The sequence below is a fragment of the Candidatus Methylacidiphilales bacterium genome, assembly GCA_028713655.1.
In the GTDB taxonomy this organism is placed as follows: domain Bacteria; phylum Verrucomicrobiota; class Verrucomicrobiia; order Methylacidiphilales; family JAAUTS01; genus JAQTNW01.
The window spans coordinates 1-57,671 of record JAQTNW010000016.1; the positions used below are offsets into that span (position 1 = coordinate 1).

The window sequence follows — 57,671 nt, forward strand, 5'->3', positions numbered from 1 at the left end:
TCGAAGCATCCAACTCCAAGCTCATTGAGATGGACCGCGCCAAATCCGATTTCTTCGCCAATATCAGCCATGAACTGCGCACCCCGCTCACCCTCCTGATCGGGCCCCTTGATAAATTGCGAAACCCTGCCGCCCCCTTCCGCGTCAGCGAGCAAATGGAATTGCTCGATATCATGTACAACAACGCCATGCGCCTGCTCCGGCTGATCAATGACCTGTTGAACCTCGTCCGCCTGGATTCCGGTGGACTGACACTTCACAAGGAGAAAATAGAGCTCAAGGCACTCATGGAAGGAATCGCCCGTTCCGTCAGCTCCATGGCGGAACAGCGCCGCTTGAAATTTGAAACGAAAATCCTGGAAATTAGCCCGGACCCCATTTATCTGGACCATGATAAAGTTGAAAAAATCATTCTCAACCTGCTGTTCAACGCATTCAAATTCACCCCTGCAGGGGGCCATGTATTTTTTCAGGCGGAACATACGGGCGACAAACTTGAAATCCTTGTGCGTGACACCGGGAAAGGCATCTCAAAGGAGGAACTTCCAAAAATTTTCGACCGCTTCTGGCAGGCGGAAGGAGCCGCCACCCGGCGCTATCAGGGCGTTGGAATCGGACTGGCCCTTGTCAAGGAACTGGCTCAAATCCACGGAGGCGGGGTTTCTGCGGAAAGCGAACCGGATCACGGCACAACCATGCGCATCCACCTGGATGTTTCTCAACTGCCCGAAGCTCCGTCCAATGAAGGTTCCCCGTCCGAAATGCCGGTCCAGGAGGAAACCTCGGAATGGCTTGCCCAGTTGTATCGCAGGGCCGAACTGTTCCCCGCCCACGTCCTGACCCAGCCGGACGATTCCCAGGAACAGGCATCTCCAAACTCCGGTTTGCCTGACGTTTTGGTGGCGGATGATGAACCCGAAATGCGCCGCTTTCTCAAATCCCAATTGCAAAATTTTTATTCGGTTCATGAAGCCCATAACGGCGCCGAAGCCTTGCGCTTGGCAAAGGCAACCGACTTCAGCCTGATTTTCCTGGATTATATGATGCCCGAAATCGACGGCATCGAAGCCACCAGCCGCCTGAGAAACGACCCTCGGACCCGCCCCGTTCCGATCATTGTCCTCACAGCGAGGGTGGACGAAGCTTCGAAAATGAAAGCCCTGGAAGCCGGAGCGACCGATTTTCTGACAAAGCCCTTCGCATCCACCGAACTGATTGTGCGCTCCCGCAACCTGGTCTCCGCTTATCAATTACAAAAGCAGTTGGCCGATAAAACCCGGCAACTGGAGCTGGCTTTGGAACAAATCAAACAAACGGAAAGCCAACTGGTACAACACGCCAAAATGGCTTCGCTTGGACAACTCAGTGCCGGCCTGATGCATGAAATTAATAACCCCTTAAACTACGCCAATACCGCCCTGCATTTGTTCAAAAAGCGCATCACCCGCCTGGCATCAGAAGAACAGGAATCGCTGGCCAAACCCCTGGCCGACCTGCAGGACGGCATCCAAAGGGTGGCCGGCATTGTTTCAAGCCTGAGAAGTTTCACGCATCCGGACAATGCAACGTTCCATGAGGTCAACCTGCTCGACGCAATTGCAACTTCCGCCCGTTTTGTACAGATTGACCCGGCGGAGATTTTGCTGCAGATTCAGGTGGAACCCACGATAAGCTTTTGGGGGAATAAAAATCAATTGATTCACCTTTTTATCAATCTGCTTCAGAATTCAGTGGACAGCCTGCGTGAAAAGGCAAGCCAAACCAAAAAAATCGAAATCCAAGCCACAATCCAAAATGACGAGGTTCAAGTGATTTTTTACGACAACGGAATGGGCATCTCTGCCGAAGACCAGAGCCGCATCTTTGACGCCTTTTTTACAACAAAAAAAGTGGGAGCCGGCGTCGGCCTGGGACTCAATATTTGCCACCGTATCATCCAACAGCACAAGGCGCGCATTCGGGTAGAAAGCGTCAAAGATGAATTTTGCCGCTTTATTCTCGGCTTCCCACGGTTAAAATCACCAACACCCCTATGAGTTCAAATTACGACTACAAACATTTCTTCGTCCTCTACGTTGATGACGAAGCCCAGGCCGGCTCCAATTTCAAGGAATACCTTTCGGACGTCTTTGATGTAAAAATCGCAACGAGCGGCGAGGAGGGATGGCGCATGTTCTCGGAAAATCCCGACCGCTTTGCCGTTGTCATGACAGACCAGCGGATGCCGGGCTCCTCCGGCGTCGAGCTCCTGGAAAAAGTCAAGGCAGCCCGCCCCCGTGTGATACGCATCCTGGCCACCGCCTACTCCGACCTGGACGCGGCCATTCAGGCGGTGAATTCAGGCGCCATTTACAAATACATCACCAAACCCTGGGACCCGCCAACCCTCGAAATCACACTGAAACGCGGCATGGAATTTTTCCTCGTCCAACGCGAGCGCGATTTTCTGATGAAGGAAAAAATGTCCGCATTGCAGCGCCTCATGATGACCGACCGGCTCATGAGTCTGGGGATTTTCGCGGCGGGATTGAACCACCACCTTCGCAATTCGCTCACCGCCGTAAAAACATTTCTGGACCTCGCCCCGTTCAAACTCCAGAGCGAGAACCTGGATCTCAACCATCTCCGCAATCCGGATTACTGGCGCGACTTCTACAATACCGTGCAAGGCCAGATTTCGAAGATCAACGGGCTTCTGCTGGAAATCCAGGATATTCCCGAAACCCCGCGCCTCCCGCTCACCGATACTGTCAAAATCAACGACCTTTTGAAAACCGTTTTCGCGGCAAAACAACCGGCTTTCAAAGAAAAAAACATAGAGTCTTCATTCAACCCGGGATCTCCCGTTCCTGACATCCAGGGAAACCAGCAAATGCTCCAGCGAGCCCTGGATTTCCTTCTGCACGACGAGGTCATCAACGTAAACCGGGGAGGCCACGTCACCGTATCAACCGAATCGCACAAGGACACTCTGGGAACCGCCGGTGTCCTGATCACCATCTCGGACAATGGACCGGATATTTCCGCGGCCCATCTGACCTGCATCTTCGATCCTTTCTTTGTCCGCAGAAACCTGCCCGAGGAATACGGCCTGAATCTTCTGGCTTCTTTCTTCCTCATTTACCATCACTCCGGCTCCATTACCGTCAAGCCCAACCCACAGGGCGGCGTCGTATTCGAAATATTTATCCCGGAAGATCCGGCCAAACTCCCGGTCCGGTCCGATGAGCATGAATTTCTCGAACGGGTTTTCAACACCGAAAAAGCCTGGGAAAAGATCTTGCTCGAAGCCTGATCTTTTTAATGACAACCCCGTCCAAAACGCAACCATCCAAACCTCTAGCCTTGGTCGTGGACGACGACCCGTCTGTCCGGACCGCCGTCCAATACATGGTCTCTTCGTTGGGCTGGGAAACCCAAACCGTTCCCAGCGCAGCCGAAGCCCTGAAGCAGTTAAAAATCCGGCATTTTAACGCCGTGATTGCGGATGTCGCCATGGAGGGGGTCGATGGAATCGAGCTTTGCCGGCTGATTCATCAGGAATGTGGTCAGGCCGCCCCTTTGGTTTTTATGCTGTCCGGCTATATGGATTCGGCAACCCGCAATGCGGCCGCGAAAGCCGGGGCAAAGGCCTTCCTGCGAAAGCCGATCGGGACCCTGGAATTTGCCGAAGCCTTTCGCAATCATGGACTGCCCTGCACCCACCCATAAGCTGCAAGAATTCAAATCCACAATCGCATTCTTATTTATTTAGAATTTGCTTTTTACTCCCTGCTGCTATCGAAAACATATGCCTCAACCCGACAAATTCGAAGAAATCTTCCGCCTGCAATCCGTTTTGAATAAACGCATCGGCGTCAATCTCGACCACCTTTCCGAAGAAGAAAAGGCCAGGTGGGTGCTCAACTACACGCGGGCCATGTCCCAGGAAATAGCCGAGTTGATCGACAGCGTCCCGTGGAAATGGTGGGCCAAATACCAAAAATTCGACGACCAGAACGCGCGCGTCGAGGTCATCGACCTGTTTCATTTTCTTATTTCCATTGCCCAGGCGCTGGGCATGACGGCCGACGATGTTTTCCAGGCCTACGTCAAAAAGAATGAAGTCAACCACCAACGCCAGGAGAGCGGCTACGTTAAAAAAGACGAAGCCGATTCCAGGCACATTTAACCTGTTGGCTTTATTGAGCAACAACGGACAGACACACGCTGGGCATATGCAGGCTATTGTCCCGGTTTTTTACAGGCGCGACAAAGAATTCGCCTCGCGCTTTGCAACACTTGCCCACGAAGCTTCCCCCGGCTCCTTGAACACCGGAGGAAGGCTTGGGTCAGATTGAGTTCTGAACGATTGTCAGGCGACAACGGCCACGGTCTTCGGTTTTGCGGAAGCGGACTTCGCACTCTCCATGGCCTTTGACCACGAGCCGTAGAACCGGGGTTTGCAGGCGGCGGCAAAAAGAGCGGGCGCCTGTTTGCGCACCACCCCGCTCTGCAGCCGCACCCCTTCGGCCTGCAATTTCAAAATGCCTTCCACTATCATCTCACGCGTCCAGCGGCGGCGGCGGCGGATCGATGTGTAATCAATACCCGCTTTTTCAACCGCAGCGCCCCAGTTTCCAAAGCGGCGGCGTGCCGTGGCAATAAGAGGATTGGACATTTCATCCATGGTTTTCGAGCTGAGATCGGCGCCCATTTCCTTGAGCTTTTGGATTTCCTCGATGATCGTTTTTTCATCCCAGGAGCGGTACCGGTAGATTTCAGCAGGCGCCAGGCCGGCTGCTGTCAGGGCTTCCTTCCAGGATCCGAAATGATTCGGGCGGATGGCCGCGTAAACCATGGAGTTGTATTTGCTCAACATCATGGCGCGGAATGAAAGATCGCAGCCTTCCTTGTAGAGTTTCTGGATCTGATCAACGATGAGATCCTTGGTCCAATGCTGGTACTTGCGAACATGATCATACGCAATGCCGGAGGCTTCAACCGCAGCCTGCCAACTGCCGAAGTAACGGATGCCGGCTGCCAAAAGTTCCTGGAAATTCTTCCGGACATGATGGGAATAGAGGGCTTCGCCCCTGCTATTCCACTGCTTGATCTCGTCCGTAACCACTTGGGCGGACCACTTCCTGTTTCTTTTATGTGAACGAACCTTCATAATGTGTCTTTCTGTTGTGTATTTTGCTTATCACAAATACTATTTATGGTACCAGTATTAGGAAGATATGCAAGAATGATGCCATTCTAATTTTAATCCACACAAGCGTATCGGCATGACGCACTTACACTTATTATTAACGAAATAGCTAATAATAATTTAGCCCAATTCAACCTGCGTGTTGGCTGTTTTCGCGCATTTTGGCCACTTCCATCCAAGCCTCGGCCACTTGCTCAGGTTTAACTCCCCGCATGCAGGCCATGCGCTCATCATACTCGCATTTCCTTGAAAGACAGGGACGGCAAGGCACGCTCGCAGTCAAAATTCGACTGGCCCTGCCCTTTGGACCTGTTTTTCGCGGATCCGACGCTCCATACACCGCCACAACCGGCGTTTCAAACGCATCCGCCAGGTGAAGAGGCCCCGAATCTGTACTAACAACCGCGCGGGCCTGCCCCAAGAGTCCTAGCAAAACAGCAAGGGATGTCTTGTTCCGCAAATCCACCACGTTAGGCGCCAGAACCGGGAAAAAGGGTCCCTGTCCGACCAAAACAAATGTCTCCTGCGGAAGCAATTGAATGAGTGTTTCATAATTTTGCCAACCCCAAAGCTTCGTGCTCCACTGGCTGTAAGGATGGATCACCGTAAATTTCCCGGCGGACAGTCCGCGCGGCAAATCTCCGCAGGGGACCCGCAACGCAGGCTGGTTGGGCTGCTGCTCAGTCCCGGCGAGGATCCGGGCGGCCTCCCGGTAGCGGTCCACGGCATGAATGGAGTGGTCGTCCGCCATTTCCGTGTACGCCAGCAAAGCCAGTTCCCTGCTGGATCTGAGCCCGATGCGACGCGGCGCGCCCGCGGCCAGTGTCATCAATGCACTGCGCGCCAATCCCTGCAAGTCCAGGACAATGTCAAATCGCTCGCGCCTTAATTGGCCGAACCAGGCGGCGGTTTCCGCGCGGAGCCAGTTCTTGCGCCATTTCCGGCGCGGGAAAAGAATCAGGCGGTCAATGCTCGGACACAGTTCGAGAACGGGGGCATATTCTTCATCCACAAGCCAGACAAGCTCCCGGCATCCCGGCGCTTGTTTGAGCAGAGGCGCCACACGAAGCGCCTGCGCCACATCACCCAATGCCGTGGGCTTGACGACGAGGATTTTCATGCGGCTGCTTCGTCTGCAGGCGAATCCATCTCAAACCGCATTGGCAAGCCGTTCCGCCAGGCGGTCCGGCAGCCCTGCCCTGAGAATTTTTTCCTGGGCCTTGGCCAGATCATAAGGCACCCGCCGCAGCTCAACCACCCGTTCTTCCGGATCATAAACCACATAAGCCGAACGCCAATCCCCGTCACGGGGCTGCCCGACCGAGCCGACATTGACAAAATAATGCTTGTCCGGTTGAAGCACCACGCGCTTGTAAAAGAATTCATGCACCTTGGTGTCCTTGACAAACAGATGCGGCACATGGGTATGGCCGAAAAAACAAACCTGGGTCCGCTGATACGTGAAACTTTTTTCGGCATCCTCGGCCGTAAAGACGTAATGCCAGCGCGCGGGGCCGTCCAGCGTGCTGTGCACCACCGTAAAATCCGAGATGCTCTTTTGCATCGGGAGGCTGCGAAGGAATTTTTTTTGCTCGTCGGAAAGCTGGTCCCGGGAATATTTCATCGACTGGAAGGCCAGCGGATTAAAATGCTCAATATCCCGATCCTCGGAAGCCTCCTCATCGTGGTTCCCCTTCACAATCGGACACCCCAGCGCCCGGACCAAATCCAGACAATCCGCCGGATTGGCATTGTAGCCCACAATGTCACCCAGGCAAACGGCATGGGTGACCTTTTGTTTTTGCATATCCTCCAGAACCGCCTCAAGACCTTCCTGATTGCTGTGGATGTCGCCAAAAATTCCAAATTTCACATTGAGTCCTAAAGGGTAAATCCTAGCCGGGGGAAACTTTCTTTTCTAGGGGAATATTCAAATCCTTTTCAAGTTTTCGCATGTGCTCCCACACCATTTCCCATCGATGCGGCCCCGGACCGTGCTCACGGCTGCCAAGCCAGAGTTTTTTCCAGTACTCATAGGCCTCCCGCTTTTTTCCCGCATTTTCAAGCATAAACCCCGGAAATCGCTCCAGATAGACCGGCGCTCCGGGCCGCTGCGAGGCCAGTTCGTAATAATGGGCGGCCTGCACATAGTCCTTGCAACGGTCCTGATACAACATGGCCAGCGCGCGGTATAATTCGTATCTTTCAGGAATCGTCTCAATACCCCGCTCCAGCATTCGCCGGCCCGCCTCAATCCACATGCGGGAATCCCTGTTCCCGCTTTCAATGCCGCCCGTCCTACCTGACTGTTCGGCATCAATGCTGGCATTCCATGCCAGTTGCCATGCCCCCATTTCCCAGAAAAAAACAACCCGCGGCTGCATGAGGACCGCCAATTCCGCCAGGGTTCGCACCCGTGTCCATTGCTTTTCCTCCCAGGCGCCGGTCAATGAAATCCAGAGAAAGTTGGCGGCCAGGCCGCGGAATCCGCCCAATGCCGCAACGCTCAGCCCCTGGCCCAGGCTGTCACGAAGCTGGAAGTTCATCGCCAGATCGGAACCTCCCATGGTCACACGCCTCTCTGCTGCCATCCTTTGTTCCCAGGGAGTCTTGGCAGCGCCCCAGGCCGCCAGCAACAGCACCGCCAGAATCCGGCACTTCACAGCTCGCGTTCCTCAAAAATCAGCGCCGACAACGCCATGACCACGGCGATGTAAACGCCTGAATAAGCCAGAATCTCGGCCGTCTTGTGCCAGGACACCGCATTCCCCGCAATCATCTCATCAATCAGGCTGTAGGCCTGAAAATCAGGAACTAACAATGAAATAATAGCTAGAAACGCCGACTTGGGCCAGTCCAGATGCGCGCCCCCGTTCAACCAGGATTCGCGGGCAATCGACTGCAGGTGTCCGGCAAAATAAACAAGCAGCGTCATGCAGGCAATGAAAACGGTCGATGTCGCCACGGTGGAAAACAAGACCGCCAGCGCGATCACAATGCACAACTTCGCCCACAACAGGCAAAACGCCTGCAGCATCGCGGGGTCCTGGACCTGATGGCGGATCATGTTGATTTGCTCCGCCTGCAGTTCACCGGGGGCATTGCCTCCTCCCCCACCCAGGCCGGCCATCATCAAGACCCCTTTGAAACGCAGCACCAAAAAAAATATCAGCGCCATCATCAGCATGTTGAGGGTCAGCACCGCCACCAACCCAAGGTATTTGCCCAGAATAAATTCATGACGCTGCACCGGCTTGCTGAGCAGGGTGTAAATCGTCCGCCGCTCAATCTCGGATGGGATCAACTGCGACGTGGAAACCAACGCCACCACCAGCCCGATCATGCTGATCGCCGCATAAGCCGAGTCCTTCATGAACTTGAACTCGTCCCCCAGGGAAAAATCCGTGCCAAAAGTTCCAAGGGCCAGCAAAACAACCCCGAAAACAATAAGAACATATAGAATCCTTTGCCTCAGAGCCTCTGTCAGGGTGTTGCCTGCGATCGCCAGGATGTGATTCAAACCTTTCATTTGGAGTCCTCCTCGCCAATTGCACGGATGAACCAATCCTCCAGCCGCATTTTTGGATGCCCGATTGCCACGCCGCGTCCGCCCTGTTCCACAAGCCATCGCTTTAATTTTGCCTTTGATTCCTTCCCAAGCCCCTTCACCCGTATCTCCAATTCATCTTCCACCGACAAAAGATCTTCCAGCTTTCCTTCGCGCAGTTTTTCGCCGCGATGCAAAATCACCACACGGTCGGAAACTTCCTGCACCTGCTCCAGAAGGTGCGACGAAAAGATCACCGTCTTGCCGCGCTGTTTCAGGTTCAAAATCAGATCGCGAATCTGCCGGGACCCCGCCGGATCCACACCCGCCGTGGGTTCGTCCAGCAGGAGCAAATCAGGGTCATGCAGAAGCGCCTGAGCCAGCCCGATACGCTGCAGCATTCCCTTGGAATAAGTCTTCAAGGGACGCGCCGCCGCCGAACCGGACAATTCCACCTGCTCCAGCAATGCGTCAATCCTACCCTCCAACGCCCTCCCGCTCAAATCCACCAGCCGCCCATAATAACGCAGCACCTCACGACCCGACAAAAAATCGGGGAAATATGGATTTTCCGGCAAAAAACCGCAGCACCGGCGGGCCTCCAGGGAACCGGCCGCATGCCCAAAGATCTCCGCGCGGCCCGCGCTGGGACGCAAAAGCCCCAGCAAAAGCTTCAGGGTGGTGCTCTTGCCCGAACCGTTCGGGCCTAACAATCCAAAAACCTCGCCTCTTGCGACCTCCAAATCCAGGCCCGACAACGCCAGCAGGCTTTTCAATTTCCAATGCAGCCGGAAATGTTTGGCCAGGCCGCTGATCCGCACTGCGGGAACTTCGAAGCCGGAGGATGAGGCGGGTGCAGTTTTAGGTTTCATGACAATCAAAACGCGATGCTAAAGCCTCGCAGGCCATTTTCAACCCCCGCGTCATAACTTTCAACCGTTTTGATAAGCCCCTTCAAATGGCTCTTTAATATATCCTGTTCCATGGCCCCGATTTCACTTTCCGCCCCCTGGATAAACAACTCCACCCGTCCGTCCGGCAAATTCCGCACCAAACCGGTCACATCATAGCCCGCGGCAATTTGCTTCACCGAATAGCGGAACCCCACTCCCTGTACATGCCCGGAATAAAATAACTTTCGCGCTTTCATGGAACTTACACAGGTTTGAACGTTCCTAATCCGTGTTTATCTGCGTCCATCCGTGGTTCAAACTGGGTTTTAAGTGGTTCTCGGTCTTACTTCTGAATTCCTCATTTTCTTTTGCCATCCCATTCCAGAAATGCAGTATCACAAAACAGAGCTCCTATGGAAATCACTTTTGCAGACGTCAGCAGAATGACCCTTTTCCGGGGGTTCGATAAGGATTTTGTCAGCCTGCTGGACCTTTTTTTCGTCGAAAACAACTACCCCGCCGACACGCATCTTGTCGAACAAAACGTCCTCCAGGACCGCTTTTATCTTGTCATTGCCGGCTCGGTCGCCGTCTATCAGTCCGTCGAAAACCGCCGGGTCCCCCTGGCCACCCTTGATGCCGGCCAGTTCTTCGGGGAAATAAACCTCTTCGACCCGGGCCTCGCCACCGCAAGCGTGGTGGCGCTGACTCCTGTCAAAACACTTGAAATCTCCAACGAACAATTCCGGTTTTTCATCGAAAACAAACCCGCTATTGCGGCCGACTTCACCTTCCAGTTGGCCGAAACCATCGTGCGCCGCTTCCGCGGTTCAAACACCGCCTTGATCGAAGAACTGAACCGGCCTGAAGCCATTCAAAAGGCCGAAAACATCAGCCGCGGGATGCCGGCCTGAAACATCGCGCTTGAAACACAGTTCGATTTCGCACATCCTTTACCCCTTCTTTAACCGGCTGTAGCGCAGCCTGCTCGCGACGAATGTCGGAGTTTGGTAGCGCGGTCGCCACGGCGACAGGTCCATTGGGACTGGCAACGGAATGAAAGTTTTTACGGGCTGTAGCGCAGTTTGGTAGCGCGCTTGTTTCGGGTACAAGAGGTCCCGGGTTCAAATCCCGGCAGCCCGATGTCTGCCACGGCGGACATTCTATCATCGATTTGAACCCTTGGGCTCGCGTGCGCGCCTCACAAACCCGATAATCCCCAGCAAGGCGACCGCCAGCGCGCCAATCTGGTACCCCGACCAGCCACCGATGATGCGCGGCGTGTCGCGCATGAATTCATTGGCAAAGCGGAACAGGCCGTAGCCGATGAGGTACAGATGGAAATGCTGGCCCGGCAACACACGGCATTTTCTTAATATTAAAAATACAAGCAATGCCAGCACATTAAAAATCATCTCCAGCGGCACGGCAGGCCAGCGCGTAAAACCGTCGTTATCCCGCAGCGTGTACCACGCCGGCTCGCAGAGCGCTCCGAGACAGCAGCCCTGGAACAAACATCCCACGCGCCCAATCAGCACGCCCGCCGGCACGACCAGCGCAAACCAATCGCCTGTTGAGGCGCGATAACCCACAAACCGTTTCGCCAGTTCCACCGCCAGATAGCCGCCCATCAGCGCGCCAAGAATGGATTTGCCCGTCATGAGCTGCAACCACATGTCCCGCGCGCCGAAGTGCAGCCAGCCTTCTGCCAGAAGATACATGAGTTTTGCGCCAAGAAACGCGCCCGCCAGGCCCGCGGCATAAATCCCCAGCAATTTTTCATCATGCTTCGCAAGCCGCGACCAGAAAATAAAGCTGGCCACAATGCCCAAAAGCATCAGCAAGCTGTAAACGGATCCTGGATGCACTGAATTTAGATTCATAGCGTCGTATGTTTAGCCTGCATATATCCAGGTTGGAGATTTAATTCATACCGCGTGCTGCGCCCGCCGCCGGTCGGGATCAAAACGCCGGTTTCGACAAGCTCCTGCAGATCACGGGTGGCCGTGGCCTTGGATACCTTCGTTATCGCTCCGTATTCGGCTCAAAAGATAGCCATTTCATGAGCCGAATAGAAGATTTATTCGGCTCACAGTCCGCTCGGCCCTTCCGCATCCAAGTATATTTGTCAGACGCCCGAAAACCCGGAGTAATACCGGCAAAACGAATCCAGCTTTCCGTCCGGACGAATGACATGCGTGCAGCAGCGGTCAATCCGGTCCTCGTCCCAGGACCACGCGTCCATGAACGGCTTGACGAAAAGACGAAACGTGTTCGTTTCATCCATCTCGAATTTCTTCAGCAAGTCACCCAACGGCTCGTTCTCGCAGCCGCATTGCGCAAGGTCGTCGAGCGAGTACCGCACTTTATCGCGCAGAAATCCCTGCACCTGCGCGAAATCAATGAAGTCGCTGATCGACCGCACACCGAGCGGCGTCTTGAGCAAATAACCAATGGTCGCGCAGTTCGGGTCTCCGCATGGCAGCGGCGTAAAATCCTCATACTTAAGCCGATTCGCGGACTGCCCGACCGCGGCGAGAATAATGTCCGCCGTGTTGAGCCGCTCCTGCTTTTCGGCCGGCACACGTCCGCTGCCAAACATCGGCTGGAAAGCCACGCCTCGTACATGCCGGTAGCGCAAACCAAATTCAACGGCCTCCCATAAGTGGGGAAGATTGTCCGGCGTGACCGTCATCGCGAGTGTGACCGGCAGATTCATGGCCTCGCAACGCGAGAGGACCCGGCGCCGCATTTCCCGCAAATCACCCCCGCGCAGGAAGGCCTGCCCTTCCGATTGCACGCCGTCGAATTGCAAATAAAGTTGCATCCCGCCGTAGCGGAATGTTTTTCCCAGCTTTTCGGCAAATGCGTCATCCGTCGCGATGCGCACCCCGTTCGTATTCAACAGGACATAATCGATTTTCTCGTGCGCAAGCGCCCACTCAAGCAATTCAAAAAATTGCGGATGCAAAGTCGGTTCTCCGCCGGAAAGTTGCAGGATCTCGATGCCGCCCTTGCGCTCGATCACGCCTTCGATGCGCCGTTTTAAATCATCCAGCGGAACCGCATCCACCTTGCCGCCGCTGCCAACAGGCGAATCCGCATAACAGGTCGGGCAGGAAAGATTGCAGGAATTGACGATTTCGATGAGCGCCAGGCAGGTGGCGAGCTTTTCAAACGGCGCATCGCCTTTGGGTGCGACAGCATTGCGCCCCAGCGTTCCGGTTCCCTCTCCGTCTGCGGCACAGCAGGAACTGCCGCCGCAACAGGCATTCTCAGGGTCTCCCTGGGCCAGCCAGTAAAACCGGGCATCGGAACTGATGCAATTCGAGGTTTCGCCATGATCCGGGCAGTTGCGTTTGAGAAAAATCCGGCTCCCGGCGCCGTCATCCACTTTCAAAACCTCGGTGGGGCACGCCGCATGGCAGGTCGGGCAACGTCCGGTCGTCCGCTTGAGAAGTTCTTCCGCGGCGAAAGCGGCCTTCATTTAATATCCAAATGCGGCTCCATCATGGCGCAACCGCCCAAGGCAATGGCAAAGTTCACAATCACCAATGCGGTGAGAAAAATAATGGAAAACCCGATCTTCTTCCCCGGGCTGTCCGCGCCGCTCGCGAGGAGAACTGCAATAATGACACAAAGAATAAACGCCACCGGCAATCCCAGAATGCTGGGTACGATTTCGTCATTCCGGGAAAGCGCCAGTTTCCCAAACGCCGTCATGGCAAGACTGGCCGCGCCCGGGCTCAACAAAGCAAGCCATTGCCAGATGTTTTTCGGTTTGTTCCAGTTCATGGTTTCATCCTTTCAACCACGCCACGATAGCAGCAGGACACCTTCACCATGCAATACGAAATCCAGAAGAATACGCGCACACCCCGAAGCGTTCGCCAAGCTCACTTTCTGCCCCTCTTGATAGAGGGGACTGGGCCTCCTAATGAACAGATGTGACAAGATGTTGAGATATATGATGTTAGCTAAAACGCCAACGGCGTTTCGTCCTTCAGCCCAGGGTTGCGAGGAACGAGCTACCCTGGGTAAAATCAAAAAATACCCCGAACCCTGAATGGGTTCCGTCCTCCTCTCGCCCATGCCGCCCCGCTGCAACTCCGATAGGCATCGCGAGTGAACTCCTTCAGAGTTGGGAACATTTTTGACAGATACCCAGGGTAGGCTCTCGCTGACTCGCGCCAACCCTGGGCTGAAAGATGCAACCGCGTTGCGGTAAGCTACAGCTCACGTTCATTCCTGCTCAAAACACCTTTTTGAAAGGTTTGGTTTCTCGCGATGACGCAGTCCGCGGTCATTCATCCTGCATCCCAAAAACATTTCCCCTTCATAAAGCCCCGAAGGGGCGAGCCAACGCCAGCCCTGAAAATGCTTGTTACCGGTCACACCGCCTGATATCGAGAGAACAACCATGTCCGACTTCCCCGATAAAAAACCGTGGTACCGGATTCTGTACATCCAGGTTCTGATCGCGGTGTTTGCGGGAATCCTGCTCGGCTTCTTTTTCCCGGACCTGGGCAAGTCACTGAAACCGCTCGGCGACGGGTTCATCCGGCTCATCCGGATGATTATCGCTCCGATCATTTTTTGCACCGTTGTACACGGCATCGCCTCGATGGGGGATTTACGGAGGCTGGGTCGGATCGGCATCAAGACCCTGGTTTATTTTGAGGTCCTCTCGACGGTTGCCCTGATCATTGGGCTGATCGTGGTCAATACCCTCAAGCCCGGCGCCGGGCTTCACATCGACTCCTCCAAGCTGGACCCGGGCCTCGCAGGCGCCTACGCCGAGAAGGCGCATGCGCAAACCGTTGTCGATTTTGTATTAAACATTGTTCCAAGATCCTTCTTCGATGCCTTCGCGACGGGTGACATCCTGCAGGTCCTTCTGGTCTCCATTCTGGCTGCTTTCGCCATTGTCCCGATGGGCGCGCCGGGCCGTCATGTTCTGCATGTCATCGAGCAGGGCGGAAAAGTATTTTTCGGAATCATGCGGATCATCGTACAGGCGGCGCCTCTGGCGGCCCTTGGCGCCATGAGTTTCACGGTGGGAAGTTACGGGCTGGGCGCGCTCCGCCAGTTGCTGGCCCTGATGGCCGGATTTTATCTGACGGCCGGACTTTTTGTAGTCGTTGTTCTGGGAATGGTTTCATGGTTCGCCGGTTTCTCCATTTTCCGTTTGATCAGCTACATGCGGGAGGAGATTTTTCTGACGCTCGGCACCAGTTCCTCGGAACCCGCGCTGCCGGGCATGCTCGAAAAAATGCGCCGGCTCGGCTGTGCGGAATCGACCGTCGGCTTCGTGATCCCGACCGGATACAGTTTCAACCTCGACGGAACCAATATTTACATCGCGATGGCGGCGATTTTTCTCGCGCAGGCAACTGACACCCCGCTGGGGCTGGGACAACAAATCACGCTGCTTCTTGTCGCAATGATCTCATCGAAAGGCGCCAGCGGAGTGACCGGGGCCGGATTCATCACCCTGGCCGCAACGCTGGCTTCCGTACCCTCCATTCCAATCCAATCGCTCGCCCTCCTGGTCGGAATCGACAAGTTTATGAGCGAATGCCGTGCGCTGACCAACCTCATTGGAAATGGCGTGGCGACCCTGGTCATCAGCCGCTGGGAAAACGAGGTCGAGGCTGGCGCATTAAGAGAGTCGCTTGCAAAACCGGGCAGCATTGTCGATCTTTCCGTGGAAACAGTATGAACCATTAGGAAGCACCCTTGATTCTTTATAAATTTTTGTCCCGTCCTTCCTGCGGCAACGCGTGTGCCACACGATGCGCCCTCATTATTGCGATCTGGGCGCTATTGTGGGCCTCTCACTCCGCTTTCGCTTCCGATCTGTTCCCATTCGTTCTGCCGTGGGATGATGCGGGACCCAGCGTTGCAAACGTGAGCGATTGGTCGGACAAACCCGCGGGCGCGCATGGATTTGTTGAGGCGCGCGGCGGTCATCTCTTTGCGGGGGAAAAGCGGATCCGGTTTTTCGGGGTAAATGTCGCATTCGGCGGAAACTTTCCCACACATCCGGACGCTGAAAAAATCGCGGCGCGCATGGCGAAGTTTGGAATCAACTGCGTGCGGTTTCATCACATGGACACCGGCATCACGCCAAACGGGCTCCTGCAGAAGGACAAGCGTACGCTCGATCCCGAAATGCTGGATCGTCTGGATTACTTCATCGCCCAACTCAAGAAAAACGGAATCTACACAGACCTGAACCTGCATGTGGGACGCGAATATCCGGGGTTCAAAAAATGGGAAGGCGCACCGGGTTATTTCAAGGGCGTTGACAATTTTTTTCCGCCCATGATCGCGCTGCAACACGAGTACGCGCAGGCGCTGCTCACGCATCTTAACCCCTACACCGGCATGGCCTACACGGATGAACCCGCCGTCGCTTTCGTCGAAATCAACAACGAGAACGGACTCATGAACGAGTGGAACAATAAAGCGCTTGATGCAATGCCCGACCCCTATGCCGCGGATCTCCGCCGCCAGTGGAACGAATGGCTTTCAAAAAAGTACGGCTCGGACCAAAAGCTCGCAGCAAGCTGGAACCAGGACGCCAACGCCGGCTCCGCAGATATTTCACCCCGCCTTGGAGAAATTAATATTTTTCAACGAAAAGAAATCACCTCGCGCCCGCCCGCCGCGCAACGCGACTGGCATCGCTTTCTTTTCGACACCGAGATGGGTTATTGGACTGGCATGCGGCAGTTTATCCGGGACGAACTTCATGCCCATAGCCTCGTGGTCGGCTCGGCGGCTGGATACAGTCCGTGGCCCATCCAGGCGATGCTCGACGTTGTGGATGCGCACGCCTACTGGCAGCATCCTCATTTTCCGCACCGGCCCTGGGACCCAAACGATTGGACCGTCAATAACATTCCGATGGCCGGCGAACCCAATGGCGGTACTCTGCCCGGCCTGGCCATGATGCGGGTGGCCGACAAACCGTTCATCGTGACCGAGTACAATCACCCGGCGCCTAACACCTATTCGAGCGAGGCATTCCTCGAACTCTGCGCGGTGGCGGCCCTGCAGGACTGGGACGGCGTCTTCGCGTTCGCCTATTCGCATCGCATGGATCAGTGGGATGCAGAGCGCATTCCGAACTTTTTCGACATCGATCAGCATCCTACAAAAATGACCACTCTTCCCGCCGCTGTGGCGTTGTTTTTGCGCGGCGATATCCAAGCGCCGGAACCGCACATCGCAGAAACGACACTCGACGACGCCGTTGAGTTGGTTGACAAAAGCAACTCATGGTCGAATGCCAGTGCTTACGGAATCCGGCGCGGGGAAACATTTCAACATCCGGTGGCGATGCGAATCGGGAATGCAACAACACCCGTTTCCCTGGTCGCCAAAAGCGAAACGTCCGGCATAGCCAGCGACAACGGCGAACTCACATGGGATCCAACTTCACGCAGGATGCTCATCAAAAGTCCAAAATCCGTGTGCGTGGTGGGGACATTGCACTCCGGGGAAACGATAGACCTCGGCGGCGTGAGCATCATCCCCGGCGCAACCCTTCAGAATTGGGCGGCATTGACGGTCACAGTGATGGAAGGAGCGGATTTCAAAACGGCCACACGATTGCTGGTCACCGCCACCGGCAGTGTGGAAAACACGGACATGCACTGGAAGGACGCGTCGAGAAACAGCGTTGGCAGCGATTACGGGAAAGCCCCGTCTAGGCTGGAAGGCATACCGGCCACAATCACGCTGTCCCTGTCTGGGAAATACAAGGCATGGGCCCTGGATGAGCGGGGCGCGAGAAAAAGCGAAGTGCCATTGAAAAGCGGAAACGGCACGCTGAGCATCGAACTTTCACCGGAACAAAAAACGCTCTGGTGGGAAATCGCGGCTGAAGGATTGGACGCAAAGAAATAAGATTTCTCACAAAGATTGATTGGCATTTTTATAATTTATACTAACGTGGCGGCATGCCCCAAGAGCAGGAACTTGAGATTTCAAAGGCCAGAAAGATCATCCACGATCTCAACAACAATCTCATGGCCATTCGCGGCCACATTTACCTGGCCCTCCTGGAAGCGCCGAAAGAATCCAAGCTGCGCCTCCACCTGGAACAAATCCATGAGGCGGTCCAAAGCGCCATTTCCATCAGCGCCGAAATGGAAGGCACTCCCTCGTCCTCACACGAACCGATTCCCGACCCTCCCGAAACTCCTCCGGCAAAAGCCAAAGGCACCATCCTGATCGCGGAGGATGATGCAATGATGCGCGACATGTTGAAGTTCACGCTGGAAAAAACAGGATACACGGTCCTGACAGCCTCGGATGGCGAAGTTGCGGTGAATCTCTACCGGCAATCTGCCGCTGACATTCAGCTGGTTTTGCTGGATCTGACCATGCCAAAACTCAACGGGATCGAAGCGTTTACCGAGATGAAAAGGATCAATCCGAAGGCGACCGGGCTCCTGATCAGCGGTTTCCCGGAGCGGGAAATCAATCAACAGGCCCGCGATAACGGTTTCGCGGGTTACATTCACAAACCCTGCAGCCTTGGAGACATGCTGGCGGTGATCCACGGCGCCATCCCCGATTCACCTTCAGCAACCTAAAATTCATCCGGCACACAAGTTTTCTGCTTATGTCCAAACTCATCGTCATTACCGGAGCCACCCGCGGACTGGGCCTGGCGCTCACCCGCTATTTCGCGAGCGAAGGGCACACCGTCATCGGCTGCGGACGGTCCCAGGACAAAATCGACGCCTTGAATGCCGAGCTGGCCGAGCCTCACTTGTTCCAAAAAGTTGATATCGCCAACGACTCTGAAGTCAGGAATTGGGCCCGGCACGTACTCGAATCCTACGGCCCTCCGGATTTCCTGCTGAACAATGCGGCGCTAATGAACCCGACCAGGCCGCTCTGGGAAATTGAGGCCGTGGAATTTGATCCGGTCATCGACGTGAACATCAAGGGAACGGCAAATGTCATCCGGCATTTTGTGCCCGCCATGGCGGCGCGGAAACGCGGGGTCGTTGTGAATTTCAGTTCCGGCTGGGGCCGCTCCACATCGCCGGAGGTCGCACCCTACTGCGCCACCAAATGGGCAATCGAAGGCCTGACCCAGGCCCTTGCCCAGGAGCTGCCGCAAGGCATGGCTGCAGTGGCCCTCAATCCCGGAATTATCGATACCGACATGCTAAGATCCTGCTGGGCGGATGGGGCATCCGCCTATCCGGCGCCGGAACTCTGGATCAAAAAGGCCGGGCCTTATATCCAGAAGCTTGGCTCCAAAAACAATGGGAATTCCCTCAGCGTACCCGGAGCGACAGATTAAGCTGGTTGAACCACGAAGTCACCAAGACACGAAGAACGTCTGAACTGTATTTAACAAGCAACAAAAATGGGTTCTCGGGCAAAGACACAAAAGCGCAAAGGAAAACTTAAATCCCAAACTCTAAAATCTGCGCCTATCTGTGTAAATCCGTGTTTATCCGTGGTTCAAATTCAACTCTTTGTTTTTTCTTCGCACCTTCGAGTGAGAAGGTGCTTTTGAAATCCAAGTTCAGCGCGAGATATCCCCCTGCACCAGCACCCGGAACCCCTGCCGCATCAGCACCTGGGTTCCAATCTCGGTGTCTTCCAAATGCATCGCCAAAGCCGATTTGCTTTTCGGCCGGACAAGAAACGAATAGGTGTAATGAATATTGATCTCGGCCTGCAGCAAAGCAGCCAGGATCTTTTGCAAATCCGTTGCGGCATCAAACTCAACGACCAACAGGTCAGTCTCGACAAAGACAATGCCCTGCTCGCGCAACACCTGGCGGGCACCGTCGGGATCATCCACGACCATGCGCAAAATCGAGCTGTCGGTCGTATCCAGGACCGTCAACGCCACCACATGAATTTCGCGGTCGGCAAAGAGTTTGATGATTTCGATAAGGCGTCCGACCTTGTTTTCCGTGAAAATGGAAAACTGTTTCACAGGCTCGGGCTGGGCTGATTTTAGGGTTTCCTTCGCCACACCGTCCATTTAACCACTTCCGGCGGAAAAAGCAATCCGCAGTGATGCGGTTAAATACTCCGTTTGCCATGATGCCACGCCCGCAGCCCGTGAACCAGCGCCGCCAACATGATCAATCCCATGACAAACCAGAATTGTTCCGTGGAAAAGTGCAACGCGCTGTTCCAAAGCCGTCCCGCACAACCTTGGAAAACCAGCTTCAATCCGATCCACGCCACCAACACATAGGCATAGACAACCAGCGCGGGGAACCGCTTGAGAAGGCCCAAAATCACAACAGCCGCAAACCGCATGGCTATCAGGCCCGACATGGCTCCGATGTAGATCACCCAAAGCTTGGTGGACATGCCCACAGCCGCCAGGACCGAATCGGCCGCAAAGGCCATGTCTGTCAATTCGATGGCAACAACAACGCCCCAAAATCCAAAATTTCCGGCCTTGGGTTCGCCTTTTTTTTTCGCTGGCCCCATGATATGGGCCGCCGCCAGCCAGATCAGGTAAGCCCCGCCTGCTACCTGCAAAAACCAGAATTGGATGATCCATTTCGCGCAAAGGATTGCAAGAAACCGGAGTATAAAAGCCCCCAGAAGGCCGTAAAACAGCGCCCGCTTCTGGAGGTCCGGCCGCAACGTTTGGGCCAGGGCGGCGAGCACCACCGCATTGTCAGCCGACAAAACAACCTCCAGCCCCGCCAGGGTCAGGATCGTCGGCAGGTCAACCCAAAGGATCATCGGGGGGCGTCCTCAAACTTTTTGAAAATCGGAACGCTCCCGGTCATTTCCGGCCCTTGACAAAATCCGCGATCCTTTCGACGGCTGTCTCCAACTGGTCCATGGCCGTGGCGTAGCTGCAGCGCACAAAACCTTCACCGCAGGGGCCGAATGCATCGCCCGGCACCACAGCCACCTTTTTTTCCTCCAGCAAGCGGATGGCAAATTCCCTGCTTCCCAGGCCGGTGGAACGGATGTCCGGAAACAGATAAAACGCCCCTTTGGGCTCATGGCAGGGCAAGCCCATGTTCTTGAAATGATGCACCAGAAAATTCCGGCGCCTGCGGTATTCCTCGCGCATGGACTGCATGGCTGCATCTCCGTTTCGCAGGGCTTCCACAGCCGCTTCCTGGCTGATAATAGACGCGCAGAGCATCGAATATTGGTGGACCCGCATCATGGCCTCGGTCAACTCGGCCGGTGCGCAGGCATACCCGATCCGGAACCCGGTCATCGCATACGCCTTGCTGAAGCCGTTGAGGAACACCGTCCTTTCGCGCATGCCCGGCACGCTGGCAATTGAGGGCAATTCCCCCTCATAACTCAAGTCTGAATAAATCTCATCCGTCAACACGACAAGATCATGCTCGATGCAAAGCTCCGCGATTTTTTCCTGTTCGCTGCGTGGCAGGATCGCCCCCGTGGGATTGGTCGGGAAATTCAACATGAGCGCGCGGCTTTTGGGCGTCAATACACGGCGGATATCTTCCGCCTTCAAGACAAACCCGTCTTCCGCGCGGGTGGGTACCGCCACCGGACGGCCATGCGCCAGCACAACGCTGGGATTATAGGAAACATAACAGGGCTCGTGGTAAAGAATCTCGTCGCCGGGGTTGATAATGGCGCGCAACGCGATATCCAACGCCTCGGAAACGCCAACCGAAACAAGCACCTCGCTCTTCCAGTCGTATTCAACGCCATACCGCTTTCCCACAAAGGCGGAGATTTCCCGCCTCAATGCGGGGGTTCCCAGGTTCGAGGTGTAGCCGGTCTTGCCGCGTTCGAGCGCGTAAATCGCGGCCTCACGGATATGCCAGGGCGTGACAAAATCCGGCTCCCCGATGCCGAGCGAAATGACGTCGGACATCGACTGCACAATTTCAAAAAAATCGCGGATGCCGCTGCGCGGAATTTTTTGGACATGCCGCGCCACATGCGATGTGGAATGGTTCTCTGTTTTCATACCGGTAATGAAGCTATTGCCTGTTTGGCAAGGCTGTTCCTGCTTTACGGTGAAACTTTAAGGCGTTCCTCGAATGTTTCCTCGGCAAAAAGCGCGCCCTGCTCCTTGTAGGTCTTCAGCATGAAATGCGTGGCGGTGGAAAGAACCCCATGTATGGTGGCGAGCTTTTCCGAGACAAAGGTGGCGACTTTTTTCAAGTCCGCCCCTTCGACAATAACCAGCAAATCGTAGCCTCCGCTCATGAGATAGCAGGTCTTTACTTCCTCATATTTGGCAATGCGCGCGGCCAGCCGATTGAATCCGCCCTCGCGTTCTGGCGTGATTTTGACTTCAATGACGGCCCGGACCATGTTGCGGTTGGCTTTTTCATCGTCCACAAGGGCCTTGTAGCCCAGAATGACCCGGTCCTCCTCCATCTGTTTGATCTGGCGGCGCACCTCTTCCACCGGGCGTTTCAGCATCTGGCCGATTTTTTCCGGTGACGTCAGGGCGTCATTTTCCAATATATTCAGAATCTCGTGCATGGAAGCAGTATAGGAGATTGCAGGCCACTTGGCCAGAGCGGGTTTTTGGAAATCCCCTCTATCAAGAGGGACAGAAACGCTCAGGGCACGATGAATATCTTGCCGGTATAGGGGCAACGCACCTGGGTGCCGGGAGCGATTCCGCGCACGTCCACATCGCCGGCATACTGCGCATAGGGACTGCGTACGATTCCCGGCTTGCCTGAAACTTTGGTTGCGAGCGGGTATTTGGCCTGTTGGGCCGTGGACGGACTGGCGGCATTGGCGGGAGTTGCGGATGAATTGGACCACGGTTTCGGTTCGCTGGATGCTGGTTTCTGTTGGTTATAAACAGGCGTCGAATTGCTGGTTTGGGCAGTGGTTCCAGTGGCCGGTTGTTGGCCGGGCGGAACAGTTCCATCCGCCACGGGCTGGCCATTGGCATCCGTGGTGTACTGCGGGGAAGCATAATAATCAGGGCTGCTCGACGCACAGCCCGCAATGACGGCACAAAATAAGATGACGAACGGGAATCTCATAGCTTGAACTTAGCCTGCTTATCTCACACGCGTCACGAAAATTCCCCTCGGATATTTTCAAACTTTTTCTCAGCCAATTGCGTGAGCTCAAATTTCAACTCGTAGGAAGCTTCTTCTTCGGGTTTTAAATCAAGCTGCCAGCCGCACAACCAGGCATTGCCCTGGCGCACCAGCGGACTTCCCATGTCGGCCTCGCTCTTGCCTAAGACCGGATAAGACCAGAGCACAACAGGTTGGTCCGCGCGGACGGAAAGCGCAAAACCCGAGCTGCCGCCTTGGATTTCAAGGGTTTGCGACTGGCCTTCATACCAGGATTCGTCCAACAAATGGATTTTCCCGGGCAAAACCACACGGTCCAGCCCGGTATCGTTCAAGGGGACAAAAAAATTCATTTCCGTTGAAAAACACGATTCCACCCGCAATTGGCCTTCGTTCCTGATCTTGTAACGCAGGCTGAAGCTGGATCCATCCGCTTCCCAACGGTAGGTTTTCCCCACCCTCAGAGCCTGCCTGGCACCACTTTGAAAAAACCCGCCCAACCGCTCCAATTCCACCTCAACACCGCCTCCTGCTTTTTCCGCCCGGACCAGCCTGTAGCTCCCGTTTGCAAAATCGCCCAACTCCCGGAACCGGCCCTGGTTGAGCTCCTCGGTTGTGGTATGCCTGTTGAAAAATCGATCCAGGAAACAGCGACGCTCAACCGTATCGAAGAAATGGGCGGGATCTGAAACATCGGGCCGGGCGGAATCCCCTTTGTTCAAATCCGACTCCGGGCGGCGCGTCAGCGTGTTCGCCAGATTATGCCGCGGAGGCAGAAGTGAAAATTCAAAGACACTGCCGCCGCGCTCGGGCGCCAGGCCCATGGAAATCCTGGAGTTGGAAACCTGCACCTCCTCGCGCCCATCCGCATCAAAATCGGTTATCTCAAGTAAAAAGTCAGTCAGATTGCGCCAAATCCGGGTTTGCGCCTCCAGCAGGCGCCGCCAGATGGCCTGTCGCAGGCCGGGCAGATAAATGCCGCCGGACGTGCCGTGCCAGTAGGCCGTGTTGCACTGACATTGCCAGAGCAAATCACGGACCGCCTCCCGGTCCGCGGCGGGCGCCTCATCCAGATGCGACTTCAGCCAGAGCCCCTTTTTTTCCATCAGGTTCGATTCGAAATAACGGCCCCGGAACCCGCCCCAGGAACCCGCCCGGAAAAACGGCAGGAAACGCCCGGCATCGTGCCTCTGCTCCAGGTTCTGCCGGGCACTGACAAATTGCTTGCGGCTTTCATCCGGCAATGACCACATGCCCAGTTCCGTGCCCGGACCGGCGGGAATATAACAGCGCCCGCGCGGAGGCTCCCCGGCCAGCACCTCCGTAAACGTCTTGAGCCTCAACCAGTCCCCGGCCTCGCTCAAAACGGCAAATAACCGGTCCATGCAGCCGGATTGCTGCACCTTTTCATGACTGCCGGGCCAAACCCCCCAGCGTTCCGCATGGTCATAGAATGTCAGGCTCAGGCCAAGCCCGCGATTGGCCATGCGCCGAAGGTACGCGATCAATTCTTCAACGGCGCCGTAGGGAATCAGGCGGTGCAAATTCGAATCCCGGGGAAACAACCGCAAGACCCGTCCGAAATGTTCGGTCACATGGTATCCGTGCAAATCGGCTTCGGGGACGCCCGCCTGGATGAAATGTTCGCCTCCGATGAGCGTATAATCCAGGCCCGCCCGGTGAAAGGTGGCGGCCAATGAATTTTCCCAGACGCCTTCGGCCAGCCAGATTCCCTTCGGCGTTATGCCGAGTCGCGAATCCATCCATTCATGCATGAGCCGGATCTGGTCCCGCCGGTCATCCTCCCCAATTTCAGCAAAAATCGGTTCGTAAAATCCGTCCGATAAAACCTCAACCTGACGCGCCGCTATAAGCCATTTCAGCTTTTCGAGGTATTCCGGGTGGTTTTTCTCAAAAAAAAGCAGGAGCGGCCCCGAATAGGAAAGATTGAACTTCAGCCGGGGATGGCGCTCTATCGCATCGAGAATCGGCCCATAACACTTGCGGAAACAGTCCTCCAGGACACCGGGCGGGTTCCCAACCGGCTGGTGATGATGCAGCGCAATCTGCAGGTTGACATACTTCATGAAAGAGACCCTCAAATAAACCAATTATGCAAACCAAACTGGGGCGAAGGGCCTTTGAACTCAATCAATCCCCGTTCCGGATAACGCTCCAGTTCCACCCCGTCCTTTAAAACCCGCACCTGAAACGCCACCGGCACATCCGCCGCAACCACTCCCAGGGCCGCCAGCGGCATCGACATCTCAATCCTCGCCCCGTGCCGCACCTTGACCGCTGTCGCAACCGGATTGAACCGCACACCGTCATCGCTGGCTTCCACCCGGGCTTGATAATCGCGGTCCTTGCGCTCGATCACAACGCGATTGTGCGCGGGCTTGCAAAAGACCAGCACCAGGCCATCCGGCGGTGTTTCCTCGTAATCAAAGCGGAAAAAGAAATCGGTTTCGTTGAAACCAAAATAGATCGCTTTCCCCGCACGCCCGGACTGGAACATGGCCGTCTGCTGCTGGCGGACATCCAAATAGCCGGAACCCAGCCAGTCATAATAACCCCCGTCGCGCCCGTTCAACACCGGATGGATATAGCTCGCGGGCTTGACATACGCGGACTGCACTCCGCGCTGCCGGATCGGCACTTCCAGATGCTGCGGCACCGGGACCCCGGCCAGGCGGTACACATTTTGCAAATGTTTCCGGAAAAGCCCGTCAAACAAAAGATCGCTGTCGTTCTGAAAATCGGGGCCATACCACCAAAACCAGTCGCTGCCTTCGGCGGCATAAATTTCAAGCCACGCTTCCGCGCGCTTTTTCTCGTCCAATCCCTGACTGATTGCCTGCACTAAAAATTCGCGTGTCTTTGCCAGCCATTCCCATGCCCGGTTCTCCTCCGGGTCGCCAATCCAGATGTCAAAGTCGCCATGGATCCACGAACCCGTGTGCAGCGCGGACGCCTTGGGACAATCCCCCGCTTCGTCAAAATAATCCCCCAGCCGTCGCACGGCCAGTTTTCCGCTGCGCAAAATACCCTCGTAGAAGGTTGACAGGAACTGTTCCCCGCCGTCGGCGAACGCTTCCCACGCATTCTCGCCGTCCAGGGCCAGCAAAACCGCCCCGCTTTTTTCGGGAACCACGTCTGCGAGATGTTCAAGGTGATGAACCAGGTAATCAGCGGAATCGCGGGCTGAGTTCCGCGCCGAGTTGAATCCGATAAAATCCGAGAGTGGCCGCTCGCGGAACATGCCCTTGACCCGCGCTCCCATGCACTCAAATTCCCAGCCTTGAAACAACTCGAGATGATTGACCTTCCGGCTGTTGTGGACCGGATCCAGCGCCAGGCTCCGGAACAGAACCTCCTCGTCCGTGCAAAAATATTCAATCCCCGCCTCGGCGAACAAGGGCAACAACTCGGGAGCCACGGATCCCTCGGACGGCCACAACCCGCGGGCCCGGCGTCCGAATGTTTTTTCATGCAACTCCTGCGCCAGCCGCAGTTGGGCCCTGACATCCTCCGGGGCTGAAAAACGGGGAGGCAATTCACGCCCTGGCATGCAGCGCGTCGCAAAATCTGTGTCATACACCAACGGCATGATCGGGTGGAAAAACGGCGTGGTGGTGATTTCCACGCGGTGTTCTTCCTGCGCCTCGCGGTAAAGTCCGAGCACCTGGCTGATGATTTCGCGGTGGATGTCCAGTACCCGCAATTTTTCCGCCTCGGTGAAATCACGCCCCTTTCTTTTCAATTCGGCCAGTTCCGGGTATCGTTTGCACGCGCTGAAACCGCACCAGACCAGATTGTACCAAACCTGCAGGTCGCGATAATCCTGTTCTGTAAAAAGGGCGGCGCTTTCCGCCAGGGACGCGGGGTTGTATTGCCTTCCGCGCAATTCCAGGAGCTGGAGATAGCGGGGATGCGGCTCGATGCAGGTGGCGCAGTTGATTTTGAAAAAATTGACCAGGATGTTTTTTTTGTCTTCCGTTTCGAGGGCGGAGGCGGGTTTCCGGCTCCAATCCTCCCACAAATCGGACACCTCGCGGCCGGCAAGCTCCTGTAATTGCCGTACCAGGACAGGCGTGAAATTAAAATTCAGGCGTAGTTCGGGATAGCGGCCTGCCAGATCGATCATGTCGAGGTACCCCTTCGCCGCGTGCAGGCGCACCCAGGGCATCAGCGCGGTCCGGGTCAGCGGGTCCACGTAATACGGCTGGTGCATGTGCCAGAGGAAAAGCACATTAATCATCGGTCTTCACCTCCTTCAGGAAGCGCGCCGCCACTTCCGGAAACACCGGGTTGATATAGAAACCGGTTCCAAATTCAAACCCGGCAATGCCGGACAAACGCGGCAGGATTTCAATGTGCCAGCGGAAATCAAACTCGGTCGCCGCCCCGTCTTCGCTTCCGCCCCGCCGGATCGGCGCGGTGTGCAGGATCAGGTTGTAACTGGGCCGCTCCAGGCCGATGCGATAGGCCATCAGGATTTTTTTCAGAATGTCCGCCAGCAGGACAAGCTCATGGTCGGTGCAAAGATGAAAATCCGCGCGCTGCTGCTTGGGCATGATGCAAACCTCAAACGGAAAACGGCAGGCAAAGGGGCAGAACACCGCGTAGCCCGCATTCTCAAAAACCAGCCTTTCGCCCGATTTGATTTCCGCCCGCAGGATATCTTCAAATAGATTCCGGTCTTTCTGGGCAAAATACAGGCTGCTGGCATCGACCTTGTCCTTCATATTCACCGGCACAACCGGCAGGGCAATAATCTGGGAGTGCGGATGCCGGATCGATGCGCCGGCAAAAACCCCGACATTTTTAAACGGCAGGAGATAGCGAAAGCGCAGGTCCCGCATCAAATCCACGATCCGCGCGCGGTAGGCCTTCAACACAAGAACGACGTTTTCCAACGGCTGCTGCTCCAGCTCCAAATCGGGCTTCGGAGTTTCAATCACCACCTCATGCGCCCCGATGGCGTTCATTTTATCGTAAAATCCGACGGCTTCCTTGTTCAACTCGCCCTCCACACGCAACGCGGGGAAACGGTTCGGCACCACCCGCACCTTCCAGCCCGGCCCGTTTGGCGCGGAACCGGGATCACGGATCGCAAAAACCTCCGGCGGCGTGAAGGCCTCGCGGCCTTCGATAAAGGGATCTTCCACTTCCTTGCCGTCATCCGCCGGATGGAAATTGTACTGGATGGGGCGGCGCAGCCGCTCCGGGCTGAACACCACCCATCTTCCGGTCACTGGATCTTTGCGGATTTCAGACATGAATATTATCCGATCAGTTGATGATACACTTTTTCATAAAACGGCACACGCGAATCCCACGAGTCGTTCCGCGACATCCCGTTCTTTTGCAATTGCTCCCAAACCTTCTTTTTTTCAAACGCGGCCAGTGCGCGCCGGATTGCAGCGAGAAAGCTTTCCGGCGTATAGGCCTGGAATTTGAATCCGTCGGCCCCGGTCCCGCCGTCCTGGACCGAATCGCTCAACCCGCCCACATCATGCACCACCGGCACCGTGCCGTAGCGCATGCTGTAAAACTGGTTCAACCCACAGGGCTCAAACCGCGACGGCATGAGAAACAAGTCGCAGCCCGCCTCGATCCGGTGCGCCAGTTTTTCATCAAACCCGATCCGCGCCGCCACCCGGCCCGGGCGTTCGACGGCCAGTTGACGGAACCGGTCCTCCAGCGCCGGGTCTCCCGATCCTAACAAAATAAAACGCGCGCCTTCGTCCAGCAGGGCGGGCAGCACCGACAATATCAGGTCAAACCCCTTTTGCTCCGCGAGCCGTGAGACGCAGCCGAACAGGGGTTTGCCTGCGTCTTCCAGCCCAAATTCCGCCAGCAGGGCTTCCTTGCACTTCCGTTTTCCGCCGGGATTTTCCGCGGAATAATTCGCCTCAATCCAGGAATCGCTTTCCGGGTTCCATAAATCGGCATCGATCCCGTTCAGGATTCCCGTCAGGTCACCGGTCCGCGCCGTCAGGGCGCCGTTCAACCCGCAGCCGAATTCCTCCTCCTGAATCTCGCGCGCATAGTTCGGACTCACAGTGGTGACAGAATCAGCAAGCAGAATGCCACCTTTGAGCAAATTCAGGCGCCCATAGTATTCATAGGAGTGCGGCTGGAAAAAATCATCCCCCAGCCCGGACGTCTCGAAACTTCTTGCTGGAAATATCCCCTGATAGGCCAGGTTGTGGACCGTCAAAACCGTCTTATACGGCAGTTGCCAGGCCCGCACCAGGCCGGGAATCAAGGCCGTCTGCCAGTCATTGGCATGCAGGATTTCCGGCAACGGTTCCAGGCATTCCGCCAGGCCCGTCACCGCCTTGCAAAAAAATATAAACCGCGCCGCGTTGTCGAAATAATCCCCGCTGTCCGTGCCATACAACGACCCGCGGTCGAAAAACTCGTCCCGCTCCACCGCGAACAACGTGACCCCGTCCCGCGTCACCCCTTCCCAAATCCTCGCCGGCAACGGCCCCTCCTCCATCTCAACTTTCACCGAGAGTTCGGTTGGCGCCAATTCTTTGAGTGATTCCCTGAGTTCACGATACAGCGGCACGACAATCGACACGCTGTGCCCGCGCGCGCGAAGCACCGCGGGCAGCGCCGCCAGCACGTCCCCCAGCCCGCCGGTCTTGGCATGGGGCGTCACCTCGCTTGCTGCGAATAAGATATTCATCTGAAAAACTTTTGTTTATCCTCTGCTCATGCCTTCCAAAACCGACCTGTCCGCCATCCTGCTCCGACTGATGGCACAACCCGGATATCAACCATTAAACGAAAATCAGTTGGAACGTAAACTTAAACTTTCCGAGCAGCGCCGGAAAGAACTCCCTTCTTTGCTCCAAAAACTCGAGCTCGACGGCCAAATCGCCCGCATCCGCAAGGATTGCTGGGTGCTGCCCCAGGAGGCCGAACTGGTCACCGGCGTCATCAATTTTAACGAAAAGGGCTTCGCATTCCTCATCCGCGAGGACAAGGGCGAGGACCTCTACATCGCTGCGGAAGACACCGGAACCGCCATGCACCAGGATGTGGTCGTGGCGCGCATCCAACCCGCCGTCCGCGGAGGCCGCTTCGCCGATAAAAAACAGGCCCGCGTCATTCGCATCCTCAAACGCCGCCGCACCACACTGGTCGGCACGCTTGAAAAATCCGGGCGTTTCTATTATGTGGTCCCTTCCGACAGGCGCTACATCCAGAACGTCTATGTCCCCCAGCCCTCGCCCCAAGATACGGTTCCTAACGTCCAAATAGATGATAAGGTTGTTGTCCGGCTGGAGGAATGGACCTCCCGCCACCTCAATCCCGAGGGCGTCATTATCGAACGCCTTGGCCGCACGGGCGATCCCGGCCTCGATATTCTTTCCATCATCCGCAAACATGAGCTCCCGGACGAGTTTCCCTCCGCTGTGCTGGCCGAGCTGGCCTCGTTCCAGAAACCCGAAGGCGATGCCAAGGCAGACGATTTGGCCGAACGGCTCGATCTCCGCCACGATTTCATCATCACCATCGACCCCGATACGGCCAAGGATTTCGACGACGCCATTTCCGTGCGCCGCATGGGACGAGACCTGTGGGAGGTCGGCATCCACATCGCCGACGTTTCGCATTATGTCAGGCCGGGCAGCGAACTCGACAAGGAGGCCGCCAAACGCGGCAACAGCGTTTATCTCGTCAATCAGGTGATTCCCATGCTGCCGGAGGAACTTTCCAACGGCCTCTGCTCACTCAACCCGCATGTGGACCGGTTGACATATTCCGTCATGGCCACCCTCGACCAGACCGGCCACCCGCGCAATTGGAAGATCACCCGCTCCATCATCCATTCCAAACACCGTCTCAGCTACCAGCAGGCCTTCACGCGCCTGCAGCGCAAGCCCCAGGACGCTCTCGACACGTTCCTGCACGACGCCTGGAAAATCGCGTCCGTCCTGCGCTCGCGCCGTTTTGCGGGAGGCGCGCTCGACCTCGAAATGCCCGAGGTCAAGGTGTATTGCGACGAGCAGGGCCGCCCCACGTCCATCCAAAAGGTCGAGAACGACATCTCGCACCAGTTGATCGAGGAGTTCATGCTGCTGGCGAACGAGATTGTCGCCACCGATTTGAAGAGGTCCTCCAAGCCCGCCATTTACCGCATTCACGAGTCTCCCGACCCGGAGAAGCTGCTGGAGTTGCGTGAGATTTTAAAAATCCACGGTGTCAAGGTGGGCGATATGACCCAGAAGCGCGAAGTGCAGAAGGCGCTCAAACTCATCGAAGGCCTGCCCGAACAACACGCGCTGAAGGTTGCCGTCCTGCGCTCATTCAAGCGCGCGATCTACGACACCCGCCCCATCGGCCATTACGGCCTGGCGAAATCCAATTACACCCACTTCACCTCGCCCATTCGCCGCTACTCCGACCTGATCGTGCATCGCGCCCTGGCCTTGAAAAAGAAAGGCCTGGGCTATCCCTCGATGGACGAACTGACAAAACTGGCCAAATACATCAGCCAGACCGAACGCAGCGCCGCCGAGGCCGAGGAAGAATCGATCCGGTTGAAAAAGTTCGAATTCTTCGCCGCCCAGTTGAATGCCGCGAAGCCGCAAAGCTTCCCCGCCATCATCATGGACGTGCAGAATTTCGGCATGTTCGTCGAACTGCCCGATTTTCTGCTCAGCGGGCTGGTGCATGTCTCGGCCATGAAGGACGACTTTTATTATTACGACGAACGCAGCCGCGGATTTGTCGGCAAAAAAACCAGGCGCAAATACACCATCGGCCAGACCGTCAAGGTCCGCGTCGAACGGATCGACCCGCTCAAACAGCAGATCGACTTCCGGCTGGGCTAAAGGCAAAGACAAACGATTCACCTCAGAGGCGCAGAGAACGCGGAGTGGGAATACAATTTTAGGTTGGCGCCATCTGCCTCTATTCCCCTGAAAAGGAGGAAGACAAGGGGGTTGGTGTTATCTCCGAAAAATACAAAGAATGCTGTTTCGGCCCAAGGACGCTTTCGCGCTCGCGACGCATGTCGGAGTTCGCGGCCAAACGTGTTTCAGCTTTCAGACCTTCCCGTTCTTTGCGGTCTTCCTGTAAAATTGTCTCTCTTTGTGGTTTAATCCAACTCACCGCCTCATGGCTGTGATGCCAACGCCTCTTGGATCGTTTTTACCGGCAGAAATAATTCAAGTTCGTTGGACGGCAAAGGAACAAAGCCAAACTGCTCATAGTAGCGTTTGGCTTCCGCGTCTTTGGCATCGACAAACAGGCCAATCCCGCCCGCCATGTTGAAAATCCCAATAAACTTCCCCATTGCCGCAACCAGAAGTGCTTTCCCGATGCCTTGCCGTTGATATTCTTTGGCAACCGCCAATCGCCCAAGCCTGACAGCCGACACATCACGCGGCAGTTTCCGGGCTTCTTCCGCCGAAAGCGATTCCGATTTTATCTGGCAGAGATTGAGGGAGAAAAATCCCACGATAGGCTTCGGCACGGATGCTCCCTCATCCACCAAAACAAATGTCCGTGAAATTCCGCGCTCCGCATGTTGGCGCGCCGTTTGTTTCAAAAACAGATTGAGCGGTTCATTCCCGCAGTCGAACCCGTCCCTGTCATGAGACTTCGACAGCAGTTCAATTTTACGCACGTACCGTGCCTTTGAACGCTTTTACCGCGTCCTTGAGACGCTTGTTGGGTTTCGGCGGATTGTCGAGCAGTGAAAAAACTTTCCACGCGTCCTTCTGCGAAAGGCGAATGAGCGATTCCCGTTCAATCACCCGCTGCGCCTCCTGATATGCCGTTTGCACAACGAACTGGTTGACGGTCGCCCCCAAAAGCTCCGCCGCCTGTTCCAGAGTTCCGCGCACACTGTCCGAAACGCGGGCCGTGATCCTCTTGCGAGGTTCTTCAATTGCATGCCCCATGAACAGATGGTGCCACTTTGTCACCGGCTTGTCAACCCTGTTCCAGTTTTCAAACCTTCCTGTTCTTTGCGCTCTTCCTGTATAAATATACTTTCTTATCCGTATTCATCCGTGGTTATCCGTGGTTTAAAATGTTTTCTTGCGTCTTTGCGCCTCATGCCCTTTACGTTAAATGTTGTTCCCTTTTTTATAGACAAAACAAGCGGCCTGATGCGTCATGGCTGTGATGGTACCCAACCCGCTGGAACAGGTTTACGACCGGCATGCCGGGGCTTTGTTTGCTTTTTTGCTGAACCTGACCTGCTCCGAACCTGACACCCGCGATTTGTTGCAGGAGCTTTTTCTCAAGCTGGCCCGGAAACCCGGATTACTGGCAAAAGCCCAAAACGAACGCTCCTTTCTTTATCGCACAGCCCATAATCTGTTCATCGACCACTACCGGCGCAAGCGAAGCCGGGAAGATCGCCACGAGACCGCTTCGGAAGAGATTACTTTGTTGTTTGAAACCCCGGTTGAAAACGCTCTGGACCCGGTGGAAATAGAATCCGCACTCAGTCAATTGCCGGAAGATCAACGCGCCGTACTCCATTTGAAAATCTGGGAAAACTACACGTTTCAACAAATTTCCGAAGTATTGGAGATCTCGCTCAACACGGCGGCCAGCAGGTATCGTTATGCTTTAGACAAATTGAGAGAACATCTGCGTCCTGTTTATGAGCAACGAAATGACTGACGACCTCGAACAACAGTTGCAACGCCTGCGCTTTCGCCCGCTGCCAACGGCCTGGCGGCGCGAAATCCTGGCTGCTGCGATTCCGGAAAAGTCACAAAGTCCAAGCTCCTTTTTAAGTTTTTTCTACCCTGGGCACTATGCAACGGCTGCACTGGCCGCTCTCTGGCTTTTGATCTTTGCCTTTCACTTCACGACACCTGACGTGCCCAGGCCATCCGGTCCGGGCATTACAATCGCCCAATTCAAAGCCATCCAGTTTGAACGCGAATGGGCCATCGCCCAACTGCAGGAACCTGAACTCCGCATCGAAGGGAATCGAATTTCCGCCCCGCTGCACCGACCCAGATCCTAAACATCCAAACCCAGCTAAGCCTAACCCTATATTCGTTTATGAAACTTAAAAAATGGTTGCGCCGACTTCTCATCGGCTTTTTATTCTTCGCCACGTTCATCGCTCTCTTTTGCGCCGAGGAAGACTGGCGCGGTGCCCGGGATTGGACGCGTGTGGAAAAGGAACTGCGTGCCCGTGGAGAGCCGCTGACCCTGGATGAAATCCTGCCCGCCTCCATTCCCGACGACGAAAACGTGGCTGCCGCGCCGATTTTCAAGGAACTCTGGGCCGACGAAAAAAAAGCCCGCTTATCCCAGTTGAAACTACCAAACCCATCGGAAGGACGTCCTCCGATTCTCGGCGACAGCATGACCGGCGCACGCGTGGATCTGGTCGGTTGGCAAAAACTTTTGACCGGAAAAAATGATCCCAAAACAGCAGGCGCAGATATCCTTGCCACTTTGTCCAAATACGACCCGATTTTGCAGGATTTGGATCAGGCCCTGCAGCGCCCCAAGGTTTTGTGGCCCATGAATCGTGACAGGCCTTTCGAGACACGAATACCCTATTTGAACAGCACTGTTGCCACCAGCCAACTCTTGATTTTAAAAAGTGACGCTGCCTTGTCCGTCGGCAAATCGGACCTTGCCTTATTGAATCTAAAACGGATTTATCGTTTAAACCGAGCGGTGGACAACGGTGTCCTGATAAGCCATCTGGTCGCTCTAATCGGGAATAATATCAGCCTACTAGTTGTCCAAGAAGGGATTACCACCCATTGTTGGTCGGAAATGCAACTTGTGGAAATTCAAGGAATGTTGCTGTCGGAAGATTTTCTCTTCTCGTACAAAGAAGCCCATCGCCTGGAACGGGCTTCTTTTAACCGCATGATCCTGATTGTTGACAGTAATATAATATATCTGCTGACTGCACTGGGAACCAATGAAACAAACCATACCGATTCCAAATATGCTGACTTTTGTTTGAAAATACTACCTAAGGGTTGGCGCGATCAGGACCGGGCATTTTTCAACCAAACCATACAAACATATTATCTCGATCCTGTTGATCCAAAATTACAGCGCGTCGATTCGTTGAAAATCCAACCCGGTGAAGTCTATATAAGTAATGAGTTTAGATTCTGGCCTCGATTGCTTGGCTATCGCCTACTTAGCTCGCTTGCTTTGCCAAGCTTGAATGGTGTTATTCGAAAGACCGCTCAGATCCAAACCCAAATCAACTTGGCGGCTGTCGCCTGCGGCCTGGAACGCTACCGCCTTGCTCATGGCAAGTTGCCGGATTCTTTGCAGGCGTTGGTTCCGAATTACATCCCCCAACTACCTCACGATTTGATCACGGGCGCAGCTCTGCACTACAACCGCGTCAGCGACCAGGACTACATCCTCTATTCCACCGGCTGGGACGGCAAAGACGATGGCGGCGTTTTTTACAAAAAGCACAAAGAACAAGGAGATTGGGTCTGGGCTTCCAGGCCGGATTTGTATAAAATCAAAGAATAACGGTCATGACCTTCGTCGATCTCCTGATCAAACTCGCCAAGCGATCCCCAATTTTCATCCCGCTGTTCTTGGCGGCTGGCTTCCTTTTGGCAAAAGGCGCCATCCTCTTTGTTTTTCTGGCTTTCGCACTGGGCATTCCAGCGGCCATTCTCATTGCCCATCCCATTGCCGAATATTTAGGGGAGTTCGCGGGCAGGCTTTACATGCCCATTACCAAAGTCACCCCTCAGCCACTTTGGTATCTGGTCGAATACCTCCTCGAAAAGGAGCGCTATGAAGATGCGTTGGAGGAATACAACAAGATCCTCCATTACCATCCGCAGGAACTCAGGGCTCATCTCGGACGCCTCGAACTTTTAATCGTTCATTATCGCGATTTCGATGCCGCGCAAAAAGCCTTTCGCAACAGCCTGAAAAAACTCAAGGAGCCCAAAGACCGGGATGCCCTGACCGCTTCTTACAATTCATGGATGGAACAAAGCCAAATGCATCTTTACAGGAAGGACGCGAAGGACATAAAGGGTTGAAAAAGTAAAAGGCTAAACACATTTTTGACAGGATTTACAGGATGGACAGGATAAATACCCGCAATCACTTTTTTGCGTGTTTTGTTCGCACACGGGACGAATCCGTCCTCTGGCGGACGCCTTCTCGCGGACAACAAAACCCCCGTGTCTTCCCCCTTTTCAGGGGGATAGATACAGCAGGTGCTAATCCAATAATGGTTTCGTCTTCCTTTGCGCCGCGTCTTCGCGTGAGAACTGTTTTTATTTCAACTTTCAAGACCTTCCCGTTCTTTGCGGTCTTCCTGTAAAACTGTGTTTTCTTATCCGTATCCATCCGTTTTATCCGTGGTTCCATTCAAGTTTTAAGTTTATAAGTCTTAAGTTTTAAGCTTCCGTTTTCCCATCTCGCATATCTGTGTAATCTGCGGATAGAAATGCCTTCTGCGTCTTGGCGTCTTATGCCCTCCGCGTTAAACCTTGTTTTTCCAGCATCGACAAAGCCCTAGGCCGGGTTATTTTTGCGCCCATGAACGAAAGCCTCCGTTTCATCGCCCTCCTGCTTCTGACAACCGCCCTGTCCGTGCTTGCCATATCCGGCTCGCAAGCAGCCACCATGGAATATGAAAACCGTCCGGCCACCGGCGGTGACAAAAAGGAAGCCGGCTGCATCTTCTTCGGCTCCGACGCCGTCCGGGTCGATAACAACGACAGTGACACTCCGAGCTCGGTCATTTACCAGGCAGAAACCGATGTGCTGTTAATGCTGGACCACAAAAACAAAACCTACACCCAAACCACCAAGGCCGAACTTGACAAGCTCGCACAAAAAACATCCGAGGCGCTCAGCGCTATCGACAAACAAATGGCCTCGCTTCCTCCCGAACAGCGCGCCGCGGTGCAAAGCATGATGGGCTCGCAACTCTCGGCCCTCAAACAGCCGCAGCCCACAGCGAAACTCACCTGGAAAAAAGCGGCCTCGGGAGAGAAAATCTCCGACTGGACCTGCGACCGCTATGAAGGCCGGAAAGGCGAATCGCTGGAGGAGGAAGTCTGGACAACCCCAGTCGCATCCCTGGGAATTCCAACAACCGAGATGCAGACGTTCCAGAATTTTACGGCTTTTTTCTCGGACGTGTTTTCAAAATTTCTCCAGGGAGTCGGCAGCCATTTCCCTGCCTTCTCCAATTTAAAACTCGAGAAGGACGACGGCTTTGACGGTTTCCCTGTCAAGTCCGTCAGCTACAAGGACGGCAAGGCTTCTGAAATCTGGCAGGTGACACGGCTCGACAACAAACCGGTTGCGGTCACAAAATTCGCATTGCCGGACGGATATAAAAAGGAAGTTCTCGCAGTGCCAGGGCAATGGTAAAATTCAAACGTCGCTCCCCATTTCCCCGGCTGCGCATGATTGGTTCCACAGCACTTCCATCCCGCCGCTTTCCATGAATCACACGAAACGCATCAATATCGGCGCCAACTGGAGCCCGGCTTACGATCCCGAGATCCGGAAATATTATCAAAAGATCGGGGCCACAACCACCGAGAGTTATGTCAAATGGATCGATCTGGAGCCTGAGCGGAACCAAATCAGCTTCAAGCGTTACGACCGCGAATTGGAACGCCTCGGGCGTTATGGCGTCAAGTGGCAGCCGTTCCTGATCTGTGGTCCGTGGTATTCGGTGCCCTACTGGTACAAGGAAGGAAGGGACAGTCATTTCTTCAAGTGCCTCGAACATGGGAAGGATTCCGGCATCCAGTCCATCTGGAACGAAAAGTTCAAGGCGCCGACCCGCCGCTTCCTCCGGATGTTTCACGATCATTATCAGGACAGGGATGATCGTCTCGACTCGATCCTGCTAGGCATCAGCGGCGATTACGGCGAAGCGATTTATCCGTGCATCGGCAATTTTGACGGCCAGTATCACACCCATCGCGGCTTCTGGTGTGCGGACGAGCATGCCATCCGCGATTTTCAAAAGCATTTCCGCAAAAAATTCAGGACAATCCGAAGACTGAATGCGCGCTGGGGCAGCTCGTATGCGAATTTTCGCGCGATGCGGCCGTTCCTGCGCAAGGACGCCCCCTCCCGCCGCGCCATGGTCGATATGGTCTATTGGTACCGCGAAGCCATGCTCAAGCATGCCGAGTTCTGGATCCAGGAGGCCCGCAAGCTCTGGAAGACGAAGGACATTTACCTCTGCATGGGCGGCGACGGCTCCGCCGAGGAGGGCCAGCATTATACCGCCGCGGCCAGGCTCTGCGCCAAATACAAGGTGGGCATCCGTGACACCAACTCACGGGACAATTTCCGGTTCCTGAATACATACCAATGCCCCACTGCGGTCGCCACGAACTATTACAAAACCTATTGCGGTTTCGAATCATCGCACGGATCGACCCCCAAATTCATCGTGGCGCGGATATTTGCCTTTATCATTAGTGGCGCCAAAGAGTTTCATGAATACAGTTTCCAGAACAAGAAGGATGTTGTGAAATATTTTCGCCGCTTCCGCAAATGGATGGACCTCCGCTTCCGCCGCAAAGTCGATGTGGCGGTATTTTCATCCGAAGCCTATGTCAACTGGGTGCATGAACACGCAACCGCCTGGGACATCAAGGAATTCCCCTGGGGGCTGCCCAAAAGGCCCCATGCCCTTTTCGACAAGCTGCGCTACCATTTTGATTTTGATCTGGTGAACGACTCGTTGATCCGCGACGGCATTCTGGACCGCTACAAGGCCCTGATCGTGCCGGGTTTTACCATCATCGAAGATGATATACTCAAGCTCATTCGCAGGCGAGCCAAGGCCGGGCACAAAACCATCATCTACGGGCCCAATCAACTGGAAACTGTCGCCGGAAAAGACATCCAGATCGCCCATGCGGAACCGGTTGCGGCCCCGGGCAAGCTGCTGGCTTCACTGCGGCAGCTTAACATCCCTGTAAAAGCTAAAAGAGACGGTATCTTCGAAGTGCCCGACCGTTGCGGCCGTACCCTTTGCTATGACGAAAGAAAGGACCGGATTTACTGGAAGAGGCCCTAACCTTCTATTAAAGTTCTGAGTCCAGGGCCTCTGTCGCTTCCTCGGCGTTCCCCGTCGCCTCTTCCGGATTGATGCCAAAATCCCTCATGACCTGATTGTAAAGTACTGTGAAATCATATTGCGCCAGCAATTGCACCCTGCTGATGGGCACCCCTGCGGCATTAAGAACCGAATCCACAAATTCATCATGCTCCGCATTGCCTGCTTGTTCGGGACCGGCATCATCAAGTTCGATAACGCCAAGCGTGGTCAGATCATCGATTCGCAGACAGACAAAATCCAGGCGCTTCCGGGTAAGCCGGTTGAAGGTGTTCTGCCATTCGCTTTTATTGCGCAGGGTCTGCGGTCGGACAACATCCGCAAGCCGTACCTTTGGACAGATGATTGCCGCCTGATCGAACAATTGTACAAGATGCACATAAAGATAGGCTTCCTCCGGCGTCATGAGCGCTGGAGCCGGTTCATAGCCGGGACGGCCGGCTCCGTCTGGAAACATCTGCCCGGAATCGGCAAGAGCGTTGCGCGCTTTATTTGATGCGTTCACGGCAATCACGATGATGCCGGCCAAAACCAGCAGTCCTATAACCGCCGCCACAAAAATTGTAATCGGATCCGTCATTTTATTTGCTCCTCAAATCCCACAACGGCCAACTGAACCCCTTAACACTTAATATATATGAAATTTCGCGCCAAGCGCAAGTCCACCAGGACTTCAGATTGTTACAATAGCCGTTTATTTTCGGATTCGCGATATGAACCGGATTGCCCTTTGTTAATCCGACTGCTACAGTAGCCTATGAATCTTTCCAAACGCGGCGAATACGCCCTCCGGGCGCTTATTGCCTTGGGTATTGCACAAAGTACAGGCCGCGAGCTGGTTCCGCTTCGTGAACTTGCAAAAAACGAGAACATTCCGGGCAAATTTCTCGAACAAATCCTCATTCAGCTTCGTGAGAATGGCTATGTGCAAACGAAGAGGGGCAAGCTGGGTGGTTATTTTTTGGCCAGGCCCATGGACAACATCTCCATTGGCCAGGTGGTACGTCTGATCGACGGACCACTGGCCCCCATAAGTTGCGTCAGTCAAACAGCTTATAAAAAATGCTCCTGCCCGGATGAAGCCAACTGCGGCCTTCGGATATTGATGTTGGATGTTCGAAACGCGATTGCCAATATTTTGGATCGTTACACCTTGGCCGACTCGGTATCGGCGACACTTTCGAAAAAAGCGAGCCCGGCGAAATAAAATACTAGACAAAGTCCATAGATTTAATGTAGTTTTAATCTATATCAATTTAATAGTATTTTAAATCGCCATGAATGACCTTGCAAACGAACAAAAAAACGGCCTTTCCGCGCAGGAAGCAGAGATCCTGCGCGCGGTCCGCGGCCTCCATTACGGCAGCGTGATCGTCACGGTCCACGAACACCGGATCGTTGAAGTCAGCCGACAGGAAAAAATCCGTTTTCAGCCCACACCCGGAAAAAAAATTTAGGCAGGCTTACCCCACCAGACCACTGGAGCACGAACCAAGAAAATTGAAATTCCACCGGACCACCGGCGAGCAAACCAAAAGACAATAAAGTCGATTACAAGGAGGAATATTCAAATGAAACAACAATTGATTAAATGGAGTCTGGCCGCCGGTCTTGCGCTGATAAGCGCTACATCGAACGTACGGGCTGATGGCGGCGATGTCGGCCCTCTCGTGGACCTGCTCGTTGAAAAAGGCGTTCTCACTTCCCAGGAAGGATTGAATGCGCGCGATGAATTGCTCAAAGACTACAAATCCACCGGAGGCGGCATTTTGTCCGTAGGCTCACCGGCAGTCAAAGGACTGAAGCTCTACGGGGACGTGCGCCTGCGCTATCAATGGGACAAAACCGCCATCAACACCGGCTACACAGGTTCCAAAGCGGGCGGTATCGTCAACGATATTCAGGAGCGCAACCGCAATTTGTACCGGGTGCGTTTGGGCGCCGAGTATCTGTTCACTGACAACTTCAAGGCGGGCGTACGCCTGGCCACCAACGCGGGCGGCAACCACAACAGCGCCAACGCCGACTTTGGTACAGGCGCCAAATCCTGGCCTGCCAACAACTCGGTGTTTGTGGACCTGGCTTATCTGACCTGGGACAAAGCCTTCGGGCAGGACTGGTTGAGCCTGACAGCGGGACGCCAGTTGCAGCCGCACAACATCCTCAACGGCTGGACCTGGGACAGCGACATCAATCCCGACGGCGGACTGATCAAACTCGGCAACTTCCATCCCTTCAGCAAGGATTTCACCGTTGGTTCCACCCACGGCATTTATGTCTGGGGCGATCAGGCCACGGCCGACAATACATTTACGTCCAGCACGTTCAGCAGTGGGCAAAACACCTCCAGCGATCCCTTCCTGTTTGTCAATCAGGTAGATCTCGCTTACAAGTTCAGCGACAGTTGGAACCTTCGCGTGTCTCCAGCCTTCGTGAACGGAGCCGGTGACAGCTCGACCAAGACCAACAACAACGTCAATCCCGGCTGGAGCGATGCCGCTGCGTTTGACATCAACTACCTGAACGTGTTTCTGGTCGATGCGGCTCTGGACACGCCATTCTTCCTGAACAACAGCAAAGGCAAGTTTTACGGGGAATATGGCGTGAACCTCACGGCTTCAGAATTTGCCGCTCACTATAACAACAATAACAATAGCGGCAATACCCTGGGCCAGGATGGACGCAATCAGTTCTTCCTTGCCGGCTACCAAGTCAGCGGTGGCGGACAAAAGGGCAAAGGCAAAGGCGGCTGGGCCTTGGACGGCACCTATGCCTACTATGAAGCCTATTCGTGGACCGGCGCTCTGATTGACTCGGACTTCAACAGCAATTCGCTGAACGGACAGGGCTTCGGCATCAAAGCCAGCTACAACTTCACCGAGAACATCACCGGTTCCCTGAACTGGCGCCACAGCGAACAGATCGACAACAACATTGTCAACGTCAGCCAGGTTCTGCCGACCGGCGGCACCACAAAAGGCGGCTTCTCCAACACGGACCTGGTCCAGGTTGACCTGGTCTGGAAGTTCTAAATTCCCAATTTAATGCTAGACTTCAAACCATAACCAAAAACCAAAATGGAACCCTACATATGAAATTATCAAACCTGACAAAAATCAGCCTCCTGCTCGGAGCCGCCCTTCTGGGCGGCTTAGCCGGGAGCCAGCTCCAAGCAAAAGAAATCAAACTCCTCAACGTCTCGTACGACCCCACACGCGAACTCTACGTCGATATCAACAAAGCATTCGCCGAATCCTGGAAAGCCAGGACCGGAGACACTGTCACCATCGACCAGTCGCATGGCGGCTCGGGCAAGCAGGCCCGCGCGGTCATTGACGGCCTCGAAGCCGACGTGGTCACGCTGGCTTTGGCCTATGACATCGACATCATCGGGAAGAAAAAAAATCTGCTGTATGCCGATTGGCAGAAAAAATTCCCGGAAAACAGCTCGCCCTACACCTCAACCATCGTGTTTCTGGTTCGCAAGGGCAACCCGAAGGGCATCAAGGATTGGGATGACGTGGTCAAGCCCGGAATCTCGGTCATCACACCCAATCCCAAGACTTCCGGCGGCGCGCGCTGGAACTTCCTGGCGGCTTGGGCTTATGCGAGGCACAAATACGGCGATGACATCAAAGCCCAGGAGTTCATCACCAAGCTCTACAAAAATGTGCCGGTGTTGGATTCCGGCGCCCGAGGCTCAACGACCACATTTGTCCAACGCGGAGTCGGCGACGTGCTGCTGGCTTGGGAAAACGAGGCCTTCCTTTCCATCAAGGAGTTTGGCGCTGACAAGTTTGAAATTGTGACGCCGTCCCTCAGCATTTTGGCGGAGCCTCCGGTGGCAATCGTCGATAAAATCGCCGAAAAACACGGAACCACCGAAGTGGCCAAAGCCTACCTCAACTTCCTTTATACGGAACAGGCCCAGGACCTCATCGGCAAGAATTTCTACCGTCCGCGTTCCGCGCAAGCCGCAGCCAAATACGGAAAACAATTCCCCCAACTGAAACTTGTGACCGTGGATGGCGAGTTTGGCGGCTGGCAGAAGGCTCAAAGCGGTTACTTTAACGACGGCGGAGTCTTTGACAAAATCTACCAACCCTAACATCTAACTTGTTCCACTGGCGGCGGGGCATGCGCCTGCATGCCCCGCTTCACGGGAAAAATCAACTAAACCAACCCAAAAGGATTTATGCCCATACAAACTGACGTTCTGGCAACCATCGGACGCACCCCTCTCATCAAACTCAACCGCATCGCAAGGGACGTGGACGCCACCATCGCGCTCAAGGCGGAATTTTTCAACCCGCTCGGCAGTGTCAAGGACCGCATCGGCGCCGCAATGATCCAGGCCGCCGAAAAAAGCGGCCAACTAACACCAGGCACCACAATCATCGAACCCACCTCCGGCAACACCGGAATCGCACTGGCCTTCGTGGCTGCGGCACGCGGCTACAAACTGATCCTCACCATGCCGGAAAGCATGAGCCTGGAACGGCGCACCCTGCTCGCCCTGCTTGGAGCGCAACTGGTGTTGACTCCCGCAGGCGAAGGCATGAAAGGCGCAATCACCCGCGCGCAACAATTGCAAAAAGAAACCGCGAATTCCTGGATTCCGCAACAGTTTGAAAATCCGGCCAATCCGGAAATCCATCGCACCACCACGGCCGAGGAAATCTGGGCCGACAGCAACGGCAAGGTCGATGTTTTGATTTCAGCCGTCGGCACCGGCGGGACTATTACCGGCGTCAGCGAGGTGATTAAATCCCGCAAACCCTCGTTCAAGGCGATTGCCGTCGAACCCAAGGACTCGCCGGTCATCACGCAAACCCGCGCCGGCGAACCCGTCAAACCCGGCCCTCACAAAATCCAGGGCACTGGCGCAGGCTTTGTGCCAAAAAATCTGAATCTGGATGTTGTGGACAGCGTGATCACCGTCAGCAACGAAGATGCGATCTCCACCGCGCAGCGTCTGGCGAAGGAAGAAGGCCTGCTCGTCGGCATTTCCACCGGCGCGAATGTATGGGCCGCCCTGCAAGCCGCCGCAAAGCCGGAAAACAAGGGCAAGCTGATCGTAACCATCGGATGCAGCACCGGCGAACGCTATCTCAGCACCGCGCTGGCCGAAGAAGCCCGCAAGGCTGTTACGACTTGATCCGTATATGATCCGAATCCTCAACAAACGCAAACGGATTTTGGCTCAACCCATCCCGCGCCTCGCGATGAAAAAAAAGAATCAGACCCCTGGCGGCAACACGAGCCGCCAGGGATTGCTGTCCGGCCTGAAGGACCGCCGTTCCGTGCAGGATTTGATCGCTCCTCTGGCAAAAGCCTGCCAGAGATCCGGCTGCCTGTTCCATGCGCCGTTGGAACCCTTTGAACTGGGCAATCTGGTTTATCGCATGCCGCGTTTTGCGTTTATCGGGCCGGGCTCTGGCGGAAGCTACTACAAGCGGCTCGGCCTCTTCGCCGGCCTGCATGGCGATGAAATTGCGGGCCCGCATGCCATAGTGGAATTTTTGCGCCAGCTTGAAGCCTCCCCCCTTCTCGGCAAAGGATGGGAAATCTTCGCCTACCCGGTATGCAACCCCAGCGGCTTTGAAGACAACACGCGCTTCTCCCGCCGTGGCGTGGATTTAAACCGCTTGTTTTGGAAAAAATCGCGCGAGGCCGAAGTGCAGATTCTCGAGGATCAGATCGGAGGAATGCAGTTTGACGGCATCATTTCCCTGCATGCCGACGATTCGAGCGACGGAATTTACGGCTTTGCCCGCGGCGCGGAGATTACGCGCGATGTTCTGGAACCCGCCCTCGAAGCCGCCAGCGCCATTATCCCCCGAAACAACAACAGGCGCATCGACGGATTTGACGCTGAAAACGGAATCATCAGCAAATGCTACAGTGGCGTGTTAGGCGCGTCGCCATCCGCGCAGCCCCGACCCTTTGAAATCGTTCTCGAAACGCCCCAACTGGCCCCGCTCAAAACACAGGTCGAGGCCCACGTCACCGCCTTGCTCACGTTGATCGCCGAATACCCGAAATTCATTTCCTACGGGCAGGATTTATAACCACACGGCCATGCCCGCTTTTTCACAGCTTTCTTCACCGCTACCGGAAAACTGGTGTTCAACCCAACCCATCCGCAGGCTGAATCGGTCAGGCCGTACCCGCCCGCAAAATCAAGGAACACCCATGAACTCCAAAACATTGAACATCCTCCAACACCTGCCGGTCCCGGCAGCGCAGGCCCCGTACACGCAGGAAGTCGATCAATTGCTCCATCCCCTGCGCAAATTCACCCTGCTCGAAAATGGCGTGCAGGACAGCCCCATCACCACCGTTTCCGACGGCAAACGTTTCCATATCGAACGATTTGTCTTTATCGGCCCGGATTCCGGCCATCAGCCCATTCGTCTTGGGATATTTGCCGGAATTCGCGGTCAGGACCGGCACAGCCCCGCTGCGGCCGTCCGCTTCCTGCACGACCTGGTGGCATCGCCCGAACTGGCCACCGGCTTCCATATCTATTTTTATCCCGTTGCCTATCCACATGGATTCAACAACCACCAGCCGGGTCTTGGCGCCGGCAAGGATCTTTTCCAGCTCCTCTGGAAAGATTCGCCCCTGCCCGAACCCTATCTGCTGGAACGCGAGCTGGCTGTCATCCAGTTTCATGGCATTCTCTCGCTCCTGGGCTTAAGCAACTTGTCAGGCGTTTCATTGCAACTGCACGGAGTCTGGAGCAGCCTGCAAACCACCGTGGTCCAGCCGGCTGTCCATGCCGCTTCCAGGTTCCTTCCGCTTGCCCAGTCGGGCGACTGGACGGCATCCCAGAAAATCTCGCTGACAACGGGAGGCGATCTCAACCCGAGGCCCTTTGAAATTTCAATCAAGGTACCCCGCGAAACCGCGCCCCGGACGCAAATCAACGCGTACCGCGCCGCACTGCACGCCATCCTGCAACATTACCGCGCCGTCATCTCGCATGCGCAGCATATCTGAAAAACAATCTACGATGAGTCTGCAAATACTTCCAAAAAACAATTCCCGGGCCGGTACCCGGAAAAGCGCGGCAAAATTAATCCGAAGTGCGTCACACACCCCGCTCGGCGAGGTTCGCTACCATGTGGAAAGCGGCATCTGCCGCGGCGTCTGGATCGATGGCGTGTACGTCCGCGTCCACCGCGATGGACGAATGACGCTTGAAAGTTGAATAACAACGAATACGCCAGGGAAACCAGAAACACGATTTCGCCACAAAAGAACACAAGGGAAACAAAGGGGAATATCCACTTGAACCACGGATGGACGCGGATCAACACAGATGAAAACACAAGCAGGTTCTCACGCAGAGACGCAAAGGCGCAGAGGAAAACTAAAATAAACCCGAAACTTCAATACAAGCCGCATCGTTCCATCTGCCTCAATTTGCGTAATCCGCAGATGCGGATGCGTTTCTTTGCGTCTTCGCGCCTTGCGCCCTCTTGCTCGCGACGGATTGTCGGGGTTGCGTTAAAAAATCCTGTACCCGTTGAAATATCTTTAAAATCCGACCTGTTTGAAATTGTGTCCGCATTCACTTGCTCACAATATGCCTAAGAACCATGACGTTGAAAAAATACAAACACCGCCGGGTGCTCCCCGGTTACGGCCTGACGATGGGGTTTACCCTTCTGTACCTGTCGCTGCTGATTCTCATTCCTCTGGCTGGGGTCTTTTTCAAGGCTTCGGAAGACGGATGGCTGCACCTGTGGGAGGCCGTCAGCAACCCCCGCGCCCTCGCGTCCTACCGCATCAGCTTTGGCGCTTCGCTGCTCGGAGCGGCTATCAATGCGGTCTTCGGCCTGCTGGTGGCCTGGGTGCTGGTCCGCTATCAGTTCCCCTTCAAGCGTCTTGTGGATTCGCTCGTGGATCTGCCCTTCGCCCTGCCCACCGCCGTGGCCGGTATTACGCTGACAGCTCTTTATGCTCCACACGGCTGGATCGGCGCCTGCTTCAGCAAGGACGGTTTCATCGGGCACGCCTTTACGCCGGATGGATGGATCGGCGCCCTGTTCCCGCCTGAAACCTGGATCGGCAGCCACCTCCCGTCCAATGGCATTCAGATCGCCTACACCTGGATCGGCGTGACTGTCGCCCTCACTTTTATCGGCCTGCCCTTTGTCGTGCGCACCGTACAACCCGTGTTGCAGGACCTCAGCATCGATTTCGAGGAAGCCGCCGCGAGCCTGGGCGCCAACCGGTTCCAAACCTTCACCCGCGTTATTCTGCCCGAGCTTTTCCCGCCGATACTCACGGGGTTCTCCCTGGCCTTTGCGCGGGCGCTCGGAGAATACGGTTCCGTTATTTTTATTGCGGGAAATATGCCCATGCGCACGGAAATCACTCCGCTTTTGATTGTGATGAAGCTCGAACAATATGATTATTCCGGCGCAGCCGCGATTGCCGCAATGATGCTCGTGGCCTCCTTCCTTCTGCTCCTGCTCATCAACTTGACTCAATGGTGGAACTCACGATTTTACCAAGGGAACTGAACATGCCCGGCCCCACGACCACGCTGATTGCACGCCACAAAACAGGCCCCGCCGCGTCTTCCCACGCCCACGGGCGGGAGGATCACGTCTGGGCGCGCCGCATCCTCATCGGCGCCGCGCTCATTTTCATGCTCCTTTTCCTGGTGGTGCCGCTCGTGGCGGTTTTCACGGAGGCCCTGCGCAAAGGCCTCGACGCTTATTTTCAAGCGTTTCAAGATCCCGCCGCCCAGAGCGCCATACGACTTACCCTGACGGTGGCGCTTATTGTTGTTCCTCTCAACACTCTCTTCGGCCTTTCCGCCGCCTGGGCCATTACCAAGTTCGACTTCAAGGGCAAAAATATCCTTCTGACGCTCATCGACCTGCCCTTCGCCGTCTCGCCCGTCATTGCCGGGCTCGTCTTTGTCCTGATCTTCAGTCACACATGGTGGGGAGTCTGGTTCTCCGAGAATGTATGCCATGTTATTTTCGACACACCCGGCATTGTTCTCGCCACGATCTTTGTCACCTTCCCGTTTGTGGCCCGCGAAATCATCCCGCTCATGCAAGCCCAGGGAGCGGATGAGGAGCTGGCCGCAGTATCATTGGGAGCCAACGGCTGGCAAACATTCTGCCGCGTCACTTTGCCCAACATCAAATGGGGCCTCCTGAACGGCATCATTCTCTGCAATGCCCGCGCCATGGGCGAATTCGGCGCGGTTTCGGTTGTCTCAGGCCATATCCGGGGAAAAACCAACACCATCCCGTTGCACATAGAAATTCTTTACAACGAATACCAGTTCTCCGCCTCTTTCGCCATAGCGTCCCTTCTGACGCTGCTGGGCATCGCCACACTGGTGATCAAAGCCATCATCGAAAACCGGCACGAACCCGGCAACGGAGGCGTTCAACATTGATCCCTTATTAGAACTATGAACATCGAAGCCAATACCATCACAAAAACTTTCGGCGATTTCAAGGCGTTGAACGCCGTCGATTTGCAGGTCAACTCCGGCGAGTTGCTCGCACTCCTAGGCCCCAGCGGCTCGGGCAAAACCACCCTGCTTCGAATCATCGCCGGCTTGGAAAGCCCGGACGACGGCAGCGGCGGCGTGTTCTTCGGCGGCGAGGAAGTCACCAATCGCAGCGCGAAGGATCGCGGGATCGGATTTGTCTTTCAGCATTACGCCCTGTTCCGGCACATGAACGTTTTTGAAAACGTCGCCTTCGGTCTGCGCGTCCGCAGGTTCATGCACCGCCCCAGCAGGGGCGAAATCAAGGATCGCGTCCAAAGCCTTCTCAGGTTGGTGAAGCTGGATGGATTGCAAAAACGCTATCCCAGCCAGCTTTCCGGCGGACAGCGCCAGCGTGTCGCCCTGGCGCGCGCCCTGGCCGTGGAACCCAAGGTGCTGCTGTTGGACGAGCCGTTCGGAGCGCTCGACGCCAAGGTCCGCAAGGAACTCCGCCGCTGGCTCCGCGAGCTGCACGAAGAAATCCATGTCACCAGCATCTTTGTAACGCACGATCAGGAGGAAGCACTGGAACTGGCCGACCGCGTGGTCATCATGAATGCCGGGCGTGTTGAACAAGTCGGGACTCCGGAAGAAGTTTATGATTCCCCCGCCAACTCCTTTGTCTTTCAATTCCTCGGTTCCGTGAACACCCTGGCCGCCTCGGTGGCGAACGGCTCCGCGCTCATCGGCGATGTCCGGTTCCCAACCGGGACCAGCGGTCTCAATGAGCCTAACGGGCTCGCCTTTATCCGACCGCACGAATTCGGCGTATCCAAGACGAGGGAAACAGAACCGGCCCTGGAAGCTTCCGTGCGCCACATTCAGCCCGTTGGCCCCATCATTCATCTTCAAGTCATTCGCACCGACAACGGCGACCTCCTGGAAGTAGAGCTGACCCGGGAACGCTATGGCGCCCTTGCGCTCAAACGGGGCGAAACGGTTTATCTGCACCCTCACCGTATGCAGGTCTTCCCTCCGGATTATTCGATTTAACGCTCAGCCTTCGCGAAGCGTTTTGGAGTGCGCAGACATGTCTGCGCTTTCAGGTAGGCGGCGTCATACCGCTGCAGTCCCAAAAATTAAGAGTTGGAGATAGAGTAAGAGTATCTGCGGCTCAACCTTCCTTTCCCTTTTCGCGTGTTCCCGACCTCCATGGCCTCAGCGAAGGAGGTTCGCAGTCAAAACTTTGCGTCTTTTGCGCTTTTTTGCGGCCAATTCTGTTTCTGTGTTCGGCTTTAACCTCTCTGCGGTAAACCCGTTTTCTCATCCTTGCCAAACACAGCGCAACTTTTTCGTTTCAATGTGGTTTAATCCGGGTCATGAAACATCTATTCAAATTAGTAATGGCTGGCCTGCTCCTGGGTATCTTTACATGCCCGGTCTTGCAGGCGGGGACAACAATCGAAACCACCAAGGGCCCTCGCCTGACAGTTGCCGAGCAGGGTACTTGTTGCGCATGGCGCCATCATCACCGCTGCCATCACAAGCACCATGGCAAATGCCATCACAAACATCACCACAGGCATCATCGCCATCACCACCACAAATGCTGCCAGCAGTAAGCCAAATATACCTGCTGCAACTGCAGTACTGAAACAAAACCGTGGGTGGGCCCGTCCATTCACGGTTTTTTGTTCCATCGGGATTCTAGAAGCTCCAACCTGCATATTTCATACTCATTTTAATGATCAACCTGTTGGCATTATGCCACAACACAGGAATGACACGCACTGGGCCTATGCAGGTTATTGCAAAACCGCCGCAAAATAAGACGTTCCCAATTCAAAAATAATCTCATTCAGGCGGTTTTGTTTCTAGCCCGGATGTGGGCACTCCCCTGTTTTTTCACGACCTTTTGACAGGACACTTTGCAGAGCTTTTCAGAAGCGGGTGAAACATCCGGGCTAAAAGAGCGCTTTACTCTCCCGCTGCGAAGCCAAGCCGAGACTTCCGCTCCTTGAGCACACCCGCGTAAGAAATCTTCTTGTTCGGAGAAAGAAAACTACCGGCGATCAGCTCGTCCCAGAGCGGAAAGGCCGCCTGAAAACGCTGGATTATTTCGCCCAGGATACGGTCGTTGATCTGAAGGCGTTCTCCGGCAAAATAGCTAAACAGGTCGCTTCGTGTGAGACTGGATCGCTTCCCGTGAAGGGGCAGGGCCATCTCTTCCTTCGGTTTCGTTAGTGCGATGGTCGAATTCACCAGATCGTAGGCCGGCGCAAGATCAATGCGTCCGCGCCGGGTGATGAGCGAAAAGTTTTTCAAGTGCATGTCCTCGTTGCCGGTAAGGAAGCTGAAAAGTGTCCGCTCGAAAAGCTTCACACGCTCGATGGCGGGGAATGTGCAAAACCGTTCCACAATGGCCGCCACCTCTTCCATGGACGATTCGTATTTTGTCTCCCTGCTCGCGCCTGAAAGCTGCGAGAAATCTTCCAGCGGAATCCGCCCCTTCCGCGCCTCGCGATCGAAACGCCTTATGAAATACGTGAACGAACCGTCACTGGCGTAAACAAGTCCATGCAGTGGCGTCTCGATCCCAACCCCAGCAGCGAGACGCATCGTCAGGTCTTCATTCTCGGGCAGTTCCGGAAAATCCAGGCCCGGCGGCTTGAGGATGAACTTGCCGTTGCAATCCACCACCTCAAACCTGCCCTCCCTGCTCTTCAGCACGGCGCTCAACTTTAACTGGACTCCCGGGATGGACATTTTCCCCGCGCGCTCAAGCGCCTCCTGCCGCTGCTCCACTGCTGTGTAAGCCAATGGAGCCAGGGAAAGGAGATTCCGGTCCAGAAGCTTCAATCCGCCGGCCGAGTAATCCACCCAGGAACTGACCGGCTCGTAGGTGATCGGACAGCGTTTCATTCTATCTCCTTCACCGTGAGCGAGCCGACGAGATCCTGGCCGGTCAGCTTCAACTGCCCGAACAGGTCATTGCCATCCAGTTTGTGGCGGCGCAGCATCGCCTCCAGTTGCATCCCTTCCGGCAGCAGGCCTTCAAAGGCGGGCGGGAACCGGTCAAAATCATAGACACGCCGCGACACCGGCATGGTTAGCGACACCGATTCACCGGAATAACCGTCCGAATAGCTGAACCGCCATTTGTCGCCGCCAAGTTCTTCGAGAAAACCGGCGAGAACACCCTGCTGATAAATCCCGGCCATTCTCATGTCGTTTGATCTTTTGATGAAGTGCCAACGCTGTCGGCCCGAAGGCGTTCCATCACCGGGCTCTGGAGGTTGATCGTGATATTGAGCGCCGAGAGGATCTTCGCCAGGGTGTCATAGCGGACCGACAGCTTTCCATGTTCCAAATCAAAGATCACAGTCTTTCCAACGCCAGCCAGCTTTGCCAGTTCGGCCTGAGAAAGGCCGCTCACGCGCCGGTGCAGTTTGATGATTTCCTTAAGCATTTTCATTTTACCGCTACAATAGTAAATTAATATGTATTAGTCTGTATGCTATACCAAATTGTAAATAATGTCAATTATTTTACCGCTGTAACGGTAATATATAATTTATTAAACTATTTATGCTTACAATTTGGAAGCAATTGTATAAATAATGCCGTTATAGCAGTATAATTAATGAAAGGACTGTCTAAAACAAGGCTGAATTATTTCACTATAGGATGATTGGTCAACACCACGCGCGTGCCGCTGGTGGAAAAGGGCTTCATTTGTCCGGGCGCGAGCGAGAGCCGCTTTTCCCATACCGCCGCCGCCGACTGCTCAATAATCAAAAAAACCTGGCGCGGCGAATCCCATGCGGCTTTCAAGGAATCATCCTGCAAATACAATTCGCGGCCCAAGCCGAGGTTGCGGGTCGCATATTCGTAGTTGAGCGGGACGCCGTACCAATACACCTGCCGGTTCAGGTAAAAGAAGAGGCTGGAGGCGAGGTTGGGATAGCCATCGTACACCACCATGGCGTCCGGTTGCGCCACCGATTCGATTTTAACCGCCGAGTTCTCCATCGAGAAAAAATCCTGCTTCACCGCAAATCCGCGGACTGCCATGAAATACGGAACCAGCATCGACAGCATCAGGACCGCGAAGGCAGGCGCCAGTTTCCTGCGCCAAACGAGCCAGAGACCGGCCACACCACCTAACAACAAGCTCAGCGATGTATTCCGGATCAGAGGCATGAAATCCAGCCAGGCGCCCATTGAAAATCCCTGCAATGCCGTCAACAAATGATCCCGCTCGACCAGCGGCGTGACCGCAGCTGCGGTTTCCTGCGAACGCGTCACCAACCACAACACAAAGCCCGCGCCCGCAAGCCCCGCGGCGAGGAGACAAACAAAAGGCAGGAAATACCAAACCCGCGCCTGGGGCCGGGGCTCCACCACCGCGAACGCAAGCAACAAGGTCAGCACCGGCCAGCCCGCCATGGTGTAATAATCCTGCCGGGCCGAAGTCATGGATGTCAGCAGAATGACCAAAAAGGCACCCCCCAGAAACATACGGCTAAATTTCCAGAGCTCCGGATCTTTCGGTACATGCGACTTCAAAGAAACAAGCGCGGCCGGCAACAGCAACATGCCCGGCATAAGCATGAAAAAATGTTGCAAGACAAAGACCAACAAACCGACCTGATTGCTGCTGGGGGGCCAGCGTTTGTCCACCGCATGGCCAAGTTGTTCGTTGATGAAATGGTCCTGGATGAATCCGGGACAACGCAATTGCATCAGCCCATACCAGGGCAGCAAAATGACCGCAATAATCAACGGCCCTTCCACGCTCAAGAAGGCCTTCCAAAAAGGCCGCGAATTTTTGTCCCACAGCGCGGACACCGCAACCGCCAGCAACGGCCACAGTGCGCCGTGTAATCCCTTGCACATGGAGCCCACCCCCATGAACACCCAGGCCAGCCGCGTCCAAAACACCCTGTTTTCCGGCATTTGCCACGCGCGCAGCATGGCCCAGAAAGTCAGGGTGATAAAAAGCGCGAGAAACACTTCCGGCATGATCACATGGGTGAAAACAAAAAAACCGCAGGAAGAAGCCAGCAAGAGCGCGCCTGCCAGCCCGAAACGGCGCCCGCCCACGGCCCGGCCCAGCAGATAGACTGAAAAAACCCAGGCAACCGTGGCCAATGCCACCGGCAGGCGTACCCCAAATTCCGATTTTCCAAAAACGGACATGCCGGCCATGAGGCACCAATAAACCAGGGGAGGTTTTTGAAGGCGGGGGAGCTGGTTGTTGGTGGGCAGCAGCCAGTCGCCCCGAGCCAGCATTTCGCGGGCTGCGCCGCTGTACTGGCCCTCGGTTTCGTCATAAACCACCGGTTCAAAGCTTCCGGCGATAAAAACAATAGACAGTAAGGCAAATATCAGCAGCACGTTCCAACGGCTGCCGAAAACAAATACGCCCCCTTTTCCCATTTCCGGCAACTCAACCGGACTGGCGCGGAATTCATGCATGCGAAAATCATCCCTTATCTATTTATTCAAGCCGCCAAACGCTAACCGACCGGCAATTGTAGAAGCAAGCAAATTGAACACGATTGAGATTGCCGCGGGAAGATTCATCCCATAAATAACGTCCCATGAAAGAACGTTTTCGCGCGCCGGTCCTTTTTGCGGCCATTCTATTTATACTCCCGGCAACCTGCCCCCTGGCTTCCGGGGAGGAATCCTGGCAGGCCGTCAAAAGCTATTCGTACATCGATCCCGCGACGCCCCAGGACCTGGCAGGCGGAGAAATCCGCGGCAACCATGTACCCATGGAAGGCCTGGCCCTGAACATGGATGTGGAGACCTGCTATGTCCTGGCCCTGCCTCCCGACAAAGTCATCGAACGCATCCGCGACTTGAAACGTCCCAAGAATGACACCGGCGACAAAACACTCGGCGCCAGCATTGACCACCGTGTTTCCAATCCGGCAACGCGGAGTGACCTTCAGGATTTCTCGGTTCAAAACATTGCCCAATGGAGTTTCTTCGGCGGCGGCGGCGGACTGGCCGACACCACCCAGCTCAACCTGGACCAGGAAGAAAAACAAAAAGTGGCGGAGGCATCCACGGAAAAAAATGCGGACAAATCCGCCGTCAGCGCGGCTTGGAAAGAAATCCTGTTACAGCGGGCTCTTGCCTTCCAGAAAAAGGGGCTGATGGGCTCGGATCCGTACCAAACCGGCAACGACAAATTCGAGCCCGGTCCGGAACTGGTGGTCATGCTGAAAAAGCGCGGCCCTGTGCTGAACCGTTTTCTCGGCGTGCTGGACGGCGTCATGAGCGGGCGACAGGTTCCCAACAGCCTCGACCCGGTGTACTACTGGGAAAGCTCCAGCATCCAGGGGGACCAAACCATCGCGCTGGCCGCAAATTTTGTCCAAACCGGGGCAAGCTACAAGTCGGCTGAAATCACCTACTACGTTTCCTCCAAATACTACATTTCGCTTACCTTGTCCGAATTTTTTCCGGTGCAAATCAACGGCAAAACCCGGACTTTTGTGTGGAGAAGCGATTTTGTCATCACCCCGTCCATTGGATTTGCCAAAGGCATCGAACGGATGGCGGCTGAAAACATCATGTTGATCGAGGTGAAACGGTCGATCCGCAATTTCATGGAGGAATGCTCCAAGGCGGCGGGCAGTTGACCGGGATGCCGTGCGGTATGGAATACCGGCGCAAAATCCAACCGCCTTATTTCGCCTTCAACACTTTTTGCAGTACGGCCAGAAGCATGACAGGGCTGTAGGGTTTTGTTAAAATCTCCCTAACACCCTGTTTCTTCAGCTCATCCGCATTCAAATCCTCAACCTGCCCGCTGCAAACGACGATTTTCACCTTGGAATCCGTTTTTTTCAGTTTCGCAATCAAATCCATTCCGTCCATCTGCGGCATGATCAAATCGGCAAACACAGCCTTGATTTTGGATCGGCGGGACTTGAACAAGGAAAGCGCTTCAATACCATTCGCGGCCAGCAACACTTCATACCCGTATTTTCTCAACACGCGCCCGGTCACATCCCGAATGCCCGCTTCATCGTCCACCACAAGGACCAGTTCCCCTTTACCCCGCTGCGGAGGCTCGTTTGACATCTGATCGGATGGGATTGGCGCATTCAGCGCGGGGAAATAAACCCTGAACTGGGTTCCCTGCCCCACCTTGCTGTCCACCAGAATCAAACCGTCGTGGTTGCGGACAATGCCGAGCACCGTCGATAGCCCCAACCCTGTGCCTTTGCTGGATTCCTTGGTGCTGAAAAAGGGGTCGAAAATACGATCCAAATCGCTGTGCGAAATGCCGGTGCCGGTGTCCGAAACCAGCCAGACCAGATGAGGCCCCGGTTTGGCGTTTGGAGTTGTGGCGGCAAAATTTTCATCCAGGACAACATTTTCAGCCGCCAGGGTAAGCACCCCGCCCTTCGGCATCGCGTCCCGGGCGTTGACGCAAAGATTCATCAACACCTGGTGGAGCTGCGTGATGTCTCCTTCCATGTTCCAGAGATCATTGGGGATGGAATGTTTCAACGTGATGGACTTGGGGAATGTTTCGCGGATGATCTGGGCAATCTCCTGAAGGATATAGTTTGTTTGCAGGGGGACACGCTCGCTTGGGACGCCGCGGGAAAAAGTCAGGATTTGCTTGATGATCGCGGCCCCGCGTTTGGCGCTGTTCTCCATCGCGCTCATCAGGGTCTTCAACTCCTCGCTTTTCAGTTCCTCGCGCAGCATGGGAATCCCCATCAGTATTGGCGCTAGTATATTGTTTAAATCATGGGCGATCCCGCCCGCCATCTGCCCGACGCTTTCCAGGCGCTGGGCCCGCAGAAACCGGGCCTCCAGGCGCTTCTGATCCGTGATATCGGAAAAAACAGCCATGGAAGATGTGGCTTTGCCCTTGGCGTCATACAGGGGCGCGACGGAAATACGCAGGTTCAAGTCGGCCCCATCTTTGCGCTGGCGCACGATTTCCAGCCCCTGAATATGTTCGCCTGACATAACCCGCCTCAAAAGATTCTCGAACTCGGCGCGTTTTGCCTGATTCACAGTGGGTGGAGGCCCTCCAATCGCTTCTGAAGCCGTCCAGCCAAAAACACGCACGGCCGCGGGATTCCACAAAGTTACGAAACCCCGGCTGTCCAAAACAACCGACGCCAGGGGAGAGTCCTCGAATAGAGCCCTCAACTGTCCATTGAGCGCCCTGAGTTTTTCTTCACTCTGCTTGCGCTCCGTAATGTCCTGTTTGATGGAAATGAAGTGGGTAATATCGCCCCTGTCATTCAAAACCGGCGTGATGGTATTTTCCTCCGTATAGAGCGTCCCGTCCTTGCGCCGGTTCACCATCTCCGCATGCCAGACTTTCCCGGCAAGCACAGTCTCCCACAGTTCCTTGTAAAAAGCTTCGTCATGCACGCCGGATTTCAGGAGATTGGTCTTCTGATTTTTTGCCTCTTCAAGCGCGTACCCGGTCAGACGGGTAAACGCCGGATTTACCCAAATAACCCTGGCCTCGCGGTCCGTGATAACCACGGCGTTCGACGCATGCTGCAATGCCGCGCTTAACAACTTCAATCCCGACTCCACCTCGACGCGCTGCTGGCGTTCCTTGATTTCCCGCATGGCGCGCAAGACGGCCGGCGCGAGGCGGTTCAAGCGTTGCTTCAACACGTAATCAGTCGCCCCATTGATGAGGGCGTCCACAACCAGCTCTTCGTTCATCGATCCCGAATAAAAAATAAAGGGGATTTCCGGCCGCAGGTTTTTTACCGCCTTCAGGGCGGACATGCCGTCGTAACCCCGCAGCGAATAATCGGCAAGAATCAAGTCGGGATTGAATTTCCGGAGTTGCTCCAGGAAATCAGACTCTGTGAAAACCCACTTGTTATCAGCGTCAATTCCGGCCTCGCGCAGTTTCTGAATAACCAGTTCAGCGTCCGCCGCCTCGTCCTCCAGCATTAAAATGTGAAGTTTCGCGCTCATTTCATTGCACAGCAGCGCAAGCGTCCCGTTGAATGATAAAAACCGCCTGCGGCGGTCTGGGCGGAGATGGATTCGAACCATCGAAGGCGTGAGCCAGCAGATTTACAGTCTGCCCCGTTTGGCCACTTCGGTATCCGCCCGAAGGAAATAAAATATTAGAGACTTCGCGCATAGACGTCAACCCGTCAGCTCCCTTTGAAGAAAAAACCCTCAAATCCTATATCCCAGGCAGGGCAATTTGGCGATGAAAATCAAAATTGCTTCAGAAACCGGATGTCGTTCTCGTAAAACAGGCGCAGGTCCGGGATGCCGTGCCGCAGCATGGCCATCCGCTCCACTCCCATGCCAAAAGCAAACCCGGTGTAACGCTCGGAATCAATCCCGACGCTTTGAAACACAGCCGGATCCACCATGCCGCAACCG

Annotated in this window: 57 protein-coding genes and 2 tRNA genes (1 of these 59 running past the window's edge); 29 read left to right on the top strand and 30 right to left on the bottom strand. The window is 55.1% G+C overall.

Annotation, left to right across the window (positions count from 1 at the left end; all coding sequences use genetic code 11):
- The 4 genes from PHD76_06735 to PHD76_06750 all read left to right on the top strand — a co-directional run.
- Positions 1-2,036 (top strand): ATP-binding protein (locus tag PHD76_06735; GenBank protein MDD5261531.1); only part of this gene is annotated, 2,036 nt, incomplete at its 5' end.
- On the top strand, positions 2,033-3,295 hold the full coding sequence (locus PHD76_06740; GenBank protein MDD5261532.1) for a response regulator: 1,263 nt from the start codon (positions 2,033-2,035) through the stop codon (positions 3,293-3,295). The genes PHD76_06735 and PHD76_06740, both read left to right, overlap by 4 nt.
- A gap of 8 nt (positions 3,296-3,303) precedes the next feature.
- Positions 3,304-3,711, top strand: coding sequence for a response regulator (locus tag PHD76_06745; GenBank protein ID MDD5261533.1), 408 nt, complete (start codon positions 3,304-3,306; stop codon positions 3,709-3,711).
- Positions 3,712-3,790: 79 nt separating this feature from the next.
- Entirely contained in the window at positions 3,791-4,171 is a 381-nt protein-coding gene (locus PHD76_06750; protein MDD5261534.1) for a dUTPase, read from the top strand.
- 183 nt (positions 4,172-4,354) lie between these two features.
- On the opposite strand, the gene PHD76_06755 is transcribed toward PHD76_06750, so the two are convergent.
- From PHD76_06755 to PHD76_06785, 7 genes are all read right to left on the bottom strand, one after another.
- Positions 4,355-5,155: a hypothetical protein gene (locus tag PHD76_06755; GenBank protein ID MDD5261535.1), complete on the bottom strand. Its 801-nt coding sequence runs from the start codon at positions 5,153-5,155 to the stop codon at positions 4,355-4,357.
- A gap of 169 nt (positions 5,156-5,324) precedes the next feature.
- Entirely contained in the window at positions 5,325-6,314 is a 990-nt protein-coding gene (locus PHD76_06760; GenBank protein ID MDD5261536.1) for a glycosyltransferase family 9 protein, read from the bottom strand.
- A gap of 30 nt (positions 6,315-6,344) precedes the next feature.
- On the bottom strand, positions 6,345-7,067 hold the full coding sequence (locus PHD76_06765; GenBank protein ID MDD5261537.1) for a metallophosphoesterase family protein: 723 nt from the start codon (positions 7,065-7,067) through the stop codon (positions 6,345-6,347).
- A gap of 22 nt (positions 7,068-7,089) precedes the next feature.
- Complete coding sequence (locus PHD76_06770; GenBank protein MDD5261538.1) at positions 7,090-7,857, bottom strand: hypothetical protein; 768 nt, start codon at positions 7,855-7,857, stop codon at positions 7,090-7,092.
- Positions 7,854-8,723 (bottom strand): ABC transporter permease subunit, encoded by an 870-nt coding sequence (locus tag PHD76_06775; GenBank protein ID MDD5261539.1) that lies wholly within the window; start codon positions 8,721-8,723, stop codon positions 7,854-7,856. The genes PHD76_06770 and PHD76_06775 overlap by 4 nt, the downstream gene beginning before the upstream one ends.
- Positions 8,720-9,613, bottom strand: a complete 894-nt coding sequence (locus PHD76_06780) for an ABC transporter ATP-binding protein (GenBank protein ID MDD5261540.1) — start codon at positions 9,611-9,613, stop codon at positions 8,720-8,722. Before PHD76_06780 ends, PHD76_06775 begins: the two co-directional genes overlap by 4 nt.
- A gap of 5 nt (positions 9,614-9,618) precedes the next feature.
- Positions 9,619-9,891, bottom strand: coding sequence for an acylphosphatase (locus PHD76_06785; protein ID MDD5261541.1), 273 nt, complete (start codon positions 9,889-9,891; stop codon positions 9,619-9,621).
- Between the two features lie 156 nt (positions 9,892-10,047).
- Here PHD76_06785 and PHD76_06790 point away from each other — a divergent pair, with 156 nt between their 5' ends.
- A complete protein-coding gene (locus tag PHD76_06790) occupies positions 10,048-10,548 on the top strand; it encodes a cyclic nucleotide-binding domain-containing protein (GenBank protein ID MDD5261542.1) in 501 nt (166 codons plus the stop codon).
- 155 nt (positions 10,549-10,703) lie between these two features.
- A tRNA-Pro gene (locus PHD76_06795) sits at positions 10,704-10,777 on the top strand.
- Between the two features lie 23 nt (positions 10,778-10,800).
- Here the strand turns inward: PHD76_06795 and PHD76_06800 are convergent.
- From PHD76_06800 to PHD76_06810, 3 genes are all read right to left on the bottom strand, one after another.
- On the bottom strand, positions 10,801-11,517 hold the full coding sequence (locus PHD76_06800; GenBank protein ID MDD5261543.1) for a prolipoprotein diacylglyceryl transferase: 717 nt from the start codon (positions 11,515-11,517) through the stop codon (positions 10,801-10,803).
- Between the two features lie 245 nt (positions 11,518-11,762).
- Entirely contained in the window at positions 11,763-13,121 is a 1,359-nt protein-coding gene (locus PHD76_06805) for a radical SAM protein (GenBank protein MDD5261544.1), read from the bottom strand.
- Positions 13,118-13,429 (bottom strand): hypothetical protein, encoded by a 312-nt coding sequence (locus PHD76_06810; GenBank protein ID MDD5261545.1) that lies wholly within the window; start codon positions 13,427-13,429, stop codon positions 13,118-13,120. The genes PHD76_06805 and PHD76_06810 overlap by 4 nt, the downstream gene beginning before the upstream one ends.
- Before the next feature lie 625 nt (positions 13,430-14,054).
- Between PHD76_06810 and PHD76_06815 the strand changes: the two genes are divergently transcribed.
- The 4 genes from PHD76_06815 (at position 14,055) to PHD76_06830 (ending at position 18,965) form a co-directional block, all read left to right on the top strand.
- Entirely contained in the window at positions 14,055-15,356 is a 1,302-nt protein-coding gene (locus tag PHD76_06815) for a dicarboxylate/amino acid:cation symporter (GenBank protein ID MDD5261546.1), read from the top strand.
- A 188-nt stretch (positions 15,357-15,544) separates the two neighbouring features.
- The gene (locus PHD76_06820; GenBank protein MDD5261547.1) at positions 15,545-17,551 is read left to right on the top strand and encodes a beta-galactosidase; all 2,007 of its coding nucleotides are present in this window, start codon (positions 15,545-15,547) and stop codon (positions 17,549-17,551) included.
- Positions 17,552-17,604: 53 nt separating this feature from the next.
- On the top strand, positions 17,605-18,243 hold the full coding sequence (locus tag PHD76_06825; protein ID MDD5261548.1) for a response regulator: 639 nt from the start codon (positions 17,605-17,607) through the stop codon (positions 18,241-18,243).
- A 29-nt stretch (positions 18,244-18,272) separates the two neighbouring features.
- Positions 18,273-18,965, top strand: coding sequence for an SDR family NAD(P)-dependent oxidoreductase (locus PHD76_06830; GenBank protein ID MDD5261549.1), 693 nt, complete (start codon positions 18,273-18,275; stop codon positions 18,963-18,965).
- Between the two features lie 228 nt (positions 18,966-19,193).
- Here the strand turns inward: PHD76_06830 and PHD76_06835 are convergent, their stop codons facing one another.
- From PHD76_06835 to glgA, 9 genes are all read right to left on the bottom strand, one after another.
- Complete coding sequence (locus tag PHD76_06835; GenBank protein MDD5261550.1) at positions 19,194-19,652, bottom strand: acetolactate synthase; 459 nt, start codon at positions 19,650-19,652, stop codon at positions 19,194-19,196.
- Positions 19,653-19,702: 50 nt separating this feature from the next.
- Entirely contained in the window at positions 19,703-20,383 is a 681-nt protein-coding gene (locus PHD76_06840) for a hypothetical protein (GenBank protein MDD5261551.1), read from the bottom strand.
- 43 nt (positions 20,384-20,426) lie between these two features.
- Positions 20,427-21,605: an aminotransferase class I/II-fold pyridoxal phosphate-dependent enzyme gene (locus tag PHD76_06845; protein ID MDD5261552.1), complete on the bottom strand. Its 1,179-nt coding sequence runs from the start codon at positions 21,603-21,605 to the stop codon at positions 20,427-20,429.
- A 44-nt stretch (positions 21,606-21,649) separates the two neighbouring features.
- A complete protein-coding gene (locus tag PHD76_06850; GenBank protein MDD5261553.1) occupies positions 21,650-22,129 on the bottom strand; it encodes an Lrp/AsnC family transcriptional regulator in 480 nt (159 codons plus the stop codon).
- A gap of 80 nt (positions 22,130-22,209) precedes the next feature.
- The gene (locus PHD76_06855; GenBank protein ID MDD5261554.1) at positions 22,210-22,647 is read right to left on the bottom strand and encodes a hypothetical protein; all 438 of its coding nucleotides are present in this window, start codon (positions 22,645-22,647) and stop codon (positions 22,210-22,212) included.
- Between the two features lie 32 nt (positions 22,648-22,679).
- Complete coding sequence (locus PHD76_06860) at positions 22,680-24,773, bottom strand: DUF1926 domain-containing protein (GenBank protein ID MDD5261555.1); 2,094 nt, start codon at positions 24,771-24,773, stop codon at positions 22,680-22,682.
- An 11-nt stretch (positions 24,774-24,784) separates the two neighbouring features.
- Positions 24,785-26,947 carry a glycoside hydrolase family 57 protein gene (locus PHD76_06865; protein MDD5261556.1) on the bottom strand — a complete coding sequence of 721 codons (2,163 nt, stop codon included), beginning with the start codon at positions 26,945-26,947 and terminating at the stop codon, positions 24,785-24,787.
- Positions 26,940-27,968, bottom strand: coding sequence for a DUF4931 domain-containing protein (locus PHD76_06870; protein MDD5261557.1), 1,029 nt, complete (start codon positions 27,966-27,968; stop codon positions 26,940-26,942). Before PHD76_06870 ends, PHD76_06865 begins: the two co-directional genes overlap by 8 nt.
- Before the next feature lie 5 nt (positions 27,969-27,973).
- A complete protein-coding gene (glgA, locus tag PHD76_06875; GenBank protein ID MDD5261558.1) occupies positions 27,974-29,389 on the bottom strand; it encodes a glycogen synthase GlgA in 1,416 nt (471 codons plus the stop codon).
- 28 nt (positions 29,390-29,417) lie between these two features.
- Between glgA and rnr the strand changes: the two genes are divergently transcribed.
- Positions 29,418-31,544, top strand: a complete 2,127-nt coding sequence (gene rnr / locus PHD76_06880; protein ID MDD5261559.1) for a ribonuclease R — start codon at positions 29,418-29,420, stop codon at positions 31,542-31,544.
- Between the two features lie 284 nt (positions 31,545-31,828).
- On the opposite strand, the gene PHD76_06885 is transcribed toward rnr, so the two are convergent.
- Both PHD76_06885 and PHD76_06890 read right to left on the bottom strand, forming a co-directional pair.
- On the bottom strand, positions 31,829-32,341 hold the full coding sequence (locus PHD76_06885) for a GNAT family N-acetyltransferase (protein MDD5261560.1): 513 nt from the start codon (positions 32,339-32,341) through the stop codon (positions 31,829-31,831).
- Entirely contained in the window at positions 32,334-32,618 is a 285-nt protein-coding gene (locus PHD76_06890; protein ID MDD5261561.1) for a DUF1778 domain-containing protein, read from the bottom strand. The genes PHD76_06885 and PHD76_06890 overlap by 8 nt, the downstream gene beginning before the upstream one ends.
- 217 nt (positions 32,619-32,835) lie before the next feature.
- Here PHD76_06890 and PHD76_06895 point away from each other — a divergent pair, with 217 nt between their 5' ends.
- The 6 genes from PHD76_06895 to PHD76_06920 all read left to right on the top strand — a co-directional run bounded on the left by PHD76_06895 (position 32,836) and on the right by PHD76_06920 (position 38,752).
- Positions 32,836-33,351, top strand: coding sequence for an RNA polymerase sigma factor (locus PHD76_06895; GenBank protein MDD5261562.1), 516 nt, complete (start codon positions 32,836-32,838; stop codon positions 33,349-33,351).
- Positions 33,332-33,703 (top strand): hypothetical protein, encoded by a 372-nt coding sequence (locus PHD76_06900; protein ID MDD5261563.1) that lies wholly within the window; start codon positions 33,332-33,334, stop codon positions 33,701-33,703. Before PHD76_06895 ends, PHD76_06900 begins: the two co-directional genes overlap by 20 nt.
- 152 nt (positions 33,704-33,855) lie before the next feature.
- Complete coding sequence (locus PHD76_06905) at positions 33,856-35,202, top strand: hypothetical protein (protein MDD5261564.1); 1,347 nt, start codon at positions 33,856-33,858, stop codon at positions 35,200-35,202.
- Positions 35,203-35,207: 5 nt separating this feature from the next.
- A complete protein-coding gene (locus tag PHD76_06910; protein MDD5261565.1) occupies positions 35,208-35,729 on the top strand; it encodes a hypothetical protein in 522 nt (173 codons plus the stop codon).
- 505 nt (positions 35,730-36,234) lie between these two features.
- A complete protein-coding gene (locus tag PHD76_06915) occupies positions 36,235-37,077 on the top strand; it encodes a DUF4412 domain-containing protein (GenBank protein ID MDD5261566.1) in 843 nt (280 codons plus the stop codon).
- 73 nt (positions 37,078-37,150) lie between these two features.
- Positions 37,151-38,752, top strand: coding sequence for a family 14 glycosylhydrolase (locus PHD76_06920; protein MDD5261567.1), 1,602 nt, complete (start codon positions 37,151-37,153; stop codon positions 38,750-38,752).
- Positions 38,753-38,759: 7 nt separating this feature from the next.
- Here the strand turns inward: PHD76_06920 and PHD76_06925 are convergent, their stop codons facing one another.
- A complete protein-coding gene (locus PHD76_06925) occupies positions 38,760-39,371 on the bottom strand; it encodes a DUF2726 domain-containing protein (GenBank protein MDD5261568.1) in 612 nt (203 codons plus the stop codon).
- A 177-nt stretch (positions 39,372-39,548) separates the two neighbouring features.
- On the opposite strand from PHD76_06925, the gene PHD76_06930 reads away from it, so the two are divergent.
- The 11 genes from PHD76_06930 (at position 39,549) to PHD76_06980 (ending at position 49,313) form a co-directional block, all read left to right on the top strand.
- Complete coding sequence (locus PHD76_06930) at positions 39,549-39,998, top strand: Rrf2 family transcriptional regulator (protein MDD5261569.1); 450 nt, start codon at positions 39,549-39,551, stop codon at positions 39,996-39,998.
- A 70-nt stretch (positions 39,999-40,068) separates the two neighbouring features.
- Positions 40,069-40,248: a YezD family protein gene (locus PHD76_06935; protein ID MDD5261570.1), complete on the top strand. Its 180-nt coding sequence runs from the start codon at positions 40,069-40,071 to the stop codon at positions 40,246-40,248.
- 114 nt (positions 40,249-40,362) lie between these two features.
- Complete coding sequence (locus PHD76_06940; protein MDD5261571.1) at positions 40,363-41,823, top strand: putative porin; 1,461 nt, start codon at positions 40,363-40,365, stop codon at positions 41,821-41,823.
- Positions 41,824-41,882: 59 nt separating this feature from the next.
- On the top strand, positions 41,883-42,899 hold the full coding sequence (locus PHD76_06945) for a sulfate ABC transporter substrate-binding protein (GenBank protein MDD5261572.1): 1,017 nt from the start codon (positions 41,883-41,885) through the stop codon (positions 42,897-42,899).
- Between the two features lie 87 nt (positions 42,900-42,986).
- The gene (cysK, locus tag PHD76_06950; GenBank protein ID MDD5261573.1) at positions 42,987-43,949 is read left to right on the top strand and encodes a cysteine synthase A; all 963 of its coding nucleotides are present in this window, start codon (positions 42,987-42,989) and stop codon (positions 43,947-43,949) included.
- Between the two features lie 7 nt (positions 43,950-43,956).
- Complete coding sequence (locus tag PHD76_06955; GenBank protein MDD5261574.1) at positions 43,957-44,862, top strand: succinylglutamate desuccinylase/aspartoacylase family protein; 906 nt, start codon at positions 43,957-43,959, stop codon at positions 44,860-44,862.
- A 124-nt stretch (positions 44,863-44,986) separates the two neighbouring features.
- Entirely contained in the window at positions 44,987-45,796 is an 810-nt protein-coding gene (locus PHD76_06960; protein ID MDD5261575.1) for a hypothetical protein, read from the top strand.
- A gap of 13 nt (positions 45,797-45,809) precedes the next feature.
- Positions 45,810-46,007 (top strand): hypothetical protein, encoded by a 198-nt coding sequence (locus PHD76_06965; GenBank protein ID MDD5261576.1) that lies wholly within the window; start codon positions 45,810-45,812, stop codon positions 46,005-46,007.
- A 391-nt stretch (positions 46,008-46,398) separates the two neighbouring features.
- The gene (locus tag PHD76_06970) at positions 46,399-47,328 is read left to right on the top strand and encodes a sulfate ABC transporter permease subunit CysT (GenBank protein MDD5261577.1); all 930 of its coding nucleotides are present in this window, start codon (positions 46,399-46,401) and stop codon (positions 47,326-47,328) included.
- A 2-nt stretch (positions 47,329-47,330) separates the two neighbouring features.
- The gene (gene cysW / locus PHD76_06975; protein MDD5261578.1) at positions 47,331-48,224 is read left to right on the top strand and encodes a sulfate ABC transporter permease subunit CysW; all 894 of its coding nucleotides are present in this window, start codon (positions 47,331-47,333) and stop codon (positions 48,222-48,224) included.
- A 15-nt stretch (positions 48,225-48,239) separates the two neighbouring features.
- Positions 48,240-49,313, top strand: a complete 1,074-nt coding sequence (locus tag PHD76_06980; protein MDD5261579.1) for a sulfate/molybdate ABC transporter ATP-binding protein — start codon at positions 48,240-48,242, stop codon at positions 49,311-49,313.
- Between the two features lie 344 nt (positions 49,314-49,657).
- Here PHD76_06980 and PHD76_06985 read toward each other — a convergent pair whose 3' ends face one another.
- The 5 genes from PHD76_06985 to PHD76_07005 form a co-directional block, all read right to left on the bottom strand.
- On the bottom strand, positions 49,658-49,960 hold the full coding sequence (locus PHD76_06985; GenBank protein MDD5261580.1) for a hypothetical protein: 303 nt from the start codon (positions 49,958-49,960) through the stop codon (positions 49,658-49,660).
- A 277-nt stretch (positions 49,961-50,237) separates the two neighbouring features.
- On the bottom strand, positions 50,238-51,182 hold the full coding sequence (locus PHD76_06990; GenBank protein ID MDD5261581.1) for a HipA domain-containing protein: 945 nt from the start codon (positions 51,180-51,182) through the stop codon (positions 50,238-50,240).
- A complete protein-coding gene (locus PHD76_06995) occupies positions 51,179-51,481 on the bottom strand; it encodes a HipA N-terminal domain-containing protein (GenBank protein MDD5261582.1) in 303 nt (100 codons plus the stop codon). The genes PHD76_06990 and PHD76_06995 overlap by 4 nt, the downstream gene beginning before the upstream one ends.
- Before the next feature lie 2 nt (positions 51,482-51,483).
- Entirely contained in the window at positions 51,484-51,729 is a 246-nt protein-coding gene (locus PHD76_07000) for a helix-turn-helix domain-containing protein (protein MDD5261583.1), read from the bottom strand.
- 203 nt (positions 51,730-51,932) lie between these two features.
- The gene (locus tag PHD76_07005; protein MDD5261584.1) at positions 51,933-53,741 is read right to left on the bottom strand and encodes a glycosyltransferase family 39 protein; all 1,809 of its coding nucleotides are present in this window, start codon (positions 53,739-53,741) and stop codon (positions 51,933-51,935) included.
- A 125-nt stretch (positions 53,742-53,866) separates the two neighbouring features.
- Between PHD76_07005 and PHD76_07010 the strand changes: the two genes are divergently transcribed.
- Positions 53,867-54,919: a hypothetical protein gene (locus tag PHD76_07010; GenBank protein MDD5261585.1), complete on the top strand. Its 1,053-nt coding sequence runs from the start codon at positions 53,867-53,869 to the stop codon at positions 54,917-54,919.
- 46 nt (positions 54,920-54,965) lie between these two features.
- Here PHD76_07010 and PHD76_07015 read toward each other — a convergent pair whose 3' ends face one another.
- The 3 genes from PHD76_07015 to pheS all read right to left on the bottom strand — a co-directional run.
- On the bottom strand, positions 54,966-57,248 hold the full coding sequence (locus PHD76_07015; protein ID MDD5261586.1) for a PAS domain S-box protein: 2,283 nt from the start codon (positions 57,246-57,248) through the stop codon (positions 54,966-54,968).
- A 57-nt stretch (positions 57,249-57,305) separates the two neighbouring features.
- Positions 57,306-57,388: transfer RNA gene (locus PHD76_07020), tRNA-Tyr, on the bottom strand.
- A gap of 111 nt (positions 57,389-57,499) precedes the next feature.
- Positions 57,500-57,671, bottom strand: the 3' portion of a protein-coding gene (pheS, locus tag PHD76_07025; protein ID MDD5261587.1) for a phenylalanine--tRNA ligase subunit alpha. 836 nt of this gene lie beyond the right edge of the window; only the last 172 of its 1,008 coding nucleotides appear in the window; its start codon lies off the right edge, out of view; the stop codon is at positions 57,500-57,502.

Excerpts from the sequence above, each read along its gene's own strand:
- PHD76_06740 (MDD5261532.1), top strand. The coding sequence starts at position 2,033 with ATGAGTTCAAATTACGACTACAAACATTTCTTCGTCCTCTACGTTGAT.
- PHD76_06745 (MDD5261533.1), top strand. The coding sequence starts at position 3,304 with ATGACAACCCCGTCCAAAACGCAACCATCCAAACCTCTAGCCTTGGTC.
- PHD76_06750 (MDD5261534.1), top strand. The coding sequence starts at position 3,791 with ATGCCTCAACCCGACAAATTCGAAGAAATCTTCCGCCTGCAATCCGTT.
- PHD76_06755 (MDD5261535.1), bottom strand. The coding sequence starts at position 5,155 with ATGAAGGTTCGTTCACATAAAAGAAACAGGAAGTGGTCCGCCCAAGTG.
- PHD76_06760 (MDD5261536.1), bottom strand. The coding sequence starts at position 6,314 with ATGAAAATCCTCGTCGTCAAGCCCACGGCATTGGGTGATGTGGCGCAG.
- PHD76_06775 (MDD5261539.1), bottom strand. The coding sequence starts at position 8,723 with ATGAAAGGTTTGAATCACATCCTGGCGATCGCAGGCAACACCCTGACA.
- PHD76_06780 (MDD5261540.1), bottom strand. The coding sequence starts at position 9,613 with ATGAAACCTAAAACTGCACCCGCCTCATCCTCCGGCTTCGAAGTTCCC.
- PHD76_06785 (MDD5261541.1), bottom strand. The coding sequence starts at position 9,891 with ATGAAAGCGCGAAAGTTATTTTATTCCGGGCATGTACAGGGAGTGGGG.
- PHD76_06790 (MDD5261542.1), top strand. The coding sequence starts at position 10,048 with ATGGAAATCACTTTTGCAGACGTCAGCAGAATGACCCTTTTCCGGGGG.
- PHD76_06800 (MDD5261543.1), bottom strand. The coding sequence starts at position 11,517 with ATGAATCTAAATTCAGTGCATCCAGGATCCGTTTACAGCTTGCTGATG.
- PHD76_06805 (MDD5261544.1), bottom strand. The coding sequence starts at position 13,121 with ATGAAGGCCGCTTTCGCCGCGGAAGAACTTCTCAAGCGGACGACCGGA.
- PHD76_06810 (MDD5261545.1), bottom strand. The coding sequence starts at position 13,429 with ATGAACTGGAACAAACCGAAAAACATCTGGCAATGGCTTGCTTTGTTG.
- PHD76_06815 (MDD5261546.1), top strand. The coding sequence starts at position 14,055 with ATGTCCGACTTCCCCGATAAAAAACCGTGGTACCGGATTCTGTACATC.
- PHD76_06825 (MDD5261548.1), top strand. The coding sequence starts at position 17,605 with ATGCCCCAAGAGCAGGAACTTGAGATTTCAAAGGCCAGAAAGATCATC.
- PHD76_06830 (MDD5261549.1), top strand. The coding sequence starts at position 18,273 with ATGTCCAAACTCATCGTCATTACCGGAGCCACCCGCGGACTGGGCCTG.
- PHD76_06840 (MDD5261551.1), bottom strand. The coding sequence starts at position 20,383 with ATGATCCTTTGGGTTGACCTGCCGACGATCCTGACCCTGGCGGGGCTG.
- PHD76_06845 (MDD5261552.1), bottom strand. The coding sequence starts at position 21,605 with ATGAAAACAGAGAACCATTCCACATCGCATGTGGCGCGGCATGTCCAA.
- PHD76_06850 (MDD5261553.1), bottom strand. The coding sequence starts at position 22,129 with ATGCACGAGATTCTGAATATATTGGAAAATGACGCCCTGACGTCACCG.
- PHD76_06855 (MDD5261554.1), bottom strand. The coding sequence starts at position 22,647 with ATGAGATTCCCGTTCGTCATCTTATTTTGTGCCGTCATTGCGGGCTGT.
- PHD76_06860 (MDD5261555.1), bottom strand. The coding sequence starts at position 24,773 with ATGAAGTATGTCAACCTGCAGATTGCGCTGCATCATCACCAGCCGGTT.
- PHD76_06865 (MDD5261556.1), bottom strand. The coding sequence starts at position 26,947 with ATGATTAATGTGCTTTTCCTCTGGCACATGCACCAGCCGTATTACGTG.
- PHD76_06870 (MDD5261557.1), bottom strand. The coding sequence starts at position 27,968 with ATGTCTGAAATCCGCAAAGATCCAGTGACCGGAAGATGGGTGGTGTTC.
- glgA (MDD5261558.1), bottom strand. The coding sequence starts at position 29,389 with ATGAATATCTTATTCGCAGCAAGCGAGGTGACGCCCCATGCCAAGACC.
- rnr (MDD5261559.1), top strand. The coding sequence starts at position 29,418 with ATGCCTTCCAAAACCGACCTGTCCGCCATCCTGCTCCGACTGATGGCA.
- PHD76_06890 (MDD5261561.1), bottom strand. The coding sequence starts at position 32,618 with ATGGGGCATGCAATTGAAGAACCTCGCAAGAGGATCACGGCCCGCGTT.
- PHD76_06895 (MDD5261562.1), top strand. The coding sequence starts at position 32,836 with ATGGCTGTGATGGTACCCAACCCGCTGGAACAGGTTTACGACCGGCAT.
- PHD76_06900 (MDD5261563.1), top strand. The coding sequence starts at position 33,332 with ATGAGCAACGAAATGACTGACGACCTCGAACAACAGTTGCAACGCCTG.
- PHD76_06910 (MDD5261565.1), top strand. The coding sequence starts at position 35,208 with ATGACCTTCGTCGATCTCCTGATCAAACTCGCCAAGCGATCCCCAATT.
- PHD76_06915 (MDD5261566.1), top strand. The coding sequence starts at position 36,235 with ATGAACGAAAGCCTCCGTTTCATCGCCCTCCTGCTTCTGACAACCGCC.
- PHD76_06920 (MDD5261567.1), top strand. The coding sequence starts at position 37,151 with ATGAATCACACGAAACGCATCAATATCGGCGCCAACTGGAGCCCGGCT.
- PHD76_06925 (MDD5261568.1), bottom strand. The coding sequence starts at position 39,371 with ATGACGGATCCGATTACAATTTTTGTGGCGGCGGTTATAGGACTGCTG.
- PHD76_06930 (MDD5261569.1), top strand. The coding sequence starts at position 39,549 with ATGAATCTTTCCAAACGCGGCGAATACGCCCTCCGGGCGCTTATTGCC.
- PHD76_06935 (MDD5261570.1), top strand. The coding sequence starts at position 40,069 with ATGAATGACCTTGCAAACGAACAAAAAAACGGCCTTTCCGCGCAGGAA.
- PHD76_06940 (MDD5261571.1), top strand. The coding sequence starts at position 40,363 with ATGAAACAACAATTGATTAAATGGAGTCTGGCCGCCGGTCTTGCGCTG.
- PHD76_06945 (MDD5261572.1), top strand. The coding sequence starts at position 41,883 with ATGAAATTATCAAACCTGACAAAAATCAGCCTCCTGCTCGGAGCCGCC.
- cysK (MDD5261573.1), top strand. The coding sequence starts at position 42,987 with ATGCCCATACAAACTGACGTTCTGGCAACCATCGGACGCACCCCTCTC.
- PHD76_06955 (MDD5261574.1), top strand. The coding sequence starts at position 43,957 with ATGATCCGAATCCTCAACAAACGCAAACGGATTTTGGCTCAACCCATC.
- PHD76_06960 (MDD5261575.1), top strand. The coding sequence starts at position 44,987 with ATGAACTCCAAAACATTGAACATCCTCCAACACCTGCCGGTCCCGGCA.
- PHD76_06965 (MDD5261576.1), top strand. The coding sequence starts at position 45,810 with ATGAGTCTGCAAATACTTCCAAAAAACAATTCCCGGGCCGGTACCCGG.
- PHD76_06970 (MDD5261577.1), top strand. The coding sequence starts at position 46,399 with ATGACGTTGAAAAAATACAAACACCGCCGGGTGCTCCCCGGTTACGGC.
- cysW (MDD5261578.1), top strand. The coding sequence starts at position 47,331 with ATGCCCGGCCCCACGACCACGCTGATTGCACGCCACAAAACAGGCCCC.
- PHD76_06980 (MDD5261579.1), top strand. The coding sequence starts at position 48,240 with ATGAACATCGAAGCCAATACCATCACAAAAACTTTCGGCGATTTCAAG.
- PHD76_06985 (MDD5261580.1), bottom strand. The coding sequence starts at position 49,960 with ATGGAACAAAAAACCGTGAATGGACGGGCCCACCCACGGTTTTGTTTC.
- PHD76_06990 (MDD5261581.1), bottom strand. The coding sequence starts at position 51,182 with ATGAAACGCTGTCCGATCACCTACGAGCCGGTCAGTTCCTGGGTGGAT.
- PHD76_06995 (MDD5261582.1), bottom strand. The coding sequence starts at position 51,481 with ATGGCCGGGATTTATCAGCAGGGTGTTCTCGCCGGTTTTCTCGAAGAA.
- PHD76_07000 (MDD5261583.1), bottom strand. The coding sequence starts at position 51,729 with ATGCTTAAGGAAATCATCAAACTGCACCGGCGCGTGAGCGGCCTTTCT.
- PHD76_07005 (MDD5261584.1), bottom strand. The coding sequence starts at position 53,741 with ATGCATGAATTCCGCGCCAGTCCGGTTGAGTTGCCGGAAATGGGAAAA.
- PHD76_07010 (MDD5261585.1), top strand. The coding sequence starts at position 53,867 with ATGAAAGAACGTTTTCGCGCGCCGGTCCTTTTTGCGGCCATTCTATTT.
- PHD76_07015 (MDD5261586.1), bottom strand. The coding sequence starts at position 57,248 with ATGAGCGCGAAACTTCACATTTTAATGCTGGAGGACGAGGCGGCGGAC.